The organism is Streptomyces mangrovi, assembly GCF_900114215.1.
GTDB classification, from domain to species: domain Bacteria; phylum Actinomycetota; class Actinomycetes; order Streptomycetales; family Streptomycetaceae; genus Streptomyces; species Streptomyces barkulensis.
The window spans coordinates 166,204-222,614 of sequence record NZ_FOSG01000007.1; the positions used below are offsets into that span (position 1 = coordinate 166,204).

At 74.0% G+C, this 56,411-nt stretch carries 49 protein-coding genes and 4 pseudogenes (1 of these 53 running past the window's edge); 21 read left to right on the forward strand and 32 right to left on the reverse strand.

The annotated features are described in order from the left end of the window. The 5 genes in view from BM237_RS12395 to BM237_RS12415 are tightly spaced (at most 3 nt apart) and all read left to right on the forward strand, a layout consistent with a single transcriptional unit that may run on beyond the window. Positions 1-822, forward strand: partial view of an ABC transporter ATP-binding protein gene (locus BM237_RS12395; protein ID WP_093849639.1) — the 3' portion only. It extends 342 nt beyond the left edge of the window; only the last 822 of its 1,164 coding nucleotides appear in the window; its start codon lies off the left edge, out of view; its stop codon occupies positions 820-822. Beyond that, entirely contained in the window at positions 819-1,799 is a 981-nt protein-coding gene (locus BM237_RS12400; protein ID WP_093849754.1) for an ABC transporter permease, read from the forward strand. Before BM237_RS12395 ends, BM237_RS12400 begins: the two co-directional genes overlap by 4 nt. Before the next feature lie 3 nt (positions 1,800-1,802). Continuing rightward, positions 1,803-2,834 (forward strand): ABC transporter permease, encoded by a 1,032-nt coding sequence (locus BM237_RS12405; protein WP_093849640.1) that lies wholly within the window; start codon positions 1,803-1,805, stop codon positions 2,832-2,834. Then, positions 2,831-3,928, forward strand: a complete 1,098-nt coding sequence (locus BM237_RS12410) for an ABC transporter ATP-binding protein (protein WP_093849641.1) — start codon at positions 2,831-2,833, stop codon at positions 3,926-3,928. The genes BM237_RS12405 and BM237_RS12410 overlap by 4 nt, the downstream gene beginning before the upstream one ends. Next, positions 3,925-5,370 carry a GH1 family beta-glucosidase gene (locus BM237_RS12415; protein ID WP_093849642.1) on the forward strand — a complete coding sequence of 482 codons (1,446 nt, stop codon included), beginning with the start codon at positions 3,925-3,927 and terminating at the stop codon, positions 5,368-5,370. Before BM237_RS12410 ends, BM237_RS12415 begins: the two co-directional genes overlap by 4 nt. Here the strand turns inward: BM237_RS12415 and BM237_RS12420 are convergent. Further along, on the reverse strand, positions 5,337-6,332 hold the full coding sequence (locus tag BM237_RS12420; protein WP_093849643.1) for a lysophospholipid acyltransferase family protein: 996 nt from the start codon (positions 6,330-6,332) through the stop codon (positions 5,337-5,339). The two genes, BM237_RS12415 and BM237_RS12420, sit on opposite strands and share 34 nt — an antisense overlap. Before the next feature lie 31 nt (positions 6,333-6,363). Further along, on the reverse strand, positions 6,364-7,230 hold the full coding sequence (locus tag BM237_RS12425) for a GNAT family N-acetyltransferase (protein WP_245793573.1): 867 nt from the start codon (positions 7,228-7,230) through the stop codon (positions 6,364-6,366). 305 nt (positions 7,231-7,535) lie between these two features. Here BM237_RS12425 and BM237_RS12430 point away from each other — a divergent pair, with 305 nt between their 5' ends. Beyond that, positions 7,536-8,570, forward strand: a complete 1,035-nt coding sequence (locus tag BM237_RS12430; protein WP_093849755.1) for a DUF3048 domain-containing protein — start codon at positions 7,536-7,538, stop codon at positions 8,568-8,570. A 30-nt stretch (positions 8,571-8,600) separates the two neighbouring features. On the opposite strand, the pseudogene BM237_RS28715 reads toward BM237_RS12430, so the two are convergent. From BM237_RS28715 to BM237_RS12440, 3 genes and pseudogenes are all read right to left on the reverse strand, one after another. Next, a pseudogene (locus BM237_RS28715) lies at positions 8,601-8,717 on the reverse strand (IS481 family transposase); the annotation flags it as partial. A 208-nt stretch (positions 8,718-8,925) separates the two neighbouring features. After that, a complete protein-coding gene (locus BM237_RS12435; RefSeq protein ID WP_093849756.1) occupies positions 8,926-9,798 on the reverse strand; it encodes a class I SAM-dependent methyltransferase in 873 nt (290 codons plus the stop codon). A 128-nt stretch (positions 9,799-9,926) separates the two neighbouring features. After that, entirely contained in the window at positions 9,927-10,514 is a 588-nt protein-coding gene (locus tag BM237_RS12440) for an XRE family transcriptional regulator (RefSeq protein WP_175540985.1), read from the reverse strand. A gap of 96 nt (positions 10,515-10,610) precedes the next feature. Between BM237_RS12440 and BM237_RS12445 the strand changes: the two genes are divergently transcribed. Next, complete coding sequence (locus BM237_RS12445; protein WP_093849646.1) at positions 10,611-11,624, forward strand: NAD(P)/FAD-dependent oxidoreductase; 1,014 nt, start codon at positions 10,611-10,613, stop codon at positions 11,622-11,624. A gap of 128 nt (positions 11,625-11,752) precedes the next feature. Further along, a complete protein-coding gene (locus BM237_RS12450) occupies positions 11,753-13,345 on the forward strand; it encodes an MFS transporter (RefSeq protein WP_093849647.1) in 1,593 nt (530 codons plus the stop codon). Between the two features lie 56 nt (positions 13,346-13,401). Here BM237_RS12450 and BM237_RS12455 read toward each other — a convergent pair whose 3' ends face one another. Beyond that, positions 13,402-14,244, reverse strand: coding sequence for a PaaX family transcriptional regulator C-terminal domain-containing protein (locus BM237_RS12455; protein ID WP_093849648.1), 843 nt, complete (start codon positions 14,242-14,244; stop codon positions 13,402-13,404). 114 nt (positions 14,245-14,358) lie between these two features. On the opposite strand from BM237_RS12455, the gene BM237_RS12460 reads away from it, so the two are divergent. Continuing rightward, the gene (locus BM237_RS12460) at positions 14,359-15,996 is read left to right on the forward strand and encodes an acyl-CoA dehydrogenase family protein (RefSeq protein WP_093849757.1); all 1,638 of its coding nucleotides are present in this window, start codon (positions 14,359-14,361) and stop codon (positions 15,994-15,996) included. Positions 15,997-16,026: 30 nt separating this feature from the next. Here the strand turns inward: BM237_RS12460 and BM237_RS12465 are convergent, their stop codons facing one another. The 10 genes from BM237_RS12465 to BM237_RS12510 form a co-directional block, all read right to left on the reverse strand. Then, positions 16,027-16,917, reverse strand: a complete 891-nt coding sequence (locus BM237_RS12465) for an endo alpha-1,4 polygalactosaminidase (protein ID WP_245793575.1) — start codon at positions 16,915-16,917, stop codon at positions 16,027-16,029. After that, positions 16,914-17,663 (reverse strand): spherulation-specific family 4 protein, encoded by a 750-nt coding sequence (locus tag BM237_RS12470; protein WP_093849649.1) that lies wholly within the window; start codon positions 17,661-17,663, stop codon positions 16,914-16,916. Before BM237_RS12470 ends, BM237_RS12465 begins: the two co-directional genes overlap by 4 nt. After that, positions 17,660-18,622: an NAD-dependent epimerase/dehydratase family protein gene (locus BM237_RS12475; protein ID WP_093849650.1), complete on the reverse strand. Its 963-nt coding sequence runs from the start codon at positions 18,620-18,622 to the stop codon at positions 17,660-17,662. The genes BM237_RS12470 and BM237_RS12475 overlap by 4 nt, the downstream gene beginning before the upstream one ends. Before the next feature lie 9 nt (positions 18,623-18,631). Next, positions 18,632-19,345 carry a sugar phosphate nucleotidyltransferase gene (locus tag BM237_RS12480; RefSeq protein ID WP_093849651.1) on the reverse strand — a complete coding sequence of 238 codons (714 nt, stop codon included), beginning with the start codon at positions 19,343-19,345 and terminating at the stop codon, positions 18,632-18,634. Positions 19,346-19,521: 176 nt separating this feature from the next. After that, entirely contained in the window at positions 19,522-20,571 is a 1,050-nt protein-coding gene (locus BM237_RS12485; RefSeq protein WP_093849652.1) for an SDR family NAD(P)-dependent oxidoreductase, read from the reverse strand. A 59-nt stretch (positions 20,572-20,630) separates the two neighbouring features. Continuing rightward, complete coding sequence (locus BM237_RS12490) at positions 20,631-22,154, reverse strand: hypothetical protein (protein WP_093849653.1); 1,524 nt, start codon at positions 22,152-22,154, stop codon at positions 20,631-20,633. Continuing rightward, on the reverse strand, positions 22,151-23,668 hold the full coding sequence (gene pelF, locus BM237_RS12495) for a GT4 family glycosyltransferase PelF (RefSeq protein WP_093849654.1): 1,518 nt from the start codon (positions 23,666-23,668) through the stop codon (positions 22,151-22,153). The genes BM237_RS12490 and pelF overlap by 4 nt, the downstream gene beginning before the upstream one ends. A 57-nt stretch (positions 23,669-23,725) precedes the next feature. Continuing rightward, the gene (locus tag BM237_RS12500) at positions 23,726-26,026 is read right to left on the reverse strand and encodes a hypothetical protein (RefSeq protein ID WP_175540986.1); all 2,301 of its coding nucleotides are present in this window, start codon (positions 26,024-26,026) and stop codon (positions 23,726-23,728) included. Between the two features lie 566 nt (positions 26,027-26,592). After that, positions 26,593-27,792, reverse strand: coding sequence for a DUF4132 domain-containing protein (locus BM237_RS12505; protein WP_093849655.1), 1,200 nt, complete (start codon positions 27,790-27,792; stop codon positions 26,593-26,595). A gap of 260 nt (positions 27,793-28,052) precedes the next feature. Beyond that, the gene (locus BM237_RS12510; RefSeq protein ID WP_093656188.1) at positions 28,053-28,301 is read right to left on the reverse strand and encodes a WhiB family transcriptional regulator; all 249 of its coding nucleotides are present in this window, start codon (positions 28,299-28,301) and stop codon (positions 28,053-28,055) included. Between the two features lie 148 nt (positions 28,302-28,449). Here BM237_RS12510 and BM237_RS29890 point away from each other — a divergent pair, with 148 nt between their 5' ends. After that, a complete protein-coding gene (locus tag BM237_RS29890; protein WP_425443686.1) occupies positions 28,450-28,608 on the forward strand; it encodes a DUF397 domain-containing protein in 159 nt (52 codons plus the stop codon). Positions 28,609-28,659: 51 nt separating this feature from the next. Here BM237_RS29890 and BM237_RS12520 read toward each other — a convergent pair whose 3' ends face one another. From BM237_RS12520 to BM237_RS12550, 8 genes and pseudogenes are all read right to left on the reverse strand, one after another. Further along, positions 28,660-29,256, reverse strand: coding sequence for a dihydrofolate reductase family protein (locus BM237_RS12520; protein ID WP_093849657.1), 597 nt, complete (start codon positions 29,254-29,256; stop codon positions 28,660-28,662). 199 nt (positions 29,257-29,455) lie between these two features. Then, positions 29,456-30,310 carry an ABC transporter permease gene (locus BM237_RS12525; RefSeq protein WP_173915131.1) on the reverse strand — a complete coding sequence of 285 codons (855 nt, stop codon included), beginning with the start codon at positions 30,308-30,310 and terminating at the stop codon, positions 29,456-29,458. Continuing rightward, positions 30,307-31,194 carry an ABC transporter ATP-binding protein gene (locus BM237_RS12530; protein ID WP_425443691.1) on the reverse strand — a complete coding sequence of 296 codons (888 nt, stop codon included), beginning with the start codon at positions 31,192-31,194 and terminating at the stop codon, positions 30,307-30,309. Before BM237_RS12530 ends, BM237_RS12525 begins: the two co-directional genes overlap by 4 nt. A gap of 246 nt (positions 31,195-31,440) precedes the next feature. Then, complete coding sequence (locus tag BM237_RS12535; protein ID WP_093849659.1) at positions 31,441-31,629, reverse strand: DUF397 domain-containing protein; 189 nt, start codon at positions 31,627-31,629, stop codon at positions 31,441-31,443. Further along, a pseudogene (locus BM237_RS29895) lies at positions 31,626-31,733 on the reverse strand (transcriptional regulator); the annotation flags it as partial. The pseudogene BM237_RS29895 and the gene BM237_RS12535, both read right to left, overlap by 4 nt. Before the next feature lie 35 nt (positions 31,734-31,768). Then, positions 31,769-32,062, reverse strand: a pseudogene (locus tag BM237_RS12540) (GNAT family N-acetyltransferase); the annotation flags it as partial. Between the two features lie 22 nt (positions 32,063-32,084). Continuing rightward, positions 32,085-32,501: a hypothetical protein gene (locus BM237_RS12545; RefSeq protein WP_093849660.1), complete on the reverse strand. Its 417-nt coding sequence runs from the start codon at positions 32,499-32,501 to the stop codon at positions 32,085-32,087. Positions 32,502-32,570: 69 nt separating this feature from the next. Then, positions 32,571-34,703, reverse strand: a complete 2,133-nt coding sequence (locus BM237_RS12550; protein ID WP_093849661.1) for a tetratricopeptide repeat protein — start codon at positions 34,701-34,703, stop codon at positions 32,571-32,573. 428 nt (positions 34,704-35,131) lie between these two features. Between BM237_RS12550 and BM237_RS12555 the strand changes: the two genes are divergently transcribed. The 3 genes from BM237_RS12555 to BM237_RS29290 all read left to right on the forward strand — a co-directional run bounded on the left by BM237_RS12555 (position 35,132) and on the right by BM237_RS29290 (position 37,971). Further along, positions 35,132-35,401: a hypothetical protein gene (locus BM237_RS12555; RefSeq protein ID WP_093849761.1), complete on the forward strand. Its 270-nt coding sequence runs from the start codon at positions 35,132-35,134 to the stop codon at positions 35,399-35,401. Beyond that, positions 35,394-36,035, forward strand: a complete 642-nt coding sequence (locus BM237_RS12560; RefSeq protein ID WP_093849662.1) for a DUF6879 family protein — start codon at positions 35,394-35,396, stop codon at positions 36,033-36,035. Before BM237_RS12555 ends, BM237_RS12560 begins: the two co-directional genes overlap by 8 nt. Before the next feature lie 208 nt (positions 36,036-36,243). After that, on the forward strand, positions 36,244-37,971 hold the full coding sequence (locus BM237_RS29290) for an eCIS core domain-containing protein (RefSeq protein WP_093849663.1): 1,728 nt from the start codon (positions 36,244-36,246) through the stop codon (positions 37,969-37,971). Between the two features lie 65 nt (positions 37,972-38,036). Here the strand turns inward: BM237_RS29290 and BM237_RS12570 are convergent, their stop codons facing one another. Beyond that, entirely contained in the window at positions 38,037-38,480 is a 444-nt protein-coding gene (locus BM237_RS12570; protein ID WP_093849664.1) for a hypothetical protein, read from the reverse strand. A gap of 114 nt (positions 38,481-38,594) precedes the next feature. Beyond that, positions 38,595-39,554 (reverse strand): ABC transporter substrate-binding protein, encoded by a 960-nt coding sequence (locus tag BM237_RS12575; RefSeq protein WP_093849665.1) that lies wholly within the window; start codon positions 39,552-39,554, stop codon positions 38,595-38,597. 83 nt (positions 39,555-39,637) lie between these two features. Here BM237_RS12575 and BM237_RS12580 point away from each other — a divergent pair, with 83 nt between their 5' ends. The 3 genes from BM237_RS12580 to BM237_RS12590 all read left to right on the forward strand — a co-directional run bounded on the left by BM237_RS12580 (position 39,638) and on the right by BM237_RS12590 (position 42,740). Beyond that, positions 39,638-40,642, forward strand: coding sequence for a FecCD family ABC transporter permease (locus BM237_RS12580; RefSeq protein WP_217655845.1), 1,005 nt, complete (start codon positions 39,638-39,640; stop codon positions 40,640-40,642). Positions 40,643-40,764: 122 nt separating this feature from the next. Next, positions 40,765-41,811: a FecCD family ABC transporter permease gene (locus tag BM237_RS12585; protein ID WP_217655847.1), complete on the forward strand. Its 1,047-nt coding sequence runs from the start codon at positions 40,765-40,767 to the stop codon at positions 41,809-41,811. Beyond that, positions 41,808-42,740 (forward strand): ABC transporter ATP-binding protein, encoded by a 933-nt coding sequence (locus BM237_RS12590; RefSeq protein ID WP_425443687.1) that lies wholly within the window; start codon positions 41,808-41,810, stop codon positions 42,738-42,740. Before BM237_RS12585 ends, BM237_RS12590 begins: the two co-directional genes overlap by 4 nt. 78 nt (positions 42,741-42,818) lie before the next feature. On the opposite strand, the gene BM237_RS12595 is transcribed toward BM237_RS12590, so the two are convergent. Together BM237_RS12595 and BM237_RS12600 are read right to left on the reverse strand one after the other, a co-directional pair. Next, on the reverse strand, positions 42,819-43,235 hold the full coding sequence (locus BM237_RS12595) for a PIN domain-containing protein (RefSeq protein WP_093849667.1): 417 nt from the start codon (positions 43,233-43,235) through the stop codon (positions 42,819-42,821). Further along, on the reverse strand, positions 43,211-43,555 hold the full coding sequence (locus BM237_RS12600) for a hypothetical protein (protein WP_139238094.1): 345 nt from the start codon (positions 43,553-43,555) through the stop codon (positions 43,211-43,213). Before BM237_RS12600 ends, BM237_RS12595 begins: the two co-directional genes overlap by 25 nt. 139 nt (positions 43,556-43,694) lie before the next feature. On the opposite strand from BM237_RS12600, the pseudogene BM237_RS12605 reads away from it, so the two are divergent. From BM237_RS12605 to BM237_RS12620, 4 genes and pseudogenes are all read left to right on the forward strand, one after another. Continuing rightward, positions 43,695-43,943, forward strand: a pseudogene (locus BM237_RS12605) (DUF504 domain-containing protein); the annotation flags it as partial. 69 nt (positions 43,944-44,012) lie between these two features. Then, complete coding sequence (gene pnuC, locus BM237_RS12610) at positions 44,013-44,678, forward strand: nicotinamide riboside transporter PnuC (protein WP_093849669.1); 666 nt, start codon at positions 44,013-44,015, stop codon at positions 44,676-44,678. Further along, positions 44,675-45,796 carry an AAA family ATPase gene (locus BM237_RS12615; RefSeq protein WP_093849670.1) on the forward strand — a complete coding sequence of 374 codons (1,122 nt, stop codon included), beginning with the start codon at positions 44,675-44,677 and terminating at the stop codon, positions 45,794-45,796. The genes pnuC and BM237_RS12615 overlap by 4 nt, the downstream gene beginning before the upstream one ends. Before the next feature lie 193 nt (positions 45,797-45,989). Beyond that, positions 45,990-48,026, forward strand: coding sequence for an N-6 DNA methylase (locus BM237_RS12620; protein WP_093849671.1), 2,037 nt, complete (start codon positions 45,990-45,992; stop codon positions 48,024-48,026). A 60-nt stretch (positions 48,027-48,086) separates the two neighbouring features. On the opposite strand, the gene BM237_RS12625 is transcribed toward BM237_RS12620, so the two are convergent. The 3 genes from BM237_RS12625 to BM237_RS12635 all read right to left on the reverse strand — a co-directional run bounded on the left by BM237_RS12625 (position 48,087) and on the right by BM237_RS12635 (position 51,347). Continuing rightward, entirely contained in the window at positions 48,087-48,836 is a 750-nt protein-coding gene (locus BM237_RS12625) for a ThuA domain-containing protein (RefSeq protein ID WP_093849672.1), read from the reverse strand. An 83-nt stretch (positions 48,837-48,919) separates the two neighbouring features. Then, positions 48,920-49,939: an L-glyceraldehyde 3-phosphate reductase gene (mgrA, locus tag BM237_RS12630; protein WP_093849673.1), complete on the reverse strand. Its 1,020-nt coding sequence runs from the start codon at positions 49,937-49,939 to the stop codon at positions 48,920-48,922. 169 nt (positions 49,940-50,108) lie between these two features. Next, positions 50,109-51,347, reverse strand: a complete 1,239-nt coding sequence (locus BM237_RS12635) for a right-handed parallel beta-helix repeat-containing protein (RefSeq protein ID WP_245793577.1) — start codon at positions 51,345-51,347, stop codon at positions 50,109-50,111. Positions 51,348-51,911: 564 nt separating this feature from the next. Between BM237_RS12635 and BM237_RS12640 the strand changes: the two genes are divergently transcribed. Then, positions 51,912-54,347: a Clp protease N-terminal domain-containing protein gene (locus tag BM237_RS12640; protein ID WP_093849675.1), complete on the forward strand. Its 2,436-nt coding sequence runs from the start codon at positions 51,912-51,914 to the stop codon at positions 54,345-54,347. Positions 54,348-54,415: 68 nt separating this feature from the next. On the opposite strand, the gene htpG is transcribed toward BM237_RS12640, so the two are convergent. Further along, positions 54,416-56,359 (reverse strand): molecular chaperone HtpG, encoded by a 1,944-nt coding sequence (gene htpG / locus BM237_RS12645; RefSeq protein ID WP_093849676.1) that lies wholly within the window; start codon positions 56,357-56,359, stop codon positions 54,416-54,418. Between the last annotated feature and the right edge of the window lie 52 nt (positions 56,360-56,411).

Sequence of the window (56,411 nt, forward strand, 5' to 3'; positions counted from 1 at the left end):
TTCCGCGCGTACTGCCGGCACGTCCAGCTGATCTTCCAGGACCCGTTCGCCTCGCTCAACCCGGTGCACACCGTGCGCTACCACCTCACCCGCGCGCTGCGCATCCACGGCCGGGCCGGCAGCGGCGCGGCGGAGCTGGAGAAGGCGCTGGCCGCGCTGCTGGAGCGGGTGCAGCTCACCCCGGCCTCCCGCTATCTGGACGCCTTCCCGCACGAGCTGTCCGGCGGGCAGCGCCAGCGGGTGGCCATCGCCCGCGCCATGGCCGCCGATCCGCGGGTGCTGCTGGCCGACGAGCCGGTCTCCATGCTGGACGTCTCCATCCGCCTGGGCGTGCTCAACCTGCTGCGCGACCTGAAGGAGCGGCTGGACCTGGCGATCCTCTACATCACCCACGACATCGCCTCCGCCCGCTACTTCGCGGACGAGACGCTGGTGATGTACGCGGGGAGGATGGTCGAGGGCGGCGACAGCGAGACCGTCACCCAGCGCCCCGCCCACCCCTACACCCGGCTGCTGCTGGCCTCCGCCCCCGACCCGGACCGGGTCACCGGGGCCGCCGGAGACGGCGGGGACGCCGGGGACGCCGGGGAGACCGCCGACCCCTCGGCGAGCGAGCCGCCCAGCCTGATCTCGCCGCCCGCCGGCTGCCGCTTCCACCCGCGCTGCCCGCTGGCGATGGAGCGCTGCCGCGACCGGACCCCGCCGCGCTTCGACCTCGACGGCGGCCAGTGGGCGGCCTGCTGGCTGTACGACACCTCCGGGGACGTACCGGCCACCGGGAGCGCGCCGGCCGCCGGTACCGGACGGGGGTCCGCGTCGTGAAGTTCGTCCTCCAGCGCCTGGCCTTCTACCTGCTGACCGCCTGGGCGGCCATCACCATCAACTTCCTCATCCCCCGGCTGATGCCCGGCGATCCGGTGCAGTCGCTGCTCGCCCGCTACCAGGGCCAGCTCTCCAGCAAGTCCATCGCCTCCCTGGAGGCCCTCTTCGGGCTCGACCGGGACCGCTCGCTGTGGCAGCAGTACACCGACTACTGGGCCGGCCTGGCCCGCGGGGACCTGGGGACGTCGTTCACCTACTTCCCCACCCCCGTCTCGGAGGTCATCTCCCAGAGCCTGCCGTGGACACTGGCCCTGGTCGGCACCACGACCCTGATCAGCTTCCTGCTCGGCACCGGCATCGGCATCTTCGCCGGCTGGAAGCGCGGCTCCTGGCTGGACGGGCTGCTGCCGGTGACCACCTTCATCTCGGCCATCCCCTACTTCTGGCTGGGGCTGATAGCCATCGCGGTGTTCGCCGTGCAGTGGCCGCTCTTCCCCGCCTCCGGCGGCTACGACGCCTCCCTGGTGCCCTCCCTGAGCGGGGCGTTCGTCTCCAGCGCGCTGTACCACGCGGTGCTGCCGGGCGTGACGGTCGTGCTCAGCGCGATGGCCGGCTGGGTGCTGGGGATGCGGAACATGATGGTGACCGTCTCCTCCGAGGACTACGTGATGGTCGCCCAGGCCAAGGGGCTGCCCGAGCGCCGGGTGATGTTCTCCTACGCCGCCCGCAACGCGATCCTGCCCAACGTCTCCGGCTTCGCCCTCTCGCTGGGCTTCATCGTCGGCGGCACGCTGCTGGTGGAGATGGTCTTCTCCTATCCCGGCATCGGCTACGTCCTCTTCCAGGGCGTCGGCGCCAAGGACTACCCGCTGATGCAGGGCGTCTTCCTGATCATCACCCTCGCCGTGCTGGCCGCCAACCTCCTGGCCGACCTGCTGTACATGATCCTCGACCCGCGCACCCGGAAGGAGGGCTGACCCATGGCCGTACAGGCGTCCGAAAGCGCTGCTGTCACCGCCGTCCCCGCCGCCCCGCCCGCGGCCCGCCGCGACCGGCTGCGCTTCCTGCGCAACGGCAAGACCGCCACCGGGCTGGCGATCCTGGGCCTGTTCGTCCTGCTCGCCGTCGCCGGACAGTGGCTGGCCCCCCACGATCCGTCCGCGATGAGCGACGACGTGCTCCAGCCGCCCTCCTGGGAGCATCCGTTCGGCACCACGCAGACCGGCCAGGACATCTTCTCCCAGGTGCTGGTGGGCACCCGCGGGGTGCTCGTGGTGGGCTTCGTCGCGGGCTTCTTCGCGACGCTGCTGTCGGTACTGGTCGGGGTGAGCTCCGGCTTCCTGTCCGGCATCGGCGACGAGGTGCTCTCAGCGCTCACCAACATCTTCCTCGTCCTGCCCGGACTGCCGCTGATCATCATCATCGCCAGCTTCCTGCCGGACTCCGGCGACGTGATCATCGCGGTGGTCATCAGCCTCACCGCGTGGGCCTGGGGAGCGCGGGTGCTGCGCGCGCAGACCATGTCGCTGCGCGCGCGGGACTACGTCCAGGCCGCGCGGGCCACGGGCGAGTCCACCTGGCGGATCATCGTCTTCGAGATCCTGCCGAACCTGACCGCCGTCATCGCCTCCGGATTCGTCGGAACGGTGATCTTCGCGGTGCTGTCGGAGATCACCCTGGCCTTCATCGGCGTGGCCGACATCTCCCACTGGAACTGGGGGACCATCCTGTTCTGGGCGCAGAGCAACCAGGCCCTCGGCCAGGGCGCGTGGTGGTGGTTCGTGCCCGCCGGACTGTGCATCGCGCTGCTGGGCACGGCGCTGACACTGATCAACTTCGGCATCGACGAGTTCGTCAACCCCAGGCTGCGCACCGCCGTCCGCGTCCGCGGCGGGGCCCGGATGCGGGTCGGCTTCACCCCCGTCGCCCGCGCCCCGCGCGGCGGGGCGAAGTCCGCCAGGGACGCGCGGGAAGCGGGCGGGGCACGCGAGACCGAGGAGAGCACCGTATGAGCACATCGGCCACCTCCCCCGTGAGCGCCCCGCCGCACGCCGCGACGCGGCCGCCCGTGCTGGAGATCGGCGGGTTGTCCGTCGACTACGGCGTCGGGGACGGCGCGGTACGGGCCCTGCACGACGTGGACCTGACCCTGCGCCGCGGCGAGGTGCTGGGCCTGGCCGGCGAGTCCGGCTCGGGCAAGTCCACCCTGGCCTACGCCGTCACCCGGCTGCTCTCCCCGCCCGGGGTGATCACCGGCGGGGACGTGCGCTACCACCCGCGCGGGGGCGAGCCGGTGGACGTGCTGGCCATGACCCCGGGGGAGTTGCGGGCGTTCCGCTGGCAGGAGGTCTCCATCGTCTTCCAGGGGGCGATGAACTCCCTCAACCCCGTCCACACCGTGCGCACCCAGCTCACCGACGTGCTGAAGGCCCACCGGCCGCAGATGTCCCGGGCCGAGCGCGTCGGGCGGGCGCGGGAACTGCTGTCGCTGGTGGGCATCTCCCCCGACCGGCTGGGGGCCTATCCGCACCAGCTCTCGGGCGGGATGCGGCAGCGGGTGATGATCGCCATGGCGCTGGCCCTGGAGCCGGAGATCGTCGTCATGGACGAACCGACCACCGCGCTGGACGTGGTGATGCAGCGCCAGATCCTGCGACAGCTGGTGCGGCTGCGCGAGGAGCTGGACTTCTCGGTCGTCTTCATCACCCACGACATCTCGCTGCTGATCGAGTTCTCCGACCGGATCGCCATCATGTACGGCGGCCGGGTCGTGGAGCAGGCCGGGGCCGCCGAGATCTACCGCGACCCCCGCCACCCGTACAGCCACGGGCTGCTGCACTCCTTCCCCGCGCTGCACGGCCCGCGCCGCGAGCTGACCGGCATACCCGGCTCGCCGCCGGACCTGAGGGCCATGCCGTCCGGCTGCGCCTTCCACCCGCGCTGCCCGAAGGCCTTCGAGCCCTGCGGCCTGCGCACGCCCCACCTCGCGCCCGTGCCCGGTACCGGTACCGGCTCGGACACAGATACAGACACCGGCAACGACACAGAAACCGGCCGCAGCGTCGCCTGCTGGCTGAACGACGACCGCCGAGACGGAGAAGCATGACCGCCACCACTCCCGCATCCCCCCTGACCGCCCCCGCGCCCGAGCCGGTCGCCGGGCTGCCGGCGGACTTCCGCTGGGGGGTGGCCACCTCCTCGTACCAGATCGAGGGCGCGGTCGACGAGGACGGCCGCACCCCATCCATCTGGGACACCTTCTGCCGTGTGCCCGGAGCCGTGGCAGGCGGCGAGAACGGCGACACCGCCTGCGACCACTACCACCGGATGCCGCAGGACGTGGAGCTGATCGCCTCCCTGGGCGTGGACACCTACCGCTTCTCGCTGGCGTGGCCGCGTATCCAGCCGGGCGGGCGCGGGAAGGGCGACCCGCGCGGCATCGCCTTCTACGACCGGCTGGTCGACGAGCTGCTGGAACGCGGCGTCACCCCGTGGGTGACCCTCTACCACTGGGACCTGCCCCAGGAGCTGGAGGACGCGGGCGGCTGGCCGGAGCGCGACACCGCCCACCGGTTCGCCGACTACGCCCGGATCGCCCACGACGCCCTCGGCGACCGCGTCCGGCACTGGACGACGCTGAACGAGCCGTGGTGCTCGGCGGTGCTCGGCTACGACCAGGGGGTGCACGCGCCCGGCCGCCGCGACTTCGGCGACTCCATGCGGGCCGTCCACCATCTGCTGCTCGGCCACGGGCTGGCCGCGCGGCGGCTGCGCGCCGCCGGGAGTCCGCCCGAGGAGCTGGGCATCACCCTCAACCTGGGCACCGCCACCCCGGCGAGCGACGGCGAGGCCGACCGGGCCGCCGCGCGCCGCGCCGACGGGATGGGCACCCGGCTCTACCTGGACCCGCTGGTGCACGGGCGCTACCCGCGGGACGTGGTGGAGGACCTGGCCGCCCGAGGGGTGACCCTGCCCGTGGCGGACGGCGATCTGGAGGTGATCTCCACACCGCTGGACGTGCTCGGCGTCAACTTCTACTCCGGCCACGTCTTCTCCGGCACCGCCGAGGACGGCTCCACGACCGGTCGGGACGGGCTGCCGGTGACCCGGGTCGTCCCGCAGGGCCGGCCGCGCACGGCGATGGACTGGGAGATCGTCCCCGAGCGACTGACCGAGCTGCTGGTGCGGCTGCACGAGGACTACGGGCTGCCGACGGTGATCACCGAGAACGGCGCGGCCTTCGACGACGAGCCGGAGGCCGACGGCACGGTGCACGACGCCGACCGCACCGCCTATCTCGCCGACCACATCCGCGCGGTGGCGGCGGCCCGGAGCGCCGGTGCGGACGTGCGCGGCTACTTCGCCTGGTCGCTGATGGACAACTTCGAGTGGGCCTACGGGTACGCCAAGCGGTTCGGTCTGGTCCACGTCGACTACGCCACCCAGCGCCGGACCGTCAAGGACAGCGGGCTGTGGTACCGGGACACGGTCCGGCTGACCCGCCGGGCCGCCGGTCAGGCCGCCGGGGACCGGGCCGCCGAAGGCTGACGTCCGGGCGGGACACCGGTGCCCGCCGTGCCGGGGGCGGGCCCGGGCGGCGGCGCCGGCGGGCTGATCCCCGGCGACCTGCCCGCCGGCGCCGCCTGCACGCCCGCTCCCAGGGTCGCCTCCACCGCCTCCCGCGCGGCGGCGGCCAGCGCGCGTCGGCCGGGGTGGGCGCCGTGCGGCAGCGGCGGCAGTACGGTCACCTCGGCGACCAGGCCCCGGGCGGCGGCCACCCGGCGCAGCGAGGCGGCCAGTGTGTCGTCGCCGACGAAGGCCGGCCGCGTGTCCACCGTCTCCGCCGCGTCCGTGGAGCCCGGTCCGTGCGCCGCGCCGTGCGTCCGGTAGCGGATCGCCACCGGCTGCACGGGGACCCCGGCCTCCAGCGCGGCCTGGAACAGCGCAGCGCGGAACGGTCCGCGCTCCCTGCCGCACCGGGTGCTGCCCTCGGGGAAGGCCACCACGGTCGAGCCCGCGCGCAGGGCGGAGGCGACCTCCGCAACCGTCTCCGGCAGGCCCCTCAGCCGCTCGCGGTCGATGAACAGGGTGCCGCCGCGGGCGGCCAGCCGCCCCAGCACCGGATACCGTCCGACCTCCCGCTTGGCCACCATCCGGCCGGGCGCCACCGCGGCCAGCAGCGGTACGTCCAGCCAGGAGACGTGGTTGGCCACCACCAGCGCCGGGCCGGCGACGGGCCGGCCCGTGACGCGGACCCGCACCCCCAGCGCGGCGGCGATCGCCCCGCACCACCACCGCACCGGCACCGCGCGGCGGGCCGGGGCGAGGAGGCGCGCGGTCGGTGACAGCGCCACCCCCGCCGGCAGGACGGCGGCCAGGGCCGCCCAGCGCGCCGAACGGCGCAGCGCACCGGCGCCCGCCGGACGGCGGGGCAGGCAGCCGGCCACGGTGCAGGGCGAGATGGGGAACCACGGATTCGCCCGGGGGTCCGCCCCGTCCGGTGTGCCCATCGTCTCCCCCTTCCTCCCCTCGCCGGTGCCGTCAGGCCGGGAGAAGGGAGAGGAAGTGCCGCAGGTAGCGCGGGTTGGTGTCGCGCAGTGACAGCAGCACGTACAGGTCGGCGACGCCGAAGTCCGGGTCGTGGGCGGGCTCTCCGCAGACCTTCGCCCCCAGACGCAGATAGCCGCGCAGCAGCGGCGGCAGCGCGGTGCGGGGCGCGGCGCGCGGGGTGGTCCGGGCAATGGCGTGCGGCGCCGGCTCCACGCCCCCGACGCGCCAGGGCAGCCGGGGGCGCACCCGGTGCTCGGCGGGAGCCATGTGCCGCTCGGCGACCGCCGCCCACACGGCGGCGGCCGTCGCCCCGCCGTCGGCCAGCGGCAGGGAGCAGCAGCCGCCGAGCCAGTTGCGGCCGGTGCGCTCCAGATAGCGGGCTATGCCCGCCCACATCAGGGCGATGACGGCGCCGTCGCGGTGGCCGGGGTGGACGCAGGAGCGGCCCGCTTCCACCAGATCGCCGCGCAGGCCGGCGCCGTCCAGCAGCCCGTCCAGCTCGAACTCGGCCTCGGCGTAAAGCCGTCCGGCCACGCGTGCCCGCTCGGGCGGCAGCAGCCGGTAGGTGCCCACCACCTCTCCCGTCGCCCGCTCCCGCACCAGGAGGTGGTCGCAGTGGGCGTCGAAGGGGTCGGTGTCCAGGCCCGGTTCGGGACCGGCCAGGCGGGCGCCCAGCTCCCCGGCGAAGACCTCGTACCGCAGGCGCTGCGCGGCCCGTACGTCCGCCTCGTCCCGGGCCAGGGAGACGGTGTAGCCGTCTCCGCCGGGTGTGGAGGGCGGCGCGGAGGGCGGCGCCGGGGCCGGTGCGGGCGCGGAGGGCTGGGCGGGGAGGGTGGCGGGCACGGGTACGGCTGGCACGGCGGAAGCGGACACGGCGGGTCCTCCTGGTCCGGGCGGCGGCGGATCACCCGTCCCGCCGTGCGGCGGGACGGGCTCTCCCCCTTTCTTCGCCGGGCCGGCCGACCTGCGCGTGTCCGCTCCGGGGAGCGGGGGTGTGCGCCGGTTGAACACACGCCCCCGGCGCGTACGGGCCGGGGGCGGCGCCGCCGTCACCCTCCCGGTGCGCGGGGACATGAAACCGCCCGCCCCGGTCAAGGGATGGGGTGAGACTCATCAGACGGCGCGGCGGCGCCCGGCCGGAGGGACGGCGAGCGATGCGGACGATGCGGGCGGCGGGGGCTGCGGAGAACGGACGGAGCACGGGACGGAGCACGGGACGGCGGGCCGCACGGGCACGGGTGCGGATCCGGGCACTGGCGGCGCTGGTGGCGTGCGCCGCACTGCTGACGGGCTGCCCGGGGGCCGGAGACGGCGACGGCGACGGCGACGGGGGGCGGGAGGGCCGCTCCCCGTTCACCGGTGAGAGCGTGGCCGACGCCTCGGCGCCGGTGCTCGCCGTGAAGATCGACAACGTGGCGGCCGCACGCCCCCAGACGGGTCTGGAGCGGGCCGACATCGTCTATGTGGAGCAGGTCGAGTCGGGGCTGACCCGGCTGCTGGCCGTGTACTCCTCCGACCTGCCGCCCACCGTGGGCCCGGTGCGCAGCGCCCGGGAGTCCGACATCGAACTGCTGCGGCAGTTCGGTGAGCCGGCGCTGGCCTACTCCGGGGCGCAGTCGAAGCTGGTGCCGGTGCTGGAGGCGTCCCCGCTCCACCTGGTGCCGCCCGGTGAGGCGCCCGGCGCCTACTCGCGGAGCGCGGACCGCTCCGCCCCGCACAACATGTACCTGGATCCCCAAGCCGCCCTGCGCGAGGCCCCCGACGGGGTGAGCGGCGCCTCCGACATCGGCTTCCGCTTCGGCGCGGCGCCACAGGGCGGCCGGGCCGACACCGAGGAGGCCGTCCGCTTCCCGGCCGTCCGGTACGACTTCGTCTGGTCGGCCGAGTACGACCGCTGGCTGGTGTCCATCGACGGCCAGGAGGCGACCACCGCCGACAACGACCGGCTCGGGGCTCCCACGGTCGTCCTCCAGCGCGTGGAGATCCGCGACTCCCGTTTCAGGGACCGCGGCGGCAGCGTCAGCCCCTACTCGGAGACCGTCGGCTCCGGCGAGGCGACGGTGCTGCGCGGCGGCCGGGCGTACGAGGCCCGCTGGTCACGGCCGTCCGCGGAGAGCGGCACGGAGTTCACCACGCCGGAGGGCGACCCGATGACCTTCGCGGAGGGGCAGGTGTGGGTGGTGCTCGCCCCGCGCTGAGCCGCCCCGCCCCCACCGTGCCGTCCGGTTGTACCGACCCGCGGGGTCGCTGACGCGGCTGACGGGTGGTTGACCATCGGGCGCGGTGTGGCACCGGTGGTGGTTGTGGGTGTGGAGGAGGTCCGCCAGGGCTTCGATGCCGTGCGCGGCGAAGAAGGCGTTCGCGCGCTGCCGGAATGGGACACGAAGACCTCTGTCGTGGTGCTGTGTTGAAGTTGTCCGGCTTCAGGCGGAAGTGCGGGTCCGCCTCTCGGTTCCTGCGAACGTGCCTCGGCCGACGGTTGTCGGCCACCTGGTCGATCGCCACCCGGGGGCCCGGGGGCGGGCCCGCCCTGGCGGGAGGAGCCGTCCGTGGTCAGTTACGGCGGACGGCCCAGACGGTGCGCTCAGTGCGTACCGTCAGGTCGTCGCGGCGCAGGATGCTGTGCGGGCTGCTGGTGTCGAGGAGCCGGTCGAGCGCGGTGAGGTCCTCGGGGGAGAGTCTGTCTGCGACGACGCTGCGGATGCGCTGCAGGACGCCGGTGGCGTAGCGGCCGATCGCTTCGCTGCGAGAACCTTCGAGGTTCACGGCGATGACGCGTTCACCCTCGACGGTGAATCCGGCGGCGGTCAGCATCGGGCCCCAGTCGGCGCCGCGGTGGGGCATGTGTCCGGTTTGGCGGCGGCCGGCTGCGGCGTGGACGCGCTCTTCCAGGCCGGGCCGGTCCGCGGGGGCGTTTTCGGGCAGGAAGCGGGGATGGCCGGCCAGTTCGACGACGGCGAACAGGCCGCCCGGCGCGAGCGTGTGGTGGACGGTGCGCAGCGCGCGGTCGGGGCAGGCCATGTGGTGCATCGAGGCCGACGCCCATACCAGGTCCGGTGAGCCGAGGTCGGGCCAGGCGGCCTCGTCGAGGTCGGCCTGCACGGTGTGCACGCGCTCCTGGACGCCGAGGGAGCACGCCTTGGCCCGCAGGCGCTGAAGGTGTTCGGCGGACGCGTCGACCGCGGTGACATGCGCGTCGGGGAAGCGGTCGAGGAGGGCGAAGGTGCCCGCGCCCGTGCCACAGCCCAGATCCACGATGTGGCGTGGGTCGGTCTGCAGCGGCAGCCATGCGGTGATCGAGGCGGTGTGCTCGGCGAGGACTTCGGCGTCCAGGTCGAGGATCTCCGACTGGCAGCCGGCTCCGTGCTCGTGGTGGTGACCGTGCGAAGCACCGTGGTGGGGGGTGTGCGTGTGTGCGTGGCTCATGTTCTTCACGCTAAGACGGATATGCGCCTGCGGCATGCAGTGTCCCAATCTACGCAAGACGATGGCCGGAGGCGCTGCCCGACGCGCAAGAGGTCACCGCCGCGGAGGCCGCCACGCGGCCCGCGCCGTCATTCGGGGGCACCCTGAGCGTCGTCGCCGTCGCCCTGGTGGCCGCGGCGGGCGTCGCGGTCGAAGATGCCCAGGATCTCGCAGGGCCCGCCCTCGGCGCCGATCGCGTGCGGCATCATCGTGGGGAACTCGGCGGCCTGGTTGGCCTCGAGGCGGAAGCTGCGGTGACCGAGCATGAGGGTGGCCGTGCCGGACAGGACGACGAGCCATTCGCGCCCCGGGTGCGCACGCATGCGCGCCGGGTTCCCGGGGGGCGGCTCGGTCATGCGCTGGCGCACCACGCTCATCCCCGGGTCGGCCTTGATGCTCCAGCGCATCCGACCGTGGGCGCCGTCGATCGTCGGGCTGGTGACGACGTCGTCGGCGGCGGTCTCCACGAGCTGATCCAGCGTGGTGCCCAGGGCGCGGGCGAGGGTGACCAACTGGTCCAGTGCGAGGCGGCGCCGGCCGTTCTCGATGCGGCTCAACGAGGACTGACTGAGGTGGGCGCGGGAGGCCAACTCCTCCAGGGACCAACCCTGCGCCACCCGCAAGGCGCGGATGCGTTTGCGTACGAGGCTGTCCAGATCTCCGTCTTCTTGCGTCATGAGCAACAGTGTATGCCTTCACAGCAAGCCAGGTTTAGCGTCGTGCGGAGACGGTCCGCAACGTCTGGGACCAGTGCACGAGAAAGGCAGGAGGCCATGGCTGTGACAACTTCTCCGTACGCGAGTGACGCACTGCCCGATGGGGCCGTCGACGTCGTGGTGATCGGTGGCGGCGCCGCGGGGCTGAACGGTGCGCTGATGCTCGCCCGCTCCCGCCGCTCGGTCGCCGTGATCGACAGCGGCTCCCCGCGCAACGCGCCGGCAGAGGCCGTGCACGGCTTCATCGTTCTGGACGGCACCCCGCCCCCCGAGGTCCTTCGGCGGGGCCGGGGGCAGGTACGCCGGTACGGAGGACGCGTCGTCTTCGGCGAGGTGGCCTCGGCCGAGCCCGCCGCCCCGTCGAAGGACGGGGATCTGCGGTTCACCATCGCCCTGGCCGGCGGCCGGAGCGTGACCGCGCGCCGAGTCCTGGTGGCCACCGGCCTCAAGGACGTGCTGCCCGAGATCCCCGGCCTCGCCGAGCACTGGGGCCACGGCGTGGTGCACTGCCCGTACTGCCACGGCTGGGAGGTACGCGATGAGCCCATCGGCGTCCTCGCCACCGGCCCGGCCTCCATCGGCCACGCACTCCTGTTCCGGCAGCTGACCGAGGACCTGACCTACTTCACCCAGGGCATTCACCTGGATGAGGCCACCCGCGCCCGCTTCGCCGCCCGCAACATCCGCACCGTCGACACCCCGGTGCAGGAGGTCGTCAACAACGAGGACGGCACCCTTGCCGGCGTGCGCCTGACCGACGGTCAGGTCGTGGCCCGCCGCGCCCTGGCCGTCGCCACCCGGATGGAAGCCCGCACCGAGGGCCTGGACGGCCTGAAGCTGCCGATGGAGGACCTGCCCGACAACATGGGCCGCCGCTTCGCCTCCGGCATGGCCGGCACCACCGAGGTGCCGGGCGTGTGGGTGGCCGGCAACGCCACCGACCTCACCGCCCAGGTCGGCGCTTCCGCAGCGGCCGGCGCCCTGGCCGGCGCCCACATCAACAGCCTGTTGGCCACCGCAGACACCGACGCGGCCCTCGCCGCAGCCCGGGGCGGGACTCCCGCCCTCTGACATCCGGCGCGGCACCGGCCGCCGCACGCCCTCGGTGCGTGCGGGGCCCGGGCCCCGCACACCCTCCTTCACCCGGCGACCGGCCCTGCTCCGGCGCCGACCCGGCATGCCCGTTTTGAGAGGAATCCATGAGTGCGAACCAGCCCGTACAGGCCACGCCGACCGACGGCGGGGGTGCCCCCGATGCGCGTCGGCTGCGCTCGGTCCTGATCACCGTCTCGATCGCCCTGATGGCGGTCATCGCCTCGGTGACCGGGCTGAACGTCGCGCAGACCCACATGGCCGTGGAATTCGGCGCCTCCCACAGCACGGTCCTGTGGATCATCAACATCTACACCCTTGCCCTGGCCGCGCTGCTGCTGCCGCTCGGCGCCCTGGGTGACCGCCTGGGCCGCAAGCCCGTGCTCGTGGCCGGGCTGGCGGTCTTCGGCATCGCCACCGTGGTCGCCGCCCTGGCCCCGACAACGGGGGTGATGCTCGCCGCGCGCGCGGTCAGCGGCATCGGCGCCGCGATGATCATGCCGATCACACTGGCCGTCATAACCTCCACCTTCCCCGAGGAGCAGCGCGGCAAGGCGATCGGCGTGTGGACCGGCGTCGCCGGAGGCGGCGGCATCCTGGGCATGTTCCTCGCCGCGCTCCTCGTCGACGTCGCCGACTGGCGCTGGCTGTTCGTCCTGCCCGTGGTCCTGATCCTCGTGGCTCTGGCCATGACGCCGAAGTCGGTTCCCAACTCCCGCGATACCTCAGCCCACCGATTCGACACCGTCGGCGCCCTTGTCTCCGTGATCGCCGTGACCGGCCTCATCCTCGTCCTGCAGGAAGGCCCCGAACGCGGCTGGACCGCCCCCGCAACACTGATCAGCCTGACCGTCGGCCTCATCGCCGCCACCGGCTTCGTGGCCTGGGAGCTGCACCGCCGCGACGCCTCCCTGCTGGACGTGCGCCTGTTCCGGGAGCGCGGACTGTCAGGCGGCTCGCTCACCCTGCTGGTGGTCTTCGGTGTCCAGGCAGGCATCGGCGTGGTCCTCTTCCCGTTCTTCCAGGCCGTACTCGGCTGGTCGGGCCTGCTGTCCACGGTTGCGATGATGCCCATGGCCGTCGCGATGATGACGGCCTCCGGCCTGGCCCCCAAGCCGGCCGCAGGGATCGGCGCACGCTCGACCATGGCCCTGGGCATCGCACTGGCCGGCGTCGGCATGGCACTCATGGCGCTGTTCGTCTCCGCCAGCGGCGGCTACCTCTCCGTCCTGCCCGGCCTGCTCGCCATGGGCGTCGGCATGGGCCTGTCGATGACCCCGTCCACGGAGGCCATCACCGCCTCCCTGCCCCGCGAGGAGCAGGGCGTCGCTTCCGCCCTCAACGACGTCACCCGCGAGTTCGGCACCGCACTCGGCGTCGCCCTGCTCGGCGCACTCGTATCCGCCGGCTACCGCAACGCCATCGACGACAAGCTGCACGGCATCCCCCAAGGCGCCGCGGACACCGCCCGGGAAGGCGTCGCCAACGCCGTCGAAGCGGCGGGCAGCACCGGCCCGCACGCACAGGACCTGCTCCGTGCAGCCCACGAGTCCTTCGTCGACGGCTGGCAGCAGGCCATGTGGGCAGGCGCCGCCATCATGGGCGCCCTACTCGTCTACATCGCCCTCCGAGGTCCCCGTAACACCCCCTCCGCGGTCGCGGACGAGACGGACCCCGCCGAGGCTGTCTCCGCCGGCTGACCGCACAGGAGCCGGGTCACGGCCGGAAGCAAACGGCAGAGCCACCCCGCCCACTGTCAACAACGCTCGTGGTCGATACACCAGTCCGGGGCGGTGTGGCGCCGCAGGACGGCGCGCAGGTCGGCCTCGAAAGCGTCGTAGCGGGCGCGCAGCGCCGCACCCGGCCAGTCATAGGGCAGCAGGGCGGCCGGGAGCAGGGGGTCGGCGAGCAGATGGCGCAGGACGGCGGCCGAGACGGTGAAGCGCCGGGCCGGGTCGCCGGCCTCGGCCGCGGCGTCGGCGGCGGCCGCCAGGGCGCGGGCCCGCGCCGCCCAGCCGTCCAGGTCCCACAGCGCGGCGGCCAGTTCGGCCGGGTCGCCGTCGGGGGCGCCGGTCAGCAGGGTGCACTGCTCGACGACGACGGGCGGCCGGGGCCGCAGCAGGTTGGCGGGGCGCAGCCAGGTGCCCTCGCGCAGTTCGGCCAGGCGCAGGGCGGCCATGGCCCGGCGCAAGGCGCCCCGGTCGGCCGCGTCCCGGCGCTCGGCGGTGACGACGGCGATCTCCCACTCGCCGCGCCACTCGCGGGTGCGGGGCGCGCGGCTGTCGTCCTGGCGGGCCTGGCGCTCCAGCAGGCGCGCGGTGAGGCCGTACGCGCCGTCGGCGGTCTGGGCCAGGTCCCCGGCCGCGACCATCCGCGACAGCGCCACCCGTACCGTGCCCTCCGCGATCCCGAAGAGTTCGCCGACCCGCACCAGGGCCCTGGCGGGCAGGGCGGGCGGGTGATGGCCGAGCAGGGTGCTGAGCACGACCGAGCGGGCCGTCAGGGGGCGCAGGGCGAGCTCCCGGGCACCGCCGGTTCCGTCCGGACCGGCTGCCCCGGCTGTGCCGTCTGTACCGGCTGTGCCGTCTGTGCTGTTCATGGGCAGTGCGATCCTAAGCCCTCTCCGTCATTACAGTCTTCCACCACACGCATGGGATCTGTAATGTCGAAGCACGGGCACCGCCGCCCGCCGCCGTCCCCGCCGGAGGTCGCCGTGAGCGCCACCCATGAAGTGATCAACCAGCCCCCGCCGCTGACCGGCTTCACCGCCGCGGACGATCCGGCCGTGTTCGAGGCCCTGCACCGCCACGGCGCGCGGTGGGGCGAGGCCCAGGTGCGGGAGCTGGGCGCGCTGGCCGGCACCCCCGAGGTGCAGGACTGGGCCCGGATGGCGGAGGAGGTCCCGCCCCGCCTGCGCACCCACGACCGCTACGGCCACCGTGTGGACGAGGTGGAGTTCCACCCCGCCTGGCACCGTCTGATGGCCACCGCCGTCGAACACGGGCTGCACGCCGCGCCCTGGGCCGACGGCCGCCCCGGCGCCCATCTGGTGCGCGCCGCCAAGTTCTATCTGTGGTCCCAGGCCGAGGCCGGGCACGGCTGCCCGGTCTCCATGACGTACGCGGCCGTCCCCGCGCTGCGCGCCCGGCCGGAACTGGCCGCCGCCTACGAGCCGCTGCTGACCGCCCGCTCCTACGACTTCGGGCTCCGGCCCCCGCTGGACAAGTCCGGGCTGATCGCGGGCATGTCGATGACCGAGAAGCAGGGCGGCTCGGACGTGCGGGCCAACACCACCGAGGCCGTCCCCGCCGGCGACGGCGCCTACCGGCTCACCGGCCACAAGTGGTTCACCTCCGCCCCGATGAGCGACGTCTTCCTGGTGCTGGCCCAGGCCCCCGAGGGCCTGACCTGCTTCCTACTGCCGCGCGTACTGCCCGACGGCACCCACAACGCCATGCACCTGCAGCGTCTGAAGGACAAGCTGGGCAACCGCTCCAACGCCTCCTCCGAGGTCGAGTACGACCGGGCCGTGGCCTGGCCGGTCGGCGAATTGGGTCGCGGGGTGCGCACCATCGTGGAGATGGTCAACATGACCCGTCTGGACTGCGTCCTGGGCACGGCCGCCGGGATGCGCGCCGGGCTGCGGCAGGCCCTGCACCACACCGCCCACCGGCGGGCCTTCGGCGCCAGGCTGGCCGACCAGCCGCTGATGCGCTCGGTCCTGGCCGACCTGGCGGTGGAGTCGGAGGCCGCCACCACCCTCGGGCTGCGGCTGGCGGCGGCCGTGGACGCCGCCCACGCCGGGGACGAGCGGGAGGCGGCCTTCCGCCGCCTGGCCCTGGCCGTGTCCAAGTACTGGGTGTGCAAACGCGGCAGCGCGCACGCCGCCGAGGCGCTGGAGTGCCTGGGCGGCAACGGCTACGTGGAGGAGTCGGGCATGCCGCGCCTGTACCGCGAGGCGCCGCTGCTGTCGATCTGGGAGGGCTCGGGCAACGTCGCCGCCCTGGACGTGCTGCGCGCCCTGGACAGGGAGCCGGCCGGGCTGGACGCCGTACTGGCGGAGGTGGACGCCGCCGCCGGCGCCGACGCCCGTCTGGACGCGGCCGCCGCCGGGGTGCGGGCCATGCTGCCGGAGCTGAAGGACCCGGTCGGCGCACAGCTGCGCGCCCGCGCCTTCGCCGAGCGCCTGGCACTCGTCCTCCAGGGCAGCCTGCTGGTGCGCCACAGCCATCCGGCCGTCGCCGACGCGTTCTGCGCCTCCCGGCTGGGCGGGGAGTGGGGGCACGCCTTCGGCACGCTCCCGGCGGGCGCGGACCTCACGGCGGTCCTGGACCGGGTCCGCACCGGGTGACGGAGGCGGCCGCCGTGGCCGGGAGCCGGCCTACCGGCAGGTGCGGCGCCAGGCGTCCAGGCCGAGGCGCTTGCGGATGGAGCTGAGGCCCAGGCGGCGCGAGGTGTCGCAGAACTCCTGGGGGTTCAGGGCGTATTCGGCGTGGAAGACGGCCTTGCCGCGCTCGGTGAACGGGGCGAGCTTCGCGCACTCGCCGAACTCGGCGCACTCCTCGTTGACCGCGAAGTCGAAGTCGTCCACCAGCTGCGGGATCTGGTCGAGGTCGTTCTTCAGACCGACCGACAGCCCGCGCCGGTGGGCGAGTCCGGCGACCATGCGGTTGAAGGCGAGCTGGTCGCCGGCGGTGAGGGGGAAGCCGGTGTCGTTGCGGTAGCCGTCCAGGAGGTCGGGCTCGACGGCGTCGAAGCCCTTCTCGGCGCACATGTCGACGCGGGCCGCCAGGATCGGGCGCAGCACGTCCAGGCGGCGGATGTCCACCCAGCGCTCGCCGGGCCAGCCGTTGCCCCGGCCCAGCACCTGCGGCGGGTAGTCGTCCCGGTCGGGGCGGAAGTCCTCCCAGGCGCCGGCGTTGAGGTAGCAGATCACCTTCCGGCCGCGGGCGTGGAGGGCGGCGACGGTGTCCGCGCCGTTCTCGAAGCCGTCGATGTCGAAGACCTCGGCGTCCACGCCGAGGTCGACGCGGCCCTGGAGCTGCCACTGCCAGGTGGTGCCGGGGGCCGGGCGCCAGCGGTTCCGCTGCGGTGAGGCGTCGCCGGGCGGCGTCCGGTCGGGCGCGGCGGTGTCCGGTGCGGTGGCTTCCGGTGCGGTGGCTTCCGGTGCGGTGGCTTCCGGTGCGGCGGTGTCCGAGCAGGCCGCCGTGAGCAGCAGCAGGAGGAGACAGAGCAGTTGGGCGGCCGGGCGGCCGGGGGTGAAGCGGGTCACGGGGTGATCCTCCCGCAGCCGAGCACGGGCCGGGGCGTCGAGCGCCACGGGTTGGCCCCCTCCCCCGGCACCGCGCAGTGCACCGCCGCGCCGCGCTCGTGGGCGGCGCGGGCCGCCTCGGCGGCCAGGCGGTCCGGTACGGCGTACACCAGATGGCAGAAGCGGTGCGGCGGGTGGCCGCGGGTCCAGGCGGGCACGCCGGCGCGGCGGTACTCCTCCCAGCGCCCCTCGAAGGTGACCAGCACATCGGCCAGGTGCGCGTATCCGGGGTCGGGGTGGACACCGGGGTTGAGGACGACGGTGGACGCCCCCAGCAGCCGGGCGGCCCGCACCGTGCGCCGGTAGCCGGGCAGGTGATCCGCTCCGGCCGCCGCGCGGTCTAGGAAGGCCCCGTCCGTGCCGTACCAGCGCCGGTGGCGGCGCACGTCGCGGAGCACGGCACGCGGCGGGCGCGCGCCGTAGGCGGTGTCCACGTATCCCAGCAGCGGCACCCCGGCGCCCCGCAGCCGGGCCGCCGCCGCGGCGAGGGCCGGGTCGGGGCGCGGCCCGGGGCCGTCGGCGGCGTTGACGACCACCGCGTACAGCCGCCCGGCGGCCCGGACCGCCGCCTCCCACGCCCCCGGATCGACGGCCGGGTGGACGTACAGCGGTACGAGCAGATGACCCCGGTCCCGTGAGCCCCGTACGGCGGCGGGCGCCGGGGCGCTCCCCCAGCGCCCCGCGCCCCCCGTGCGTCCCGCGCTCATACGTCGGCCGCCCGCGCCCACAAGTCGGCAAGGGACTCCTCCAGGGTGTGCCCGGGCCGCCAGCCCAGTGCCCCGGCGGCGGCCGTGACGTCGGCCTGCTGCCAGGCGACGGCGGCCGAGCGGGCCGAGTCCGCGCCCTTCTCGTCGATCCGGCCGCGGAAGCCGGCCGCCGCGGCCAGGCCCTCGGCCACGTCCCGCACCGCGCGGGCGGCGCCCGCGGCGATGTTGAGCACCGGCGGCAGCGGCCCGGGGGCGAGGGCCGCGATGGTCGCGGCACGGGCGATGTCGCGGGGGTCGACGAAGTCGCGGTACGCCGAGAGGTCGCCGACCCGCACCGCCCCGTCCGGTCCGGCCCGGCGCAGTTCGGCGGCGAGCCGCCCGGGCAGGGAGGCGGCCGGCGCGCCGGGGCCCACGGGGTTGAACACCCGCAGCACCACCGCGTCCAGGCCGGAGCCGGTGACGGCCAGGGTGCCGGCCAGTTTGGCGGCGCCGTAGATTCCCACCGGGCGGGTGGGGTGGTCTTCCGCCAGGGGGCGGCCGGGCTCTCCCGGCCCGTACTCGGCGGCCGAGCCGAGGTGGACCAGGCGGGCGCCGGGCGCGGCCTCGCGCAGGGCCGCGCAGAGCGCGGCCGGGCCGCGGGCGTTGACCCCGGTGAGGTGGAGGGCGTCGCCGCCGACGGCGCCCGCGCAGTTGACCACGGCGTCCGGCCGTACCCGCCGGAGCAGGGAGGCCAGTTCGGCGGGGGTGGCGGTGGCCAGGTCCACCGTCAGGTCCACGGGCGGAGCCATGGACGCAGCCACGGACGAAGCCACGGACGGAGCCGCGGGCGGACCGGCACCGGCCGCGCCCGCACCCGCGGCGCGGCCCGCGCCGAGCACCCGCACGCCCGGCTGGGCGCGCAGGTGCCCGGCGGTGTGCCCGCCCAGATAGCCGGTGGCCCCCAGGACGAGTACGCGCATGGTCTCCGGTCACGCTCCCCTGATCAACTGGCCGCGGCGGGCGGTGAACTCGGCGTTGGCGCGGTCGTAGTCGTCGGGTCTTCCGATGTCGAGCCAGTAGCCGCCGAAGTCGTAGGCGTGCGGCGGGGTGCCGTCCGCCAGCAGGTCGAGCACCACCTCGTCGAAGCCCAGCGGCAGCCCGGGTGTGTAGCGGGCCAGGGCGGCGCGCGAGACGCCGTACACGCCCATGGAGACCCGGTAGTCCATGGTGGGCTTCTCGGCGAAGCCGGTGACGCGCCCGGACTCGGTGCTCAGCACGCCGAAGTCGATGGAGACGGTGCGCACATGGGTGGCGATGGTCAGCGGCGCCCCGCAGTCCCGGTGGCCGCGCAGCACGTCGCCGAAGTCGAGGTCGGTGAGGATGTCGCCGTTCATCGCCAGGAAGTGCTCGGGCAGCCGGTCGAGCATCGTCAGCAGCGGGCCCATGGTGCCCAGCGGGCTGTCCTCGGTGGTGTAGTCGACGCGCAGGCCCCACTGGGAGCCGTCGCCGACGTAGGCGCGGATGATGTGGCCCAGGTGGCCGATGGCCAGGGTGCAGCTGGTGAACCCGGCCGAGGCGAGCTGGCGCATCACGATCTCCAGGATCGCGTGCTGGTCGCCGATGGGCACCAGCGGCTTGGGCAGGGCCGTGGTGTACGGGCGGAGCCGGACTCCCTTGCCTCCGGCCATGATGACTGCGTGCATCGGTGCTGTCCTCTCCGTGGGGACGGGTGGCGGATCGTGCGTGACGGATCGCGTGCGACGGACGGCGGGACGTGACGGACGGCGGAGCTCGTCGGCGGGCTCGGTGACGGGTGCGGCGGGTGCGGCGGCTCCGCGGCGAGTGCTGTGGCAGGCGCCGCGGCAGACGCCGCGGCGGGTCAGACGTTGTAGAGGTCGGTCTTGTAGCGGGCGAGGTTGGCCGGGTCGCGGAAGAACTCGATCGTGCGGGCCAGTCCTTCCTCCAGGCTGTGGGCCGGCGCCCAGCCGGTGGCCGCCCGCAGCCGGCCGGCGTCGCAGACCAGCCGCATCACCTCGGAGTCGGCGGGGCGCACCCGCTTCTCGTCCTGGACGACCTCGACCTCGGCGTCCATGAGCTTGCCGATGAGGGCCACCAGGTCGCCGACGGATATCTCGCCGCCGGTGCCGGCGTTGAGGGTGCGTCCGACGACGGCCCCGGCGGGCGCGGTGCCGACGGCCAGGAAGGCGGCGGCGGTGTCCTCCGCATAGGTGAAGTCGCGGGTGGGGCGCAGGTCGCCCAGGGTGATGGTGCGCTTCCCGGCGGCGAGCTGGCCGATCACGGTAGGGATGACGGCGCGCATCGACTGGCGCGGCCCGTAGGTGTTGAAGGGCCGCAGGGTGACCACGGGGGTGCCGAAACTGGCGTGGTAGCTGTCGGCGAGCCGGTCCCCGCCCGCCTTGGACGCGGCGTAAGGGGACTGGGTGTTGATCGGATGGTCCTCGGTGATCGGCACCGTCCGCGCGGTCCCGTAGGTCTCGCTGGTGGAGGTGTGCACCAGGCGCGGGATCTCCAGGTGGCGCACCGCCTCCAGCACGTTGAGGGTGCCGGTGACGTTGGTCTCCACATAGCTGTGCGGGGCGCGGTAGGAGTACGGGATCGCGATGAGCGCGGCCAGGTGGTAGACGGCCTCGGCACCCCTGACCAGTCCGTTCACCGAGCCGGGGTCGCGGACGTCGCCGAGGACGACCTCCACCTCGTCCAGCACCTCCTTCGGCAGGGTCTCCAGCCAGCCGAAGGAGGAGAAGGAGTTGTACTGGACCATCGCGCGCACCCGGTGGCCGGCGGCGACGAGCGCCTCGACCAGGTGTGAGCCGATGAATCCCTCCGCGCCGGTGACGGCGGCCGTCCGAGGTGCGGGGGCTGGTCCGGGCGTGGTCGCGGGCGTGGTCGCGGATGCTGGTGTGGTCATGGGCGTGCTCCGTTTCCTTCCGGGTCGGCGGTTGCCTGTGAAGCGGTGGTGCGGGCGGTTCAGCGGTGGGTGGTGATCCGGCCGAGCAGTGTCGCGGCGGCGGCGAGCAGGACGAGAGCGGCGGCGGCGCAGACGGCCGTCAGGACGGTGTCCGGCCCGGGCGGCCCGGGGTGGAGCCACAGCGGTGCGGCGGCGCAGAGCGCGGCGGCGGCCGCCGTCACCGCCGCCGGGGTCCGGGCGGCGCCGAACGCCTGGAGCAGCAGCCCGGTCCACAGCACCGCGCCGAGGGCGAGGACGGCCGGCAGCCGGGCGGGGTCGGCGGGCGGTCCGCCCGGCCACAGCGCGGCGGTGGCCAGTACGAGGGCGGCCAGGGCGGCGAGGTAGCCGGCCAGGCACACCCCCAGGGCTCCTGCCGCCCGCCACCGCAGACCGGCTGCGGTGGTGCTGCGGGCGAGGGCGGCCAGCGCCAGGGAGCGGCAGCGGTACAGCAGCCATTCGGCCGCGCCCATGCTGAGGGAGAGGGCGACCACCACCGGCCCGGCCTGCGCCGCGCCCGCGCCGTGCCACAGCGTCCCGCCCAGGGCGGCCAGGGCGGTCAGCACTCCGCAGCCCAGGCCGAAGAGCCCGTAGGGCACGGACGCCCGCCGCGCGGGGAGCGCACCGCCCGCCGCCGCGCCTCCCTCCTCCGCGCCCCCCGTACCGTCGCGTGCGGCCCGTACGGTCTCGCGCACCGCCGCCGCCACCGCCGCGCAGGCGGCGGCGGCCGGCAGGGCGGCCCGCACCGCCGCCCGCACCGCCTCCGGCACGGCCTCCGGCGGCAGCAGCGTCAGCGCCGCCGCGCCGAGGGCCAGGGGCAGCAGGGCGAACAGCAGCAGCCGTTCGCGGGCCAGGACGAGCAGGACGGTGGCCGCCGCCAGGTAGACCGCCTGGCCCGCCGCGAAGAGCAGCGCCGCGCCGGGCGCGGGCAGCGGCGCCGCGGTCGCCAGGGCCGCCGCCAGGGCGATGGGCGCCCCCGCCGGTGCGCCCGCCCGCAGCACCCGTCCCGCCGCCGCGCGGCCGCCCGCCGCCAGGGCGGCGTACGCGCGGTGGGCGAGCGCCTGGTTCCAGGCCCAGGCCGCGAGCGCGGAGGCGGCCAGCGCCCCCGTGCCGGCCGGGAGGCCGAGCCGGTCCGGCGGCCCGGTGAGGAAGGGTGCGGCCAGCGCGTAGCCGAGCCCGGGGAGGGTGAACACCAGGCCGCGCAGCAGCGCGGTGCCCGGGTCTCCCCGCCACGGGTCGGGGGCGGGCGGGGGTTCGGGGAAGGCCCGCGGGACCCGGGCGAACAGTTCGGCGGCGGCCTCGAAGGTGTCGCGGCGGCCGTAGCGGCGCTGGATCTGCTCGCCGGTCAGGCCCTCGGACTCCAGGTGGGCCGCGATCTCGTCCGGGTGGACGGCCGCGGCGCACACCTCGGCCAGCTCCTCGGCCAGCGCGTCCAGCGGGTCGGCCGCCCAGCTCGGCCGCCGCCGGCTCCGGGCGGCCGGGGCGGTGCGGCCGGGTGACCCCTGTGGCGGGGGCGCGCCGGGGACGAGTCTGAGCGTTCCGCTCACCGGGCGCCCCCCGAGGCTCCCCAGGCTCCCGCGGCCAGCGCCATGCCGGACGTCTGCGCGCCCGACTCCCTGCCGGGGAAGGCGAGTTCGCGGTAGATGTCGCGGAAGGCGCTGATGGTCTGCCGGAGGGTGAACTGCTCGATCACCCGCAGCCGGGCGCCCTCGCCCATCCGCGCCCGCTCGCCGGGGTCCCTCAGCAGCCGCAGCGCGGCCCGCGCCATGGCCGCCGGGTCGCGCGGCGGTACGACCAGTCCGCACTCCCCCACCGCCTCGCGCACCCCGCCCACGTCCGTGGAGACGGTGGCGCGTCCGCAGGACATGGCCTCGATCAGGGTGAAGGGGAAGCCCTCGCTGACGCTGGAGAGCATCACCGCGTTCCCGGCGGCGTAGGCGTCGCGGATGTCCTCCACGCGTCCTTCGAAGGTCACGCCCCCGGCCGCCCCCAGTTCGGCGGCGAGGGCCTCCATGCTCGCCCGGTACGCCTCCGCGCCGCGCGGGGTGCCGCCGAAGATCCGCAGCCGTGCGGCGGGGATCTCCTTCCTGACCAGGGCGAAGGCCCGGATGAGGGTGGCCAGGTCCTTGATGGGGTCGATGCGCCCGGCCCAGCTCAGCGTCGGCTGCTCCGGTTCGGGGCCGGCGGGCGGGAACGCGGTGGGGTCGACGCCGTTGTAGACGGTGCGTATTCGCTCCGGCGGGGTGCCGCCGTGCTCCTCCCAGCGCCGGTTGTAGCGGTTGCCGGGAGTGACCAGCGCGGCGCGCCGGTAGCCCTCCTCGGCCAGCAGCCGGTACAGGCCCAGCAGCAGCGCCTTGACCGGCCAGCGGTACGGCTCGGCGCGGCTGCCCAGATAGCGTTCGCGCAGGTAGACGCCGTGCTCGGTGAGCAGGAACGGTACGCCGTGGCGATGGTGGGCCACCAGGGCCGGCAGGGTGGCCAGTCCGCCGCTGACCGCGTGGGCGACCCCGTCGGTGACCGGGGGCGCGGCCAGCGGGCGCAGGGCGTGCTCCAGCAGGTCGACGCCGGTCAGCGCGTCGTGCAGGGTCGGCCGGGCGGCGGCGGTGGTCAGGTGGGGCCGGTTCCACAGGCGGGCGAGGGCGCGGGCGGCGGCCTCGGTGCGCAGGGCGGGCGAGAGGACGCCCCGGGAGGCGTACCCGGCCATCGCGTGGAGTCCGGCGGGGAACAGCCCCTCGGCCTGCGGGTCGAGGAGGGCGAGGAGGAAGTCCTCCAGTGCGGTGAGGAAGCGGCGCAGCTCCCGGCCGCGCGGGGCACTGCCGGGCGGGGGCGGGCCCCACAGCGGCAGGGTGTGCGTCTGCCGTACGTGGGCGGGCGTCCGCCAGGCCGGGCGCTCGCGCCCGGTGCCGGTGACGGCGATGACGCGGAAGTCCACGTCGGGCATGCCGTTGACCAACTGGTCGCACCACACGCTGACTCCGCCGTGGCTGTGGGGATAGGTGCCCTCGGTGAGCAGGGTCACCGAGGGGGTGCCGAAGCACGGTCCGGCCGGCTGCCTGTGCATGGCGGTTCGTTGTCTCCAGGAGGGTGGGGAAACGAGCGGTCCGGTGTCACGGGCGGGTCAGCGCACGGTGGTGTCCCCGGGGCCGTAGGGCACGGGGTCCGTGGTTCCGGCGGGCACCTCGGTCCGCCCGGCGGGTTCCCTGAATCCCTGTGCGTCCGGGGTGAGCAGTCCGCAGACCTCCTCCAGGAGGCCGAGGAGGTCCAGCAGGCTCAGCAGTTCCGGAAGGCAGCGGGGGTCCTGCTCCCGCGGGGCGTCCGGCTCCTGGGGGTTGTCGGGGTTCTCCGGCTCCAGCGGGGCGCCGGGCAGGTCGAGGACCGTGCGCCCGTCGCCGCCGGGCTCGGCCCAGCCGGTGCGCAGGCCCGCGTAGGGCTCGCCGAAGGCCGGGGCTGAGTCGTCGAGGCCGTCGAGGCCGTCGAGTCGCTGTACGGTCCCCTCCGGCGCGGTGAGGGGGACGCGCACCCCTGCGGGGGCGTCGACGGTCACGGTGGAGCCGGTGCGGTGGGCGGTGACCTCCCCGGCGTCCAGCGCCGCGCGCCAGGCCGCGCGCTGCCGCATCTCCTGTCCGATGTCCCTCATCGGCAGGCTGACCATCGGGGTGTTCCCGGCGAACAGGTCCGCGTAGTCGTCCAGGATCCGGTCCAGGGCCGGGTAGGCGATGCGGTCCTCGGCCAGGTTGGACTGGTGGATGAAGTGCGGGCGCGGGTCGTTGCCCATCACATGGCGCAGGGCGATCCGCGCCTCCAGGGGCACGATGTGGGACTCGTAGCCGGTGGAGACGTCCAGCGGGGCGTCCAGGCAGGTGGTGGTGGCCGGCGAGTCCTCGCACAGGCCGCTGCCGCCGTCGGAGCGCCGGGTGTAGATCCAGTTGTACTCGTCGACCTGCTCGGCGGTGCGCCCGGCGTTGTAGAAGATGTTCATCGGGTACCGGGGCACGGTCAGGGCGGGGCCGAGGGGGCGCTGGGCGGCCTCGCGGGAGGCGTCGGAGGCGATCCAGGTGACCCCGGTGGTGGTGAGCGAGGGGGCCAGGTTGGGGTTGTCCCGCGGCTGCTGCGGCAGGGTGACCAGGCCGGAGTGCTCGCCCGTGACCAGCTCCCGCTCGTCGACGGCCAGGTCGTTGCGGTCGGCCCAGGAGAGGTTGTTGTCGATCTGGGTGGTGATCAGGGCCCGGCTCTCCCAGCGGGTCTGCCCCTCGTCGTCGGTGGCGCACCGCCAGGGCACGACGGTCACGTCCTGGACGCAGCCCAGGAAGAGGTGGTTGTAGGTGTGGTTGATCCAGCGGTGGGAGGCCTGGTCGGCGAGCATCCGGGCGGCGAGCGGATCGGAGCCGTGCTCGGAGCGGTGAAGGTCGCTGCCGCCGCCGTTGAAGGCCATGTCCAGGGTGAAGCCGCGGTCGGCCGACCACTGGGCGGCGTGTGCGGCGTCCGCCTCGGTCATCCGGATCGGGTCGGTCTCCAGCCCGTCGTCGGCCCCGCCGCAGTCCACGTCGCCCGGGGTGCAGTTCAGTTCGGTGTGCCAGCGGTCGTCGGCGGCGAACACGTCGTCGACGTGGACGGCGAAGTGGTTGCGGTCCACGCCCAGGTGGACGCCCTGGGTGAGCCAGGCGACGATGCCGCGGGCCAGCAGCCGGTACTGCTGCTGGTGGCGGTTGTAGACGAAGGTGACGACCAGTTCGCTGCGGCCGTCGTGGGTGTACTCGCCCACCAGCGAGCCGCGCTCCTGGCCGCCCGGGACGGGGGCGTCGACGTACGAGGTGAAGGAGGCGTCCCCGGGCGGGTCGGCGAGCGGCACGGCCAGGTAGCCGTAACTCTCGTCCACCCGCGGGTCGTTGTCCTCGAACGGCACCGCCCCGTCGAGGTAGCCGAACGGCCCGTCCCTGCCCGCGTCCGTGACCTGCGCCGTCTCGCCGTCCAGGGGGCCGGCGTAACCCGTCTCCTGCGCCGGCTCCAGGCCCACGGCGGGACCGGCGTAGGTGTAGGCGTCCACCTGCCGGATACCGAACTCCGCCTCGTACGCGGCGAGTGCGGCCATCTCCGCCGAGCCGGCGCCGAAGGGGTTCTCGTTGGGCAGTACCACACCCTGGTACCTGGCGCGCGGGCGGCCGTCCACGGTGTCGCCGAGGAAGTCCTCGTCCACGGTCGGCCGGTCGTCGTCGGCGAGGTCGACCGTGGTGTAGGGCGTACCCGCGTCGTGGAGGGCCGCGGTGATCGCGTCGACGGCGGGTCCGCCGTCGTCGACGACCAGGACGCGCAGGTCGACGCGGGGCGCGGGTTCCTCCGCCGCGGCCGGCGGCGCCGTCGTGAGCACCATCGGCAGGGCCGCGGCCAGGCAGGCCGCGGCGGTACGGATCGCATGCCTCATCGGACGTTCTCCCCCCAGGACGGCCCGTGCCTGCGGCGCCGTCCGGTGTCGAAGCGCGCGGACGCCCCGGCGGTGCCGGTGTCCGCGCGGACTGACTCCCCTTGTGGTGCGGCCGCGGTACCCGGGGCTCCCCTCCCCGGACGGCGTACGGCGGGCACTGCGGGCGGCCGGCCCGGCCGGGTCTCCGGCAGGAGCTTCCCGGCGCTTCGGACGCCCACCGATATGGTGCGCCATCCCCGGGTCGTGTGAACGCCTCCGGGCCAAGTCGTCGGGCGTCGTTCGCCTTCGCGTGACCGGAATTCACCGGAGCGCAATCGTCCGTGTGCGCCCCCTCGATACCGCCCGGGAGCCCGGTGCCGGCGCCGCACGCTGCATCGTCATTGGGGTGGACCAATATCGATGCGGCGTCCCACCCGATAGGGCATATGCGCATTTGATATTCATGGCGCCGGAAGTCGGCCGAATGCCGACGGTCCGCTTCCCGAGGTGATGAGAGCATTGATTCCGGTTCGCCCGGCCTGCTCCCTGTGGAGACGCGCCGGAGGGCCGCCCGGCGGCCCTCCGGCCTACTGCTCGAACGACGGCCGCACCCCCGCCCCGGCGAAGTGCTTCCGCCAGGCGTCCGCCTCACCGGCCGCCGTCCCTGCCGAACTCCACAGCCGTACACCGGCCCCGCCTTCCGGTGCGGGAGGCGTCCCCCGGGCCGCCACCAGTTCCCCGGCGGCGGCCGGGCGCGCGGCGGCCCAGGTGCCGTCCGGTTCCTCGAACTCCCAGACCAGGCCGCGTACGACCGCGCCCGTGACCGGGTGGTCGCGGTAGAGGCGGGCCCACTCCTGGAACGCCCAGGTGCGGCCGGTGCCGGACAGGCCCCGCAGGCGTTCGCGTTCGCCGTTCACCGTCTCCAGCACCCTCCCGGCGTACCGCCGCACCCAGTCGACGCTCTCGGTGTGGTGCCGCTTCCTGAAACCGTGCGGCACGGTGAACGGATGGACGGTGTGCCTCTCCACCTCCTCGTCGGCGTAGACCAGGCTGACGGTGTACGCGTCCTCGACGGTGACCAGCGCGGAGAACGTGGTCCTGAACCAGTGCGCCCCGCGCCCCAGCCGGTGGCCGAACGCCACTGACCCGCCGGCCCCCAGCCCATGGGCGGGAACGGTGCACTCGGCCTGCCTCCACTCGGGCACCCCGAGCCGGTTCGCGGCCCTGGGCAGCACCCTGGCGAACTGCCGGACGTAGAACCCGCCGGGAGGCAGTTCGCGGTGGAGCGTCCACAGCGCCTCCAGCGCCGCCGGATCCCTCCACTGCGCCAGTGCGTGGATCAGCGCCTCGATCACCCGGTCCGAGCGGGAGAACTCCGGCAGCGCGCCGCCGGTCCGCCGCCCGACCGTCAGCAGACCGGGCAGCAGGGCCGTGTCACCCGTCAGCGCCGCGGCCCACACCACTCCGCAGGCCGCACCGATGTTGGGCCCGCCCACCAGTCCCCTGTCGTCCCAGGAGGAGGAGTGGACGGGGACCCGTCCGGGAGCGCACCGCGCGAGCAGCCGTACGCCCTCGCGCACCGCGGCCCGCGCGGCCTGCCCCCGCAGCAGCCCGAGCGTGTGCCGCTTCCAGGCCTGTTCGGGACGCGTACCCTCCAACGCCACCAGGTGTGCCACCAGTTCGGCCGCCTCGGGCGGAGCACCCGCCAGGTGCTCCCGCATCGCCCGCGCCCAGGCGTCGACGGGCGCCAGTACGCCGCCGGAAGGTTCCGCCATCGTCTCGCTCATGCGGGCATGATGCCGTGCCCTTCCGACAACTCCCCTCCCCGGTCTTCTTGTTCAGGGTGCGAACGGCCTCGCCCCGTACCGCGAGGGCTTGGTCCTCCCCGCGCCGGACGCGGACGAACTCGCCTCCCGCCCGCAGCCCTGCGCGGACGCCGTAAACGGCCGCCGCACGGCTCGGCGCGGTGCCCGACACGCCCCCACAACGCGTCGGACACCGCGCCGAGCCTCCCCCGCTCCCCCGTTTCCCCCGTTCCGCGCGGACGTCAGGCGCTGCGCCTGAGTCTGCGCCGCTCCTCCTCCGACAGCCCGCCCCACACCCCGTAGCGCTCGTCGTTGGCGAGGGCGTACTCCAGGCACTCGATGCGCCCCTCGCACGACTGACAGATCTTCTTGGCGTCCACGGGAGTTCTGCCCGGCTCCGGGAAGAAGGGCTCGGAGCCGATCTGCGCGCACAGCGCGCGCTCCCACCATCCGGTCAGCTGCCCGACCGGACCGGAGTAATCAATTGCCATGCCAGGAAGCCTGCCCGGCACCGATCAACGTTTCGTCAACGTCCGATCAACGCGCGCTGACCGGCCCCCGCCGGCTCCCACCCTCCCACCCCCGCACACGCACGCCCCAGGGTTCGCACCACCGGGCGTGTCCGCGTGCCGACGTGCCGTGTACGGACCCGGTTCCGAGGGCGGCGAGTGCGTCGAGATGGCCACCGCCCCCGGCACCGTTCACGTCCGCGACTCCAAGGACCGGCGCGGCCCCGTACTCCACTCCCCCGCCGACGGCCGGACCGCGTTCGTCTCCTCATGCGCGGCGAAGCGCTGAACAGCGAGGGCGGTCCGCGCCTTCGGTCCCGCACGCCCTCCGCCGGGCGTGTCAGTCCGCGGCGCGTGCGTAGGTGAGGATCACCGCGCCGCTGTCGAGGACGGTGTGGTCGGTGAGCGTCCAGGCACGCGGGTCGAAGGAGGCCTTGCGGGAGAACATCGGGATTCCGTCGCCGATGGTCAGCGGAGCGACCTTGAGGATCAACGTGTCGATCTCGGTGTAGAGGGAGCCGGCCAGTTCGGCGCCGCCGATCAGCCAGATGTCCTTGCCGTCCTGCCGCTTGAGTTCCCGGACCGTCGCCACCGGGTCGTCGGCGACGAGTTCGACGGCCGGGTCCGGGCTCTCGGTCATGCTGCGGGAGAACACCAGATGGCGCAGGTGGGGGTAGGCGTCGGTGATCCCGGCCGCCAGGCCGATCTCGTAGCTGCGCCTGCCTTCGAGCACGGTGTCGAAGCGCGTGCCCTCCGCTGTGACGGAGAGCGCCTGCCGGGCCTGCGCGGGCAGTGTCTCGGGGTACTCGGCCACGAGGTGCTGGATGTAGTCCTCCGCAAGGGGCCAGAAGCCGTTCGGGCCGGTGGGGTCCGCGCCGTCCGGGCCCGCGATGAAGCCATCGGGGGTGATGGCGACGTAGTAGACGAGTCTGCGCACGCTGGTTCCTTTCCGTCGGTCCGCTGTCGCGGTGCGGCCCAGAGGCGCCAAGTGACATGCCAGGCTGCGGGACCGCTCGGTGATCATCGCACCGGGTCGGTCACGCGGGTGCCGTTCCACCGAACCCCACGGGCGTCCGCGCGGCCGTCGGCCCGGCATGCCGGGCGTGCCGGGCGTGCCGGGCGTGCCGGGCGTCTCGTCAGCCGACCCGCTGCATCGCCTTGCGGTGCCGCTCGGCCATCGCGGCCCCGGACTCACGGCGGGCCATCCTGCGCAGGACGGGCGGTGCGAGGAGCAGTCCGGCGACCGCCCAGGCGCCCAGTACGCCCACCGTCTCCAGGTACCGCCAGGACTCGCCGATCTCGGCGGCGACCGCCACGTCCGGCAGCAGCGCGGCACGCAGGCCGAGGCCGAGCCAGTAGACGGGGAAGACCTGTGCGACGAGCTGCAGCCACTCGGGCAGCTCCGTCAGCGGGAAGTAGATCCCGGAGATCACCACCAGCCCCATCACCGGGAGCATCAGCAGCCCGATGGTACGCGGGCTGGTGACGAGCGAGCCGATGACGGCGCCCGCCGGCAGGGTCGCCAGGAGGCCCAGCGGCACCACCCACACCAGCGTCAGCAGCGCTCCCCCGCCGCGCTGGGCGACCCCGTCGACCATGAACACGCCGACGGCGAAGGGGAGCACCATGGAGACCAGGGCCGTGCCCGAGACCATGACGACCTTGCCGACCAGATGGCCGACCATGCCGTGGGGCACGGCCTTGGCGCGCAGCAGCGTGCCGTCCTCGCGCTCGGTCGCCAGCAGCTGCGCCGTGGTCATCACCCCGGTGAACGCCAGCGTCATCCCCAGCATGCTCGGCAGCATGAACGCGCCCGCCGAGATGCCCGCGCCCTCCAGCGCCTCGTCCCCGACCAGGAACAGCGGCACGATGAGCAGGACGGTCCAGAGCACGTACCCGAACACGTCCTGGCCGCTGGTGAAGGTCTGCTTGAGTTCCGTCCAGCCGCGCCGCAGGCCCGTCCTGGCCGCGTACCACACCGGGTTGTTCATCGCGCTGCCTCCCTGAAGGCGTGTGCCGCCCGCTCGCCGGTGACGCTGCCCGCCTCCAGCTCACGCACCATCGTCAGATAGGTGTCCTCCAGGCTCGCCCGGCGCACCTCCAGCCCGCCGATCGCGTCGCCGTGCTCCTCGAAGAGGCGGCGGACGAACCGGGTGGGCTCGGCCGTCGACTGCTCGAAGGGCCTCCCGTCCCGCGTCCAGCGCACGGTGGCCTCGGCCGACGCCTGCCGGGACAGTTCGGCGGCCGGGCCGTCGGCCACGATCCGGCCGCCGGCCAGAATGAGGATCCGGTCGGCGAGCTTCTCCGCTTCGGCGAGGTCGTGGGTGGTCATCAGGACGGTGGTGTTCTCGTCCGCGAGCCCGCGCACCAGACCGTGGAACTCGTTCCTGGCCTCCGGGTCCAGGCCGGCCGTCGGCTCGTCCAGGAACAGCAGCTCGGGCCTGCCCACGATGCCGACGGCCACGTCCAGGCGCCTGCGCTGGCCGCCCGACAGGGTCGCGACCCGCTTGTGCGCCTGCTCGGTCAGGCCGACGGCGGCGATGAGCTCGTCGGTGTCCCACGGGCGCCGGACGAGGTCGGTGGAGTACGGCGCGTAGTAGGCGCCCAGGTGCTCCAGCAGCTCCCGCACCCGCCACTTGCCGTGGTCGCGCCAGGACTGCAGGACGATGCCCAGGCGCGCGCGCCACCGCTCGTCCCCGTGGGCCGGGTCGGTGCCCAGGACGGTCACGTCGCCGGCCGAGCGCATCCGGAAGCCTTCCAGGACCTCGATCGTGGTCGTCTTGCCCGCGCCGTTCGGGCCCAGCAGTACGACGACCTCGCCCCGGCGGGCGGTGAACTCCACTCCCCTGAGCACGTCCTGGGTGCGGTAGCGCATCCGCAGGTCGCGTACGTCGATGACCGTGTCACTCCCCGGCGGGCTGCCTCCGGCTCCGGTCACGGGTCCGGGTATGGCGTGGTCGGCCGTCATCGGCTCTCCCCCGTCTCTTTCGTGGTCCGCTCTGCGGGTCGGGGCCGGAAGACGGTGCCCACGTCCGTGGTCATGGGACGCGCTGTGCGGCTGTGGCCGCCCGTCCGGGCCCTCCCCGGACGGGCACCCTACCGAACGGCCCGGCCGCACCCCTCAGCGAGCGGCGCGGCCCAGGAAGTCCTCCCACGCGCACGGGGAGACGGCGAGGACCGGGCCGTCCTCCTCCTTGGAGTCGCGGATGTGCACGGCTCCGGGGCGGTAGGCGACCTCCACGCAACTATCTCCCTGAGAACCGCTGTGGCTGCTCTTGAACCAGTTCAGCTCGTTGCCGGCGCTGCTCATAGCTCTCCTCGCATCCGCTTCAACAGTTCGACCGAGTCCGCCGGGGACAGGGCCTGCGAACGCATCCTGGCATAGCGCATCCGCATCAGGCTGACGTCTTTCGGTCCGGCTACGTATGGTCTGTCCGGCGGTTCAGGGCTCAGGTGAGTTCCAGTTCGCCGACGCGCTGGTCCCCGTTCATCTCTCCGGTCGGCCAGAACCCGAGTCCGAGGTAGAAGCCCTCGGGGCTTTCCCTGCCGGGGTGCCGACAGGCCGTGAGGCGGGTGCCACCACGGCGGCGGATCCCGGCGGCCACTGCCCGGACCGCGAAAGGACCGTAGCCGCGCCTCTGCTGTCCGGCCGCGATGTTCAGGCGCCACAGTCCCGAGCGGATGTCGGTGTTGGTGCCGTCCCCGGCGAAGTCGATGCCGAAGAAGGCCATCAGGAAGCCGACGGGCCCTCATGCGAGATCGAGGTCAGGATTCGGTGATGTGCTGGTCGCGGCCTGCCATGTAGATCCGCGCGGAGTCGCGGGCCTCGGCCCGCATGACCACGGTGCGGGCCCGGTCCTGTTCCTCCGGGGGCAGGGCGGGAGTCAGGTGCTCGTCCAGCAGACGCCGCAGTTCGGCGGCCAGTTCCGGATCCTCCTCCAGAAGTTGCTGAAGCCGCAGCCGCCAGGCGCCTGTCAGTGCCTGTTCGGTGTCCTCGTCCTCCTCCCGGCGTGCTGTCAGCACCCGGCCGCGCAGCGCTTCCAGTTCCGATCCCACGTCCTCGGCCCGCTCCGGTCGGTGGCGCCGCCACCAGGCCACCACCGCGTCCCGCGCGTGCTGCCAGCCATCGGTGGCCATCGCGCTGACCATTGCCGCGCCGGCCGCTGCCACGATCGGATCCATCTCCCGCCCCTTGTCAGGTGTTCCGTTTTCCGCTTTGTCCGGCCCCTACGGGCTGCTGAAGCTTCCTCATCAGGTCTGGTCGGCCTCGCTGTCCGCTCTGAGTTCGCCCAGCAGTCCGCGGCTCGCCGCAGTGAAGGGGTGGTCGGCTCCCAGTGCGCGTTCGCGCCTGGCCACGACGTCGGACATGAGGGCGATCCCTTCGTCCCGGTGGCCCAGTGCGGCCCGGGTCCGGGCGAGGAGCTGCCGCGCCGACAGCGCGATCGGATAGTCGGGGCCGAAGCGGCGGTCGTACGCCTCGGCGACCGACCGGATCTCCGCGTCGGCCGCCCCGAGGCGGCCCAGGACATACAGTGCCCAGGCGTGGTTGTGCCTGGCGCTCAGAGTGACGGTGTGATCGGGGCCGAGGTGTCGCACGCATTCCTCGGGCAGGGAGAGCAGGGTGCCGCCGTCCTCGGTCTCGAGGTCGGGAGCCGGCAGGATCACCAGGAGGCTGGCGCGGGAGCGCAAGGTCAGTGGATGCGCCGACCCCAGTGCCGCACGCCGACCCGCCACCGTCCGTCTCAGAAGAGCCAGCGCCTCCTCGCGTCTGCCGAGGTTGCCGAGGACGAGTTGGAGGCCGTGGCAGGTGTCCAGGGTGTCCGGGTCGTCGGGGCCGAAGAGTCCTTCCTGTGTCTGGCGTACACGGCTCAGCAGGGATTCCGCCTCGGCGTACCGGCCCAGCCGGAAAAGCGCGCGGCCCTCCCTGGAACGCGCGGCCAGTACGAGGCGGTGCTCCTCCCCGAGCAGCGGCTCCGTGAGGGCCGCCGCGGTGCGAACGGTCTCCCAGGCCGACAGGTAGTCGCCGGTTCGGTGCAGGGCGACGGCCAGACGTGTCGCCACGGCCAGTGCGTCGGGCATCGCGGAGGAGTCAGCGACACGCCGCAGCAGGGCGAGAACGTGTGGTGCGAGCAGTCGCAACCGCGGCTCGTACGACCCGGCGTCCGGGATCGCCGGCACGGCTGCGTCGAGCAGTTCGACCGCTGTCGGGTCGAGGACCGCGACCTCCGCGCGAGGGGTGGCGGCGGCGACGCTGTCGAGCAGCACGCCGTGGCTCTGCACGCAGCGGACACCGGTGTCGACCAGTTCGGCCAGCGAGTGGTCGAGGAGTGCCCGCAGTGCCGTCTCGGTGCGAGTCCGGGGAATTACCTCCTCGATCTCCGGGCGGTTCAGCACGGACAGGGGCAGAGGTTCGGGCGCCATCCGGGCCAGGAGCCTCAGCAGGGCCACGGCGTCGGTCAGGCCCCGGGCCTCGAACGTGTCGAGGGTCAACTGCCATGTCCGGCCCACCAGCTGCCGGGGATCCTCCTCCTCCAAGGCATCAGCCCCCTGGTCTATGAGTGTCACTCGTTCGCCCTCGTCGAGACGGTGTCCGTAGACCTCCATCGACCAGGGGTCGATCACCTGATGGGAGAGGAAGCCGCCCGCGAGTGTGAGCGCCAGCGGCAGACGTCCCAGCCGGTCGGCGATCTCGGCCGCCTGCTCCATTGTGCCGCTGTGGGGTGCGAGATCACAGAGTACGCGCGCGGCGTCCTCACGCGGCAGGACTCCGATGTGCTGCAACTGCGCTCCCGGCCACCAGCGTGCGGCGGCCCGGCGGGTGGTGACCACGACGGTGCCGCGCGGGCTGGTGCGCAGCCAGCTGCCGTCCCGGAGGATCGCGGGGTCGTCGGCGTTGTCGAGCACCAGCAGCCAGGGCTCGGCGGACCGGTCGAGGTACTCCCACACCAGATCGGCGGCGGGGCGGAACCCGTTGCGTACCGCCAGCAGTTCACTGTCCGCGGCTCCCCGGTCGGAGGCGACGGCGAGCATTCCGGCGCGCAGGCTCGCGCGGTCGGTGGCGTTGACCCACAGGCCGACCAGTCCGAGTTCCCCTGTGGCGGACCGGAAGAAGTCGTAGGCGACGGCCGTCTTGCCGCAGCCGCCCAGGCCGTGGAGGACGTGGATGTCACAGCCCCGGCCGGATGCGGCGCTCTCCTTCAGACGCTCCAGCACCTCGAGTCGGTCGCGCAGGACCACAGGCGGACGGCCGATCGCCGGGTGGCGGACGGAGTCCGGGGTGTCCGGCCCGGACTCCATGCCGCCGTGGTGATGGTGGTGCTCGCTGATGTGCTGGTCACCCGAGGCCTGGTAGACACGGCCCTCGCCCTCGGCGCGGCCGTCCATCGGGCCCCTCACCGCTGCCCGGCGGGGCGGTACCACCGGGTCCGCCTCCGTCTGAAATCCGCCGCCATCGAAGGGGTCGACGGTGTCTGCGTGCTCTGTGTGCGTACAGGTACCTTTGAACTCACAGGCCCCCCAGTGGTTTCCCCGCGCTCACCCTGGCCAATGATCATAAATATTATGACTTAATTATCAGCATATAGAGCTTAAGTCCACTCTTTCAACTGGCTATCGACGCACCGAACATCTCAGGATCAGCGAACACCCGCCACCGACCCCACCCCGGGGAGTCAACCGCATATGCCAATCATCCGCCATCCCCGGTTTGACTCGAAAAAGCACCTTCGATCCTTCGCCGGAGCGATACAGTTGCAACATTTCGACCGATCGAAATGACCGGGCAGCAGGCCCGGTCAGATGGGGTGGTGGCTGTGGGCAGACCGTGGGAAGCCGACGCCGGGACCGGCTTCAGCAGGAGACTGGGCAAAACCCCGCAGGAGTTAGGGGTGACCACGGACAATCCCGACTGCCCGGACATCTGGGAGCTCGGGAACGGGGACATCGCCGTCATCGGACGGGACCTCACGGAATCACTCGGAAAGAACCTGCCGGCCGGTGTGTCGATCGGAGCCGACGAGCGGCTGGTGGTTATCCCCAGGAGCATGATGATCGCGGCGAAACCGGATATCCCCAATGTTTGAATCGTTCCCGGCAGGTGAATCAGTGCGCCTCGACCGGAAGAAGTACCACGAGGACTTCTACCGTGTCTTCGAGAGCGGGATCCGGCAGCTGAGGAAGCTCGAGCGCGGCCAGCACTTCAGGGAACGCGGCTTCCCGAGCTGGGAGGCCTTCGACTCCGGGGAGTGGGAGACGGCCCTCTCCCTCGTCGAGGAGAAGCGCGAGATCTACGCACGGCAGTTGCGGGAAACGGAGCGCCTCGGAGTCCGGCAGCGCCGTCTGCGGGTGGTGGAGTTCCCCGTCACGCCTTATGTGCAGTGGGAGTTCTTCGTCCTCCGCCTCAAGGTGGAGCTGGGCGACGAGATCAGGGCGATCGACGCCCGCACCATCGCGGAGACCGAGCGCGAGCGGCCCGTGCCCGAGGTCGTGATCCTCGGGGACCGGGCCATGTACGAGGTGGTCTACGAGAACGGGGACGCGGCGGGCGCCCGGCGATACGCCGATCCGGCGCTGATCGCCGAGACGGCGGCCGGTTTCGACGCGCTCTACGAGCGCGGCGAGGACTTCACGGAGTTCTTCGAGCGGGAGATCGCCCCGCTGCCCCCGCCCGCCGTGGGGCGCCGTGTCGCCGCCGGGCACGGGGCGTCGTCGGTCTGATCCTCCCCGCCGCACGCTCCGGCGTACACACCGCCGTACGCCGGAGCGTGCGGCGTTGCCCGAAAGGGACGGCTCGGCGGGCACCGTGCGGGGTGCCCGGGGGCGCGATCGCTGCCCCTTGAGGCCGGTCCGGCCGTCTTCCCGGGCGTGGCGCCGCGGCGGCGCGCAGTCTTTCACGCAGAGGCGCGGTGTCGTGGAGGGAGTGCCCATGCAGATGCGGGATCACCGGTCGGACGACCGGAGCAGCGGTACTGCGCGGGTGCGCCGTGCGCCCCCGGCGGCGGCCTCCGCTCCGGCCCGTCCCCCCGCCTCCCTGCTGGAGTTGCAGCGCTCGGTGGGCAACGCCGCCGTGGTCCGGGCGCTGGAGGAGCGGCGGCGACACGAGCACGCCCCGGACCGCGGACACGGACCACCGGGCTCGCACGCGGAGCCGGTGCAGCGCGCGGAGTCGGTGCACCGGACGCTGAACTCCTCCGGCCGCCCGCTGGAGGAGCCGCTGCGGGCCGAGATGGAGGCCCGGCTGGGCGCGGACTTCTCCGGCGTACGGGTGCACACCGGCGCCGTGGCCCAGCGTTCGGCCGCGGAGATCGGGGCCCGTGCGTACACCTCCGGCGACCATGTGGTGATCGGCCGGGGCGGGGCTGACAAGCACACCCTCGCCCATGAGTTGACGCACGTCATCCAGCAGCGCCGGGGGCCGGTGGCGGGTACCGACAACGGCGGGGGGCTGAGCGTCTCCGATCCCTCCGACCGCTTCGAACGCGAGGCCGAGGCCAATGCCTCCCGGGTGATGCGTGCGCCCCTGCCCGCCGCCCCGCACGCCGGTGTGCCGTCCGCGGCGGACCGCGCCGCGGACGGCGGTCCGGTGTGGGAGGCCGGTCGGCCGTCCGCTCCGGCGGGTCCGGGGGCCGCGCCGGTCCAGCGGGTCCTGGCGAGGGACGCCGCCAACATCTACAAGAAGTGGTCCGGCAGCGGCAGGCTGGTGCCGGCCAAGCAGCGGGAGTGGCTCTGGAGCGAACTCCTCAAGCACTGCGGCGGCGTGGCGGGCGCGCGGAGTCTGAGCGTCGACCAGGCCGTGGAGGCGCTCAGGGGCTCCGGGATCACGCCGGCCGCCCTGGAGGAGGCGGGAGTGGGAGCCTCCGGTGCCCGGCAGGCCGAGCGGCCCCGGGAGTCGGCGGAGGCCTATGAGGCCAGGGGCGGTGGCATGGTCGCCGACGCCGAGCGTCTGTGGAAGGAGCAGGAGGAGTCCCTGCCCAGGGTCACACCGCTGTCCTTCGACATCCCCGGCCTGGGCCGGGGCACCGTCGCGATGCTGCGCGGCGCCACCGGGCAGAGCGCCAACCCCGGCATGCTGGCCTGGTTCTCCCACGGTTACGAGGACGCCAACCCCATCGGTATCGACACCGCCCGGCACTACGCCTTCGCCGTCCAGGTGGAGCAGAGCCTCAACAGGATCGGCGGGGACAAGGACGCCTACGCCTCGCTGCCGGGCGCGATGGCCGAGGCCACGGCAGGCAGGGAGCCGACCACTCAGGCCCCGGGCCTGTACGTCCAGTCCCACAGCGCCAGTGAGCTCAGGCTGGAGATCGACCGCCTGGCCGCGCTGGTGGCCCACTGCGACGTGGCCGTCCTGCTGGACTTCGACTGGGCCCCGGAGGTGGCCCCCGAGTACGCGGAGGCGAGGAAGGCCGAGACCCCGCCGCTGCCCGTCATCATCGAGCGGTCGGCGGCGCTGAGCGGTTACAGCTCGCTGCTGCTGTTCACCTGCCGGACTCCGTGGGCCGTGGACGCGGCGGTCACCGGCAGCAGCAGGCTGAAGGAGCGGATCGCCGCCGAGGTGAGGGCGACCATGCAGTTGGAGGGCCAGGCGCTGAGGGACGAGGTCACCAGGCGGACCGAGGGTGCTCCCACCAGCGGCACCGTCTACCTGCCCTGACCGTGCTCCGGCCGTGCGGTCCCGGACCGGGTCGGTGCGGGTCGGTCAGGGCCGGTGCGGAGAGGTCAGGGGCGGGCGTCCAGGCGGTGCAGCAGGGAGCCGTCCCGGCCGAAGACGTCCATCAGGTATCCCCGCTCCAGCGAGACGCCTTCCACCTGCACCAGGAAGAAGACGAGGGAGTCCTTCAGCCGTTCGAACCTCTGGGCGTCCGAGTCCGTGGCGCGGCTGCGGACGGTCAGCAGGGGCACACCGCCGGGGCCGGGCTCCCGCTGGACGGCGTAGACGCCCTCGTCGCCGCCGGATTCGCGGTAGCGCTCGGCCAGTGCCTTCGCCCCGGCGGGCGCGGCCGTGCTCAGCGCCGTGGGGCCGGCGGAGGCGGGGGCGGAGGGGGTGCCGGGCCCCGTGTGGGGGCGCTCCTGCCCCTGCCCGCCGGTGCAGGCGGTCAGGAGGACGGCGCACAGCGGCAGGGTCAGTGCGGCAGTGGCGCGGGGGCTTCTCCGTAAGGGCATCGGCCGACCGTACCGCTTCCGGGCCGCGGCGTGGGCCGCGGCGTGGGCGGCGGCGTGCGCGGCGGCCCGGAAGCAGGTGGCAGGAGGCCGTGACGGGAGCCGGAGGGAGCGGACTCAGCCTGCGTAGGCGGCCTCGATGTCCTCGACGACCTGCTCCATCGCGTACGGGCCGGCGCTGCTGCTCCACACCTGGCCGTCGACGCCGCTGACCGCGTCGCGCTCGGCCGCCTTCAGCCGGGTGAAGGACTTCTGCTCCCGGGCCGCTTCGAGCGCCTTCTCCCCCTCGGCGTTGAGGGTGGCGATGAAGACGTGGTCGGCGTCGATGCGGTCGAGGTTCTCCAGGGACAGCGGGTCGGAGTGGGGGCTGTTGAGCTCCCGCGCGATGGGCAGGAGTTCGGCGCCGGCCTCCTTCAGCAGGCCGCTGGGCATGTTGGCGGCGTTCATCACCATGGGGCCGGCGGGCATCCAGCGGGCCACCACGGCCGTGCCGGGGTCCTTTCCGCCGGCGGCGTCGGCGGCGCGCTCCAGAAGGGCGTCGATCCTGTTGTCGAACTCCTCCTTCTCGCCCAGCGCCTCGGCGTAGGTCCGCGCCGGCTGCTTCCAGTCGTCGTTGCCGGGGACGACGGTGGGGGCCACGGCCTTGAGGGCGTCGTACTGGGACTTCTCCAGCCTCGGCGCGGCCAGGATCAGGTCGGGGTCGGCCTTGAGGACGGCCTCGATGTTGGGTTCCTTGACGGTGGCGACCAGCGGGACGGACTCCGCCTTCTCGCCCAGGTAGCCGGGTGCGGTGTCCGCGCCGCGGGCACTGCTGGTGCCGACCGGCTCGATGCCGAGGTACAGCGCGGTGTCCAGGGAGGTGTCACCGAGAGCGACGACGCGCTTGGGTTCGGCGGGCACCTCCACCGAGCCGTAGGCGGTCTCGACCGAACGCGTGGCGGCCGTCTTCTCGCTTCCGCCGCTCTCGCCGTCGTCCCCCGAGGCGGTCCCGCCGCAGGCGGCCACTCCCATGAGCAGGGCGGATGCCGCGAGGGCCTGGACGGTTCGGCGGTACACGGGCAGGGCGGAGCTGGGCATGACGGGCCTCCTGGACGGGGATGGTGCCAGCGATTCAGCTTAGGCTAACCTAACCGATGTACCGACCATCGAGAAGGTGTCATGTGACGCTCCGTAAGACTCTGCTGCGCGGCCTGCTGCCGGTGAGCGCCGTGCTGCTGGCCGTCGTGGCGGCCAGCCTGCTCCTGGGTGCCGGCGACGTCGGGCCCGCCCGGGCCGCCGCCGTGCTCCTCGGCGGCGCGGACGGCGACGCGGACGCCCGCTTCACCGTGCTGGAGCTGCGGCTGCCGCGTACCGCCGTGGCCGTCGCCGTCGGCGCCGCGCTCGGCGTCGCCGGGGCCGTGCTGCAGGCCACCGCCCGCAACCCGCTGGCCGAGCCCGGCCTGCTCGGGGTGAGTGCCGGAGCGTCCTTCGCCGTGGTCCTGGCGATCGTGCTGGGTGCGAGCGCGACGACCGTGGGCCCGTACGCCGCCGTGCTCGGCGCGGCGGCCGGCTGCCTGCTGGCCCTGGGCGCCGCCCGGCTGCGCGGGGCGGGCGACGACCCGGTACGGCTGGTGCTGGCCGGCGCGGCGTTCAGCGGGATGGTGGGCGCGGCCTCCTCCGTACTGCTGCTGGTCAACCAGCGGGCGTCGGACGAGATCCGGTTCTGGACGGTGGGCTCGGTCGTCGGGCGCGGCACCGACGACCTGATGGCCGTACTGCCCGTCCTGCTCCTCGGTCTGGCCGCGGCCGCCGCGGTGAGCCCCGCGCTGTCCTCGCTCGCCCTGGGGGACGACGTGGCCACCGGGCTCGGCCACCGGCCGCGCCGGGTGCGCGCGGTGGCCGTCACCTCCGTCGCGCTGCTGGTCGGCGGGGCGACGGCGGTCGCCGGGCCGGTCGCCTTCGTCGGCCTGGTGGTGCCCTTCGCGGCCCGGGCGCTGGTCGGCCCGGACCTGCGGCGGCTGCTGGGGGTGTCGGTGCTGCTGGGCCCGGCCGTGGTCCTGCTCGCCGATGTCGTCTCGCGGCTGGTCGTCCGCCCGTACGAGATGCCGCTGGGTGTGATGACCGCGCTGTTCGGCGCACCGGTCCTGGTCGCCGTCGTCCGATCCTCGAGGTTGCCGTCGCTGTGAAGACGCCACTGGAACCGCGCTCCGGAGCATCCGCGGGGGACGGCCCCGCCGGCGCCCTCGTCCCTCCGCCCGTCCCACCGCCGCGCGGGCCCGGCCGGGTGCGTGAAGCGGGTACGACGGCCGTGGACGCCGCGCCGCCGGGCACCTTCCGCCTGGCCGCCGGCGGCCTGTCCCTCCTCGTGCCCCGCCGCCCGCTGCTGGCCGGCGTCCTGCTCGCGACCGTCCTGGTCGCGGTGGGCGCGGTGGGCCTGTCCGTCGGCGAGATCGCCGTGGCCCCGCTGGACGCCCTGCGCGCGGCGGTGCTGGGCGAGGGAAGCCCGCGCGACCTGCTGGTCGTCGAGGAGCTGCGCATGCCCCGGGTCGAGGCGGGGATCGCGGTCGGCGCGGCCCTGGGGGCGGCCGGCTGCCTGATGCAGACGCTCTCGGGGAACCGGCTGGCCACCCCGGACACCGTCGGTCTGAACAACGGCGCGACCGCGTTCGCCGTCGCGGGGATCGTCGCCGTCCCCACCGGCCTGCTGCCGTCGGCCACCGCCCTGGTGGGCGCCGCCACGGCCGCGGCCCTCACCCTCGCCCTCAGCGGCGGGGCCGGGCAGCGCGGCTACCGGTTCCTGGTGGTGGGCCTGGGCGTGGGCGCGGTGTTCGGCGCGGTGACGAACCTGATCCTGTCGCGTGCGGAGATCGACGCGGCCAACGCGGCGTTCGCCTGGACCGTCGGCACTCTCAACGGCCGCTCCCAGACGGCGGTGACGGTGCTGGAGGCCGGGCTGCTGGTCTGCCTGCCGCCGGCGGTGGTGCTCGGCCACCGCCTGGGCGCACTGCGCTTCTCCGACGCCGTGGCCACCTCCCTGGGGGTGCGGGTGCGGCCGGTGCGCGCGGCGGTGCTGCTGACCTCCGTCGTCTGCGCCGGGCTGGCCGTGGCCGTCGCCGGGCCGCTGGGCATGATCGCCCTGGCCGCGCCCGAGGCCGCCCGGCGGCTGACCGGCCCCGGGCCCGTACCCGTTGTGACCTCCGCGCTCGCCGGGGCCGTCCTCACACTGCTGGCCGATCTGGTCGGCCGCACCGCGATGGCGCCGCTGGAGATCCCCGTGGGGCTGGTCACCGCCGTCGTCGGGGGCCCGTACCTGCTGTGGCTGCTGCTCACCACCCGTACCAGGAGGACCCCGTGAACGCCGTGACACCCGCGACCGCGACCGCCCCCGCACCCGTAGCCGCACCCGAGTTCGGACTCGGGGCCGGGGCCGGGGCGGAGGACGCGGGCGGGGCCCACCGGCTGCGCACCGAGGCCCTCACCCTGGCCCACGGACGCACCCCCGTGGTGCGGGAACTGGACGTCGAGCTGCCCCCGCGGCGGGTGACCGCGATCGTCGGCCCCAACGGCTGCGGCAAGTCGACGCTGCTGGGCGGGCTCGCCCGGCTGCTGGAGCCGCGCGGGGGCTCGGTGCTGCTGGACGGCCGGGCGCTGTCCTCGGTCTCCACCCGCGAGGTGGCCCGCGTGATCGGCCTGCTGCCGCAGTCGGCCACCGCGCCGGACGGGCTGACGGTCCGCGATCTGGTGCGCTACGGCCGCCGCCCGCACCAGGGCCTGCTGCGCCAGTGGTCGAGGGCGGACGCCGAGGCAGTGGAGGCCGCGCTGGACGCGGCCGACCTGCACGAGCTGGCGGACCGTCCGCTGGAGACGCTCTCCGGCGGCCAGCGGCAGCGCGCCTGGATCGCGATGGCGGTGGCGCAGGACACCGACATCCTGATGCTGGACGAGCCGACCTCCGCCCTCGACATCGGCCACCAGCTGGAGGTGCTGGAGATGGTCCGCTCCCTGGCCGCCCGGGGGCGCACGGTGGTGCTCGTCCTGCACGACCTGACCACGGCCTGCCGGTACGCCGACCACATGCTGGCGATGCTGGACGGGCGGGTCGTCGCCCAGGGCGCCCCGGCCCAGATCATGACGTCCGCCCTGGTGCGCACCCTGTACGGGGTGGAGAGCACCATCCTGACCGACCCCGTCCACGGCACCCCGGTGGTGTGTCCCACGGGCCTGGCGGCGAGCCCGGGTCCGGCGGCGGACGGCGCGAACGGTACGGACAGCGGCGGTTCGTGACCCCGCGGCGGAGTACAGGCGGGCCGGGCGTGGCAGCTCCTGCGCCGCGCCTCCCGTCCCCTCAGTCCCTCAGGAGGGTCACACCGCCTCGATATGGACGCTTGTGCCGCACAGTTCGGCCATGTCGTCGAGGCCCGAGGTGAGGATGATCCGGGGCCCCGGGTAACCGAGGGCGGTGGCGGCCACCACCGCGTCGATGGCGTACTTGTGTCCGTGCAGGCCGGCCTCGCGCAGCAACCCGATGGCGCGCCAGGTGATCTCCTCGGTCACCGGCAGGACGGCCAGGCGGGAGACGTACCAGCGGAAGCGCGCCATGTTCACCTTGGCGTGCCATGCCTCGATGAGCGTCGGATCGCTGACGGCGACAAGGGTGTCGTTCGACTGTGCCGCCCGGATCAACGCGGTCACCTGTGGGTCGGCCCGGACCGCCTTCGACAGCCCCTCGCTGTCGAGCAGGAGAACCCCGTGACTCAGCCCGCCCTGCGGTCGCGCCACGCGTCCTCCTCCACGGCGCTCCCGCTCTCCACCGCCGGTGAGCCCGTCTCGTGGTCCGCCGGCGCCTCCGCCGCCCGGAAGGCTCTGGCGGCGCGGTCGTGCGTCTCCCGGGGGATCGGCCCTGCCTGCCTCTCGTTCTCCACCAGCAGTTCCTCGAGCAGACCGCGCTGGAGTTGCCGCTCGACCGCCGCGCTCACATGGGCCGAGAAGCCACGCGCACCGACTCGGGCCCGGACCGCGGCGATGCGGTCGGCGGGCATGGAGACACTGACTTTCCGGGCCGGTGAGCCCTCACCGCCGTACGGTTTGGCTGCGCCCACGATGGCGAGAGCAGCAAAGAAGGTAGCAATTCAGTGCGCGAGCCGTCCCGTCCCGCCCGGGTGAGGGGCGCCGCGCGTAGTACGCGGGAGCGGATGCCCGGGACACCCGGGGCGCCGGCCACGGCGGGAAGGAGGGGCGATGCGCACCCGCGAGGAGGTCTACCACCAGGTCCGCTGGGATCCGCGCCTGGATCCGGCCCGCTTCGTGCTGGGGATCCGGCAGCGCGGCGCCGCGCCCGAGCGCATGCCCCTGCTCTCCTTCCTCCCCGGCGGGGAGATCCCCTGGCATCGGATCCTGTTCGTAGAGGCGGACGGCGAGGTGGTCTGGGACCGCGCCACGGGCGTGGACCGCGTCGGCGTCTCCGGCGCCGGGCACCGCCGCGCTCCCCCGTGAAATCACTTGCCACCGCCGGACCGACCCCCTTATCGTCACTTTGACAATTAAGGAGGTCGCCGCGTGGACACCGTCGCGGACCTGCTCGCTCCCCTCCAGGAGCCCCTCTTCACCCTGCTCGGCAGCCCCGTCAGCTGGGTGGAGGTGCTCGGCTTCGGCAGCGGGGGGCTGTGCGTGTGGCTCGTCGCCCGCCAGCACATCGCCAACTGGCCGATCGGCATCGCCAACAACCTGTTCTTCATCCTCCTGTTCGCCGGCGCCGGGCTGTACGCGGACGCCGGGCTGCAGGTCGTCTACATCGCGCTGGCCCTGTACGGCTGGTGGTCGTGGGTCGCCGGCGGCCCGCGGTCCGCCTCCGGCCGGCTGCCGGTCAGCCGCACCGGCGTCCGCACCTGGTGGGTCCTGGCCTGCGCGACCGCGGCCGCCACCGCCGCGCTGACCGTGCTGCTGGACCGGGCCACCGACTCCACCGTGCCCTTCTGGGACGCCCTGACCACCGCGCTGTCGCTGGCCGCCACCTACGGCCAGTGCCGCAAGAAGGTCGAGTCCTGGTACCTGTGGATCGCCGCCGACGTCGTCTACGTGCCCCTGTACGCCCACAAGGGGCTGTACCTCACCTCGCTGCTCTACCTGGGCTTCATGGCCCTGTGCGTGGCCGGGCTGCTCGGCTGGCGGCGCGAGCTGGCCGACCGCACCGGCCCGGCGGCCCCGGTGGGGGCCGCCGCGTGAGCGGGAGGAGGGACGGGAGACCCGGGCAGTCGGGGAAGGAGTTCGGGCACGGGCTGGTGCTGGGCAAGTTCTACCCGCCGCACGCCGGCCACCACCATCTGGTCCGCACCGCCGCCGCCCGCTGCCGCCGGCTCACCGTGCTGGTGTGCGCCTCCTCCGTGGAGTCGGTGCCGCTGGCCGACCGGGTGGCGTGGATGCGCGAGGAGCACCCCGAGAAGGGCATAGAGGTGATCGGGGCGGTGGACGACGTACCCGTCGACTACTCCGATCCCGCCGTCTGGGACGCCCACATGGCGGTCTTCCGCGCCGCCGTGCCCGGGCCGGTCGACGCGGTCTTCACCTCCGAGGCGTACGGCGCGGAACTGGGCCGCCGCTTCGGCGCGGCGGCCGTCACCGTCGACCCCGGCCGCACCGCGTACCCGGTCTCCGGGACCGCGGTGCGCGAGGACCCCGTCGGCTGCTGGCCGCATCTGGCCGCCCCCGTGCGCGCGGCCCTGGCCCGCCGGGTCGTCGTGCTGGGCGCGGAGTCCACCGGGACCACCACCCTCTCCCGCGCCCTCGCCGAGCACTACCGGTCGCGGGGCGGGGTGTGGGCCGGGACGGGCTGGGTGCCCGAGTACGGGCGGCGGTACAGCGAGGAGAAGTACGCGCGGCTGCGGGCGCGGCGGCCCGGCGCCGAGTTCGGGGACGTCGTCTGGGAGTCGGAGGAGTTCGAGCTGATCGCCGAGCGCCAGCTCGCCGCGGAGGACGCCGCCGCGCGGACCGGCTCCCCCGTGCTCTTCTGCGACACCGACGCCCTGGCCACCACGGTCTGGCACGAGCGCTACACCGGCCGCCGAAGCCCCCGGGTGGAGGCCGTGGCCGCCCGCGGCAGACACCATCTGTGGCTGCTGACCGACCACACCGGCGTGCCCTTCGAGGACGACGGGCTGCGCGACGGGGAGCATCTGCGGGCCTGGATGACCGGCCGCTTCCGCGCCGAGCTGAGCCGCCGCGGCCTGCCCCATCTGGTCGTGGGCGGGCCCCACCGGGAGCGTCTGCGCGCGGCGGTGGCCGCCGTCGACGAACTCCTCGCACGCGGCCGGCACTTCACCGACCCGCTCCCGGAGCGCGGCTGACCCTCCGCCGTGCTCCGGTGCGCCCCTCACCGCCCGTTCCCCACAACCCCGCACCTCGTTCTGTGAACGGTGTCAAACACCGTAGTAACCTGCCCAGTGACACCGATTGTTCGAATCCCGGCGCTCCCATCGGAGCTTTGAATTCGAACAGTCGCCTGTGGCAGCCCCGACCGATCCGACCCCGGAGATCTCGATGCCTTCAACACGCTCAGTGCCGGTCACCCTCGCGGAGATCGCGCGGATCGCCGGGGTGGGGCGGGCGGCCGTCAGCAACTGGCGTCGCCGCCACGACACCTTCCCCGCCCGGATCGGCGGCACCGACGCCAGCCCCCAGTTCTCCCTCGCCGAGATCGAGCAGTGGCTGCGGGACAACGACAAGCTCAAGGAGATCGGGGGGCGCGAGCTGCTCTGGCCCGGTTTCGAGGCCCTCGGCAGCCGGGACGAGACGGGCCTGGCCATCGCCGAGGCCGGACGGCGGATGCTCGGCGGCCAGACCCCCGCGTCCGCCGTGCCCCTGTCCGAGCAGGCCGGGGAACTGGTCGACGAGGCCGTGGCACTGGGACGGCGCGAGGGGGCGCGGGAGGTCTTCGAGTTCCTGTTGCAGCGCTGGCTGGACGCCCATGTCCGCCAGATCAGCGCCAGCCCCCGGCCCCTGGCGGACCTGATGGCCGAGGTCGCCCTGGCGGCGCGTCCGTCCCCGGCCGGGGACGGCGGGGCGACCGTGCTCGACCCGGCCTGCGGCGCGGGCCATCTGCTGGACGCCGCCGCACGGGCCGAGGCGGGCGCGGGGGCGGCACGCGTCACCCTGCTGGGGTGCGACAGCGACCCGGCGCTGGCCGCCCTGGCCGCCGCGCGGCTGGCGTTCGTCACCGACGAGGCGGGCGGGGTGCGGGTGACAGCGGACGTACGGGAGGGCGACTCCCTGCGCGCCGACCCGCACGAGCGGGCCGCCGCGGACGTCGTCCTGTGCAACCCGCCCTTCAACGAACGCGACTGGGGCTACGAGGAGCTGTCCACCGACCGGCGCTGGGTGCACGGCCTGCCGCCGCGCACCGAGTCCGAGCTCGCCTGGGTGCAGCACGCCCTGGCCCGGCTGCGGCCGGGCGGCACCGCCGTGCTGCTGCTGCCGCCCGCCGTCGCCTCCCGCCGGGCCGGCCGCAGGATCCGCGGCGCACTGCTGCGCGCCGGACTGCTGCGCACCGTCATCGCCCTGCCCCCCGGCTGCGCGCAGCCGCACAGCGTCTCACTGCACCTGTGGCTGCTGCGCGCCCCCGAGGGCGCCGGGCCCGCCGAGGACAACGGGGTCCTGCTCGCCGACGCGGCGGCCTCCCAGCGGGCGGCGGCCTCCCGCGAGGGCGGGGTGGACTGGGACGCGCTGGGCGAGTTCGTACGGACCTCGGTGCGCGCCTACGACAGCGGGGCGGCCGAACTGCCGGACTGCTCCCGGCGCATGGCCGTCATCGAGCTGCTGGACGACGAGGTCGACCTCACCCCCGGGCGCCACGTCTCCCCCGCCCCCGGCGGCGACGAACTCGATCTGGCCGGCGCCTGGAGCGGCTTCGGCGAGGCTCTGGACGGACTGCGCGCCGCGGGACGGGCGCTGTCCGCCCTGGAGACGGCCGGGGACGGCGGGGGCTCGCAGCCCAGGACAACCGTGGGCGACCTGGCCCGGGCCGGGGCGCTCACCCTGCGCGGCGGCCAGCAGCCGCCGGACGGGACGGTCCGCGGCGGCGAGGCGGGCGAGGACGGTCTGCCCCTGCTGACCGTGCCGGACCTGCTCCAGGGCAGCGGGCCGACGGGCTGGCTGCACACCTCGGACGTCTCCGACCGCGGGATGCTGGTGGCCAGGCCCGGCGACGTGGTGGTGGCCGGGGTGATCCGCGCCTTCGCCGCCTGGGTGCACCAGGGCCCGCCCACCGTACTCGGCGCCCAGTTGTACGCACTGCGCGTGGACCCGGAGAAGATGGACGCCTGGTTCCTCGCGGGCTGTCTGCGCGCACCCTCCAACGGCCGCCAGGCGGGCACCCACGCCTCCAGCGCCTCACGGGTGGACGTGCGCAGGCTCCAGGTCCTCCAGCTCCCGCTGGCCGAGCAGTCGCGCTACAGCGAGGCGTTCCGGCGGCTGACCGAGTTCGAGGAGTACCGCGGGCGCCTGGACGAGCTGGCCTCGCGCCTGTCGCGCGACATCAGCGACGGCCTGGCGACGGGCCGGCTGTCGGCCGGGCACTGAGGCCCGGGCCGGGGGCGGGGTGCGGGAGCGGGCACGCCGTGGCCCGCACCCCACCGCCCCTCACCGCTCGTACCAGCCCCTCTCGCGCGGTCGCGACGTCCAGGGCACCGGCCCCCTCACCGGTTCGGCGGGCCCGGCCGGTCCCGCCGGACCGGCCGCCCAGAAGGCCGCGTTGGCCAGGACGGTGCGGACGTCCTCGCGGCGGTAGACCGGGTACCCCTCGTGGCCCGGGCTGAAGTAGAAGACCCTGCCGAGCCCCCGGCGCCAGGCCATCCCGCTGCGGAAGACCTCCCCGCCCGCGAAGGAGGAGACGAAGACCAGTTCGTCGGGGGCGGGCACGTCGAACGGCTCGGCGTACATCTCCTGTTCGCCGATGACCATCGGCCGCGGCACCCCGGCGGCCACCGGATGCGTGACGTCGACCGTCCACACCACCTCGCGGTCGCCGTGGCGCCAGCCGGAGATCCGGCCACTGGTGCCCGTCAGAGCGCGAAAGACCTTCGACTCCGCGCTGGAGTGGAGGGCGACCAGCCCCATGCCCCCCAGCACCCGGGCCTGCACCCGTGCCACGACCCCGTCGTCCACCTCGCCGTGCCGCTGGTGGCCCCACCAGAACAAAACGTCGGTCTCGTCCAGCGCCGTGCCGCCGAGCCCGTGCTCCTCCTCGTCCATGGTGGCCGTGCGCACGCGCAACTCGCCGTGGGGTGCGAGGGCGCCGGCGATGGCGTTGTGCATTCCCTCCGGGTAGACGGCGGCGATCTCCGCGTCGTCCGGCCCGCATTCGGTCCACACCGTCACGGAGATGGCCATGCCCCGCTCCTCTCCCGGGCTCCGGACTCCCGGGCCCCGGACCACGGACTTCCGGGAGCCCGGGTTTCCCGGGGCGGCCCGGCCTAACCGGCCCGACCTGCCTGACCGGCCCGGCGGGCGAGGTGGCCCTCGATCTCGGCGAGTTCGTCGTCGGTGAAGTCGAGGTTGCCGGCGGCCGCGACATTGTCCTCCAGCTGCTTCACGCTGCTGGCCCCGACGAGCGCGGAGGTCACGCGCCCGCCGCGCAGGATCCAGGCGATGGCGGTCTGTGCCAGGGTCTGGCCGCGCCGCCGCGCGATGGAGTCGAGCGCGCGGACCGTGGTCAGGGTCTCCTCGGTGATGCCCTCGGCGGTCAGGAACGGGCTGGCGCCCGCGGCCCGGGATCCGGCGGGGATGCCGGACAGGTAGCGGTCGGTGAGCAGTCCCTGGGCCAGCGGGGAGAAGGCGATCGAGCCGGCGCCCACCTCGTCGAGGACGTCGAGCAGGCCGTCCTCGACCCAGCGGTTGAACATCGAGTACGAGGGCTGGTGGATCAGCAGCGGAGTGCCCAGGTCGGCCAGGATGCGGGCGGCCTCGCGGGTCTGCTCGGGACTGTAGTTGGAGATGCCCACATACAGCGCCTTGCCCTGCCGGACGGCGGTGTCCAGCGCCCCCATGGTCTCCTCCAGGGGCGTGTCGGGGTCGTAGCGGTGGGAGTAGAAGACGTCGACGTAGTCCAGGCCCATACGGCTCAGGCTCTGGTCCAGGCTGGCCAGCAGGTACTTGCGCGAGCCCCACTCGCCGTAGGGGCCGGGCCACATGTCGTAGCCCGCCTTGGTGGAGATCACCAGCTCGTCGCGGTAGGGGCGGAAGTCGCGGGCGAGGTGGCGGCCGAAGCCCGCCTCGGCCGCTCCGGGGGGCGGGCCGTAGTTGTTGGCCAGGTCGAAGTGGGTGACGCCCAGGTCGAAGGCGCGGCGCAGGATCGCCTGCTGGGTCTGAAGCGGCTTGTCGTCGCCGAAGTTGTGCCACAGGCCGAGCGAGATCGCCGGCAGTTTCAGCCCGCTGCGTCCGACACGTCGGTAGGGCATGGTGTCGTAGCGCGTGTCCGCGGCGGTGTGGGTCACGGTGCTCCTCTGCGGTGTGGGCGGGGCCGGCGGCTCGGAGATCGCAACGCTACACCGCGCCGCGGCAGCGCCGGACGGCCGCTCGTACCGCGTGGACGGCCGGCGCGTCCTCCCGCCCCGGAGGCGGGGCGGGAGGACGCGTACGGTGCTTTCCGCGGGGACCGTCCGCTCAGCAGGTGTTACGGCTGGTGTTGTTCAGGGTGAGGTTGCGGTAGGTGATGTTCGTGCCGCAGGGGCTCTCCCTGAGCGAGGTGTTGCTCAGCGTCAGGTTCTGCAGGGTGATGTCCCGGTTGCCCGGGAACTCGCTGCGGGCCGCCAGCCTGACCTCCCCGCCGCCGCTGACCGTGCCGCCCTGGGAGGCGATGGTGACGTTGTAGCAGTTCTCGATCAGGATGGCGTTGTTGCCGGTGTTGGTCAGCGTCACCCGGTCGATGACGGCGCCGCCGCTCTCGGAGACGCAGAAGACCCCGCGCCCGCCGCCGCGGGCGATGACCTCGCCGACGCGGATGTTGGTCGGATAGCCGCCGCCGATCCGGCCGTTGCGGTTGGCCATCCGGAACGCCGCGTAGCCGGTGCCGGTGGCGGTGTTGTCGGCGTCGACCTTCCCCACCGTGGCGTTGATCGTGTCGTTGAGCAGCAGTCCGGAGTAGCCGACGTCGCGGGCGGTCACCGTCCCGATCGTCAGCCCGTCCACCCCGTAGGTCTCCACGCCGTGGTTGCTCGTGCCCGAGACGTAGACGTCGTCGATGCGGATGTTGCGCGAGCGCGACGAGCGGTCGCCGTGGTTGTCGATCCGGATGCCCAGACCGCCGGAGAGGCGCATGTCGATCCGGCCGAGCACCACGTTGCTGACGTTGCGCATGAAGATGCCGTACAGCGGGCGGCCGGTGACGGTCAGATGACCGACCTCGACGTTCGTCGTGCCGCGGGAGTAGATCGGTGCCTGGTCTCCGGAGCCGGAGCCGGTGACGTCGATGGTGCCGCACACGTCGATGGCGGTGTTGCTCGGCAGCGACACCCTGGTCCCGGCGCTGATCGAGCCCGAACCCCGCACCACCACGCGTTCCTTGTAGGAGCGGTTGGGTGTCAGGCTGCCGATCGCTGCCTGCATCGCGTCGCGCATGCTGCCGCCGGTGTAGACGGTGCCGCCGCCCCGGCGCGCGGTCCAGGTGCTCCCGCTCTTCACGGCCTCGGCCTGGTACGAACCCTCGCCGCAGGCGGCCGCGGCCGGCGCCGCCTGCCCCTTCTGTGCCTCCTGCGCCGCCCGCGCGGAACGGTCGGCCCCGGCCCGGGGCTCCGTGGCCCCGGCCGTGGTCGCCACCGTCGCCAGCATGGCCGCCGTCAGAGCGCCCGCCGCGACCGCGGCGAGCCTGCGCCTCCTGGCGGAGGATGCGACTCCGCTTCTCATCGTGGACTCCTTTTCGTGGGGGGACGCCCACCGCACACGGCGCGGGGCCGCTCGCGTCGGGCCGGGCCGAAAGGGGGCCGCCCGGGAGGGGGGATTTCGCGAGAAAAGTGCAGTAAGCGCTTTCTGAGTCCGTTAGTATTGCAACGTTTCATTCAGAGGGTCAAGAGGCGTGCGACCGCCCCCGAGAACAGCCGAACCGCGGCCTTCCTCTCGGAACGCACCGCCAAAGCCTCCCGCAGACCACCACTGACCTGCGGGTTTTCACACCCTTTGACCGACCCCCGCCCCCGGGATTCCTTTTCCGCGGAACGTCCGCACCGAATAGCGGGCGCTTTCGGAAACCCGGAACGGGCATATTCCCCGCCGCTCCGCCGCGTGCGCGGTGGACCGGCCCGGACGGCTCCCGTCCCGGGAAACCGGCGTACGGGAGACCCCGGCCGCAACGCGCCGAGTCGCGGAACCCCCCACGCCGGATCAGACTTGGCCGAGGCCAAACCCGTGCCTCCCCGGCCCGGACCCGGCCCTGCCCCTGCTCCCGACCCCGGCACTGCCCAGGTGATCTCCATGCCGATGCCCGTGTTCGGACCGCAGGACCCGTTCGCCGAACCGCTCAACCGCCTCCTCGGCGCCGGCCTCCGGGCCCCGGAGCCCGCCGGGCAGCTCCCGGACGGGTCCGCCCGGGAGCTGCTGTCCCTGGCCGCCGGGCGGGCGGCCGGGGACGGCGGCGAACTGGACACCGGCCATCTGCTGTGGGCCGCCACCCGGACGGGCCCCTCGCGCCGCGTTCTGGAGGACGCTGGGGCGAGTCCGGACCGGCTCGCCGCCGACCTGCTCCCGGCCCTCGCCAGGAGCACCGGCGGCGCCGGATCCTCCCTGACGCCCGCGGCCGAACGCGCCCTGCTGGCGGCCCGTGCGGGCGCCCGCGCCGCCGGCGCGTCCCGCTTCGGCCCCGAGCACGTCCTGGCCGCCCTGCTGGACGATCCCCGCAGCGGTGCGGGCCGGGCGCTGCGCGCCGCGGGCGCCGCCCCCGAGCCGGTACGCGGGGCCGCCTCCCGACCGTCCGGCCCATCCGGTCCGTCCGGCCCATCCGGCTCCACCCCCGTGCTGGACCGCTACGGCCGCGATCTGACCGCGCACGCCCGTGAGGGCCGGCTGGATCCGGTGGTGGGACGCGCGGAGGAGATCGACCAGACCATCGAGGTGCTCTCCCGCCGCACCCGGAACAACCCCGCCCTGATCGGTGAGCCGGGCGTCGGCAAGACCGTGGTCGTCGAGGGCCTGGCCCGGCGGATCGCGGCCGGTCAGGTGCCGCCGGAGCTGCGGGGCCGCCGGATCGTCGGCCTTGACCTGGCCACGCTGGTGGCCGGCGCCCGCTACCGGGAGGAGGTCGAGGAGCGGCTGCGCGCGATCGTTGAGGAAGTCGCCTCCGACGACCGGATCGTCCTCTTCCTCGACGAGCTGCACACCCTCGTCGGCGCGGGCGCGGGCGCCGACGGCTTCCCCGACCTCGGCGGCGTGCTGCGGGCCGCGCTCGCCCGCGGCGGGCTGCGCGTCGTGGGCGCCACCACCATCGACGAGTACCGCCGCCATGTGGAGCGGGACATCGCCCTGCACCACCGCTTCCAGCCGGTGCTGGTGCCCGAGCCCACCGTCGAGGAGACCGTGCGCATCCTGGAGGGCCTGCGCGGCTCCTACGAGGCCCACCACCAGGTCCGCTTCTCCGACGAGGCGCTGCGCGCCGCCGCCGAGCTCTCCGCCCGCCATCTGACCGAGAGCTTCCTGCCCACCAAGGCCGTCTCCCTGCTCGACCAGGCCGGCGCCCGGGCGCGGCTGCGCGGTCTCGGCCGCAGCGGTGAGGTCGCACAGGTCGAGGACCGCCGCGACCGGCTGCGGCGCGAACTCGACCAGGCCCTGGCCCGGGAGGACCTGGAGCGGGCCGCGACGCTGCGCGCGGGCATGCGGGAGCTGGAGCTGGAGCGGGCCGCCGTCGCCGAGAAGCGCGAGAGCGCCGCCCGGGTGACCGTGGAGGACGTCGCCGGCGCCGTCTCCCGGCGCACCGGCATCCCCGCCGACCGGCTGGCCCGCGACGAGCGCGAGCATCTGCGGCATCTGGAGGAGAGGCTGCGCGAGCGGGTGACCGGCCAGGACGAGGCCGTCTCGGCTGTGGCGCGGGCGGTACGGCGGGCGCGGGCGGGGATGAGCGCCCCCGGGCGGCCCGCCGCGGTCCTGCTGTTCGCCGGGCCGCCCGGGGTGGGCAAGACCGAGCTGGCCAGGGCCCTGGCCGCCGAACTCCTCGGTGACGCGGGCCGCCTGGTGCGCTTCGGCACGGGCGCCCTGCGGGAGGGGCGCCGGGAGGCGGTACGGCTGGAGGAGGCGGTACGGCGCGGGCCGAGCTCCGTCGTCCTGCTCGACGGGATCGACCGGGCCCACCCGGATGTCCTCGACTCGCTGACGCGGCTGCTGGAGGGCGCCCGGCCGGCCGGTGCCCGGGGACCGGCCGCCGGCTCCGGCTCCGGCTCCGGCTCCGGCTCCGGCTCCGGCTCCGGCGGGACGGTGGTCGCCCTGACCGTCACCGTCGACCCGCGCAGGGTGCTGGCCCACTCCGGCGACCCCGGCACGCTCCGCGAGGAGACCCTGGCGCATCTGCGCGACCGGGTACGGCCGGAGTTGCTGGAGCTGGTCGACGAGACCGTCTTCTTCCGCCCCCTGACCCGCGAGGACCTGCTGCGCGTCGTCGGGCTGCTGCTGGAGGGCAGCCGCCGGCTGCTGGGGGCCCAGGGCATCGGTCTGGAGGTCGACCTCAGCGCCCGCGAGTGGCTGATCAACCAGGGCTACCAGCCCGACTCCGGCGCCCACCCGCTGCGCCGCACCGTCCGCACCCATCTGGACGACCGCCTCGCCGACCTGATCCTCGACGGCGCCCTGCGCGCGGGCGACACGGTGCTGGTGGGCATCGACGAACACGGCCCGACCTTCGAGGTCGCCGGCCGGCGCAGGTGAGGGCGCCGTGGCCGGGGAACGGCGTGAGGCCGCCGCCCCGGCCGCGGCGCCGGGCCGTCAGCGGCCGGTCACAGGGAGCGCTCCAGGCGCTCGGCCATCAGCCGGGTGAAGCGGGCCGGGTCGCCGGGCATGCCGCCCTCCGCCAGCAGCGCCATGCCGTGGACGAGCTCGGCCATGCCCTCCAGGTCCGGCGCGGAGGCGTTCTCCGCGTGCGCCTCGCGCAGACCGGTGATCAGCGGGTGGCCGGGGTTGATCTCCAGGATGCGCTTGCTCTCGGGCACCTCCTGGCCCATGGCACGGAACATGCTGCGCAGGCCGGGCGTCATGTCGTCGGTGTCCGAGACGACGCAGGCGGGCGAGACGGTCAGCCGGGAGGACAGCCGCACCTCCTTGACCTCGTCGCCGAGCCGTTCGGTCATCCACTCCAGCAGCCCGGCGTACTCCTCGCGCTGCCGCTCCCGCTCCGCCTCGGCCCGCTCCTTGTCCTCCTCGGTGCCGAGCTCGGCCTCGCCCTTGGCGATGGAGAGCAGCTTCTTCCCCTGGAAGTCGGGCACCGCGTCGACCCACACCTCGTCGACCGGGTCGGTCAGGACGAGCACCTCCAGCCCCTTGTCCCGGAAGGCCTCCATGTGCGGCGAGCTCTCCACCGCGCTCCGGGACGGGCCGGTGAGGTAGTAGATGTGCTCCTGGCCCTCCTTCATCCGCTCCGCGTACTCCGCCAGCGTCGTCGTCCCCTCCGCGTCGTGGGTGGAGTCGAAGGAGCAGGCCGCCAGGATCGCGTCGCGGTTGTCGGGGTCGTTGATCAGACCCTCCTTGACGACCGCGCCGAACTCCCGCCAGAAGTCCGCGTACTTCTCCGGCCTGGCCTTCCTCATCTCCTTGAGGGTGGACAGCACCTTCTTCGCCAGCCGCCGGCGCATCAGCTGGATGTGGCGGTCCTGCTGGAGGATCTCGCGGGAGATGTTGAGCGAGAGGTCCTGGGCGTCGACCACGCCCTTGACGAAGCGCAGGTAGGCCGGGACCAGCTCCTCGCACTCCTCCATGATCAGGACGCGCTTGACGTAGAGCTGCACGCCCCGCCTGTCCTGGGAGAGGACGCCCTGCGGCGGCCGCGCGGGCAGGAAGAGCAGCGCCTGGTACTCGAAGGTGCCCTCCGCCTGGACGCGGATGGTCTCCAGCGGGTCGGTCCAGTCGTGGCTGATGTGTTTGTAGAGCTCGTGGTACTCCTCGTCGGAGACCTCACTGCGGGGCCGGGCCCACAGTGCCTTGCGGGAGTTGATCGCCTCCGGCTCCGGCTTCCCGCCGTCCCCGTCCTCCGCGTCCTTCTCCGCCCCTTCGGCGCCCGCCTCGACCAGACGGATGGGCCAGGTGATGAAGTCGGAGTAGCGCTTGACGATCTCCCGGATCTTCCAGGGGGCCGTGTAGTCGAAGAGGCGGTCGTCGGCGTCCTCGGGCTTGAGCTTCAGGATGACCGAGGTGCCCTGGGGCGCGTCGCCGACCGTCTCGATCGTGTAGGTGCCCTCGCCGGTGGACGTCCAGCGGGTGCCCGAGGACTCCCCGGCGCGGCGGGTCAGCAGCGTGACCTCGTCGGCCACCATGAAGGCGGAGTAGAAGCCGACGCCGAACTGCCCGATCAGCGCCTCCGCCGAAGCCGGGTCACCCGCTTCCCCGGCCTTCTGTGCCTCCTCCAGCTTGCGGACGAACTCCGCGGTGCCGGACTTGGCGATCGTCCCGATCAGCCCCACGACCTCCTCGCGCGACATCCCGATGCCGTTGTCGCGCACGGTCAGCGTGCGGGCGTCCTTGTCGGTCTCGATCTCGATGTGCAGGTCGGAGACATCGGCCCCCAGCGAGTCGTCGCGCAGTGCCTCGATGCGGAGCTTGTCGAGCGCGTCGGAGGAGTTGGAGACCAGCTCCCTCAGGAACACGTCCTTGTTCGAGTAGATCGAGTGAACCATCATCCGCAGGAGGCGGCTGGCCTCCACCTGGAACTCGAACGTCTCGGCCGTCATCGTCGTGGATTCCCCCACCAGTCGTCGTCCGTGCCCGGCAGGCCCCCGCGCC

Coding starts and splice junctions, on each gene's coding strand:
- BM237_RS12485 (WP_093849652.1), bottom strand. CDS start 20,571: ATGACCACACCAGCATCCGCGACCACGCCCGCGACCACGCCCGGACCA.
- BM237_RS12430 (WP_093849755.1), top strand. CDS start 7,536: ATGCGGGCGGCGGGGGCTGCGGAGAACGGACGGAGCACGGGACGGAGC.
- BM237_RS12525 (WP_173915131.1), bottom strand. CDS start 30,310: ATGAACAACCCGGTGTGGTACGCGGCCAGGACGGGCCTGCGGCGCGGC.
- BM237_RS12635 (WP_245793577.1), bottom strand. CDS start 51,347: ATGAGAAGCGGAGTCGCATCCTCCGCCAGGAGGCGCAGGCTCGCCGCG.
- BM237_RS12405 (WP_093849640.1), top strand. CDS start 1,803: ATGGCCGTACAGGCGTCCGAAAGCGCTGCTGTCACCGCCGTCCCCGCC.
- BM237_RS12410 (WP_093849641.1), top strand. CDS start 2,831: ATGAGCACATCGGCCACCTCCCCCGTGAGCGCCCCGCCGCACGCCGCG.
- BM237_RS12415 (WP_093849642.1), top strand. CDS start 3,925: ATGACCGCCACCACTCCCGCATCCCCCCTGACCGCCCCCGCGCCCGAG.
- BM237_RS12570 (WP_093849664.1), bottom strand. CDS start 38,480: ATGCCCTTACGGAGAAGCCCCCGCGCCACTGCCGCACTGACCCTGCCG.
- BM237_RS12455 (WP_093849648.1), bottom strand. CDS start 14,244: ATGAACAGCACAGACGGCACAGCCGGTACAGACGGCACAGCCGGGGCA.
- BM237_RS29290 (WP_093849663.1), top strand. CDS start 36,244: ATGCAGATGCGGGATCACCGGTCGGACGACCGGAGCAGCGGTACTGCG.
- BM237_RS12445 (WP_093849646.1), top strand. CDS start 10,611: ATGGCTGTGACAACTTCTCCGTACGCGAGTGACGCACTGCCCGATGGG.
- BM237_RS12440 (WP_175540985.1), bottom strand. CDS start 10,514: ATGACGCAAGAAGACGGAGATCTGGACAGCCTCGTACGCAAACGCATC.
- BM237_RS12550 (WP_093849661.1), bottom strand. CDS start 34,703: ATGGACGGCCGCGCCGAGGGCGAGGGCCGTGTCTACCAGGCCTCGGGT.
- BM237_RS12545 (WP_093849660.1), bottom strand. CDS start 32,501: ATGGATCCGATCGTGGCAGCGGCCGGCGCGGCAATGGTCAGCGCGATG.
- BM237_RS12640 (WP_093849675.1), top strand. CDS start 51,912: ATGCCGATGCCCGTGTTCGGACCGCAGGACCCGTTCGCCGAACCGCTC.
- BM237_RS12620 (WP_093849671.1), top strand. CDS start 45,990: ATGCCTTCAACACGCTCAGTGCCGGTCACCCTCGCGGAGATCGCGCGG.
- BM237_RS12470 (WP_093849649.1), bottom strand. CDS start 17,663: ATGAGCGCGGGACGCACGGGGGGCGCGGGGCGCTGGGGGAGCGCCCCG.
- BM237_RS12535 (WP_093849659.1), bottom strand. CDS start 31,629: ATGAGCAGCGCCGGCAACGAGCTGAACTGGTTCAAGAGCAGCCACAGC.
- BM237_RS12560 (WP_093849662.1), top strand. CDS start 35,394: ATGTTTGAATCGTTCCCGGCAGGTGAATCAGTGCGCCTCGACCGGAAG.
- BM237_RS12505 (WP_093849655.1), bottom strand. CDS start 27,792: ATGAGCGAGACGATGGCGGAACCTTCCGGCGGCGTACTGGCGCCCGTC.
- BM237_RS12420 (WP_093849643.1), bottom strand. CDS start 6,332: ATGGGCACACCGGACGGGGCGGACCCCCGGGCGAATCCGTGGTTCCCC.
- BM237_RS12500 (WP_175540986.1), bottom strand. CDS start 26,026: ATGAGGCATGCGATCCGTACCGCCGCGGCCTGCCTGGCCGCGGCCCTG.
- BM237_RS12510 (WP_093656188.1), bottom strand. CDS start 28,301: ATGGCAATTGATTACTCCGGTCCGGTCGGGCAGCTGACCGGATGGTGG.
- BM237_RS12530 (WP_425443691.1), bottom strand. CDS start 31,194: ATGCGCTACCGCACCCAGGACGTGCTCAGGGGAGTGGAGTTCACCGCC.
- BM237_RS12575 (WP_093849665.1), bottom strand. CDS start 39,554: ATGCCCAGCTCCGCCCTGCCCGTGTACCGCCGAACCGTCCAGGCCCTC.
- pelF (WP_093849654.1), bottom strand. CDS start 23,668: ATGCACAGGCAGCCGGCCGGACCGTGCTTCGGCACCCCCTCGGTGACC.
- BM237_RS12475 (WP_093849650.1), bottom strand. CDS start 18,622: ATGCGCGTACTCGTCCTGGGGGCCACCGGCTATCTGGGCGGGCACACC.
- BM237_RS12450 (WP_093849647.1), top strand. CDS start 11,753: ATGAGTGCGAACCAGCCCGTACAGGCCACGCCGACCGACGGCGGGGGT.
- BM237_RS12435 (WP_093849756.1), bottom strand. CDS start 9,798: ATGAGCCACGCACACACGCACACCCCCCACCACGGTGCTTCGCACGGT.
- BM237_RS12480 (WP_093849651.1), bottom strand. CDS start 19,345: ATGCACGCAGTCATCATGGCCGGAGGCAAGGGAGTCCGGCTCCGCCCG.
- htpG (WP_093849676.1), bottom strand. CDS start 56,359: ATGACGGCCGAGACGTTCGAGTTCCAGGTGGAGGCCAGCCGCCTCCTG.
- BM237_RS12625 (WP_093849672.1), bottom strand. CDS start 48,836: ATGGCCATCTCCGTGACGGTGTGGACCGAATGCGGGCCGGACGACGCG.